This window comes from Pseudarthrobacter oxydans (genome assembly GCF_030812335.1).
In the GTDB taxonomy this organism is placed as follows: domain Bacteria; phylum Actinomycetota; class Actinomycetes; order Actinomycetales; family Micrococcaceae; genus Arthrobacter; species Arthrobacter oxydans_B.
In genome coordinates, this window is record NZ_JAUSSN010000011.1 from 115,344 (window position 1) to 171,268 (window position 55,925).

Annotated in this window: 53 protein-coding genes and 1 tRNA gene (2 of these 54 cut by a window edge); 20 read left to right on the forward strand and 34 right to left on the reverse strand. The window is 68.6% G+C overall.

Annotation, left to right across the window (positions count from 1 at the left end):
• The 9 genes from pafA to J2W14_RS17585 all read right to left on the reverse strand — a co-directional run.
• Positions 1-369, reverse strand: partial view of a Pup--protein ligase gene (gene pafA, locus J2W14_RS17545; protein ID WP_307464876.1) — the 5' portion only. The gene continues 996 nt to the left of window position 1, outside the view; the window shows 369 of its 1,365 coding nt (coding positions 1-369); the start codon lies at positions 367-369; the stop codon falls past the left edge of the window.
• Between the two features lies 1 nt (position 370).
• Positions 371-1,078 (reverse strand): proteasome subunit alpha, encoded by a 708-nt coding sequence (prcA, locus tag J2W14_RS17550; RefSeq protein WP_307464878.1) that lies wholly within the window; start codon positions 1,076-1,078, stop codon positions 371-373.
• A gap of 1 nt (position 1,079) precedes the next feature.
• Positions 1,080-1,928, reverse strand: coding sequence for a proteasome subunit beta (gene prcB / locus J2W14_RS17555; protein WP_307464881.1), 849 nt, complete (start codon positions 1,926-1,928; stop codon positions 1,080-1,082).
• Between the two features lie 92 nt (positions 1,929-2,020).
• A complete protein-coding gene (locus J2W14_RS17560) occupies positions 2,021-2,224 on the reverse strand; it encodes a ubiquitin-like protein Pup (RefSeq protein ID WP_024365265.1) in 204 nt (67 codons plus the stop codon).
• Positions 2,225-2,314: 90 nt separating this feature from the next.
• Entirely contained in the window at positions 2,315-3,925 is a 1,611-nt protein-coding gene (gene dop, locus J2W14_RS17565; RefSeq protein ID WP_307465003.1) for a depupylase/deamidase Dop, read from the reverse strand.
• A 59-nt stretch (positions 3,926-3,984) separates the two neighbouring features.
• Positions 3,985-5,757: a proteasome ATPase gene (arc, locus tag J2W14_RS17570; RefSeq protein WP_307464884.1), complete on the reverse strand. Its 1,773-nt coding sequence runs from the start codon at positions 5,755-5,757 to the stop codon at positions 3,985-3,987.
• Between the two features lie 82 nt (positions 5,758-5,839).
• Positions 5,840-6,970 (reverse strand): tRNA (adenine-N1)-methyltransferase, encoded by a 1,131-nt coding sequence (locus tag J2W14_RS17575; protein WP_307464886.1) that lies wholly within the window; start codon positions 6,968-6,970, stop codon positions 5,840-5,842.
• Between the two features lie 113 nt (positions 6,971-7,083).
• Positions 7,084-8,292 carry a site-2 protease family protein gene (locus J2W14_RS17580; protein ID WP_307464888.1) on the reverse strand — a complete coding sequence of 403 codons (1,209 nt, stop codon included), beginning with the start codon at positions 8,290-8,292 and terminating at the stop codon, positions 7,084-7,086.
• Positions 8,285-9,070, reverse strand: coding sequence for an HAD family hydrolase (locus J2W14_RS17585; RefSeq protein WP_307464889.1), 786 nt, complete (start codon positions 9,068-9,070; stop codon positions 8,285-8,287). The genes J2W14_RS17580 and J2W14_RS17585 overlap by 8 nt, the downstream gene beginning before the upstream one ends.
• A 130-nt stretch (positions 9,071-9,200) precedes the next feature.
• On the opposite strand from J2W14_RS17585, the gene J2W14_RS17590 reads away from it, so the two are divergent.
• Positions 9,201-10,106: a PAC2 family protein gene (locus J2W14_RS17590; RefSeq protein ID WP_307464890.1), complete on the forward strand. Its 906-nt coding sequence runs from the start codon at positions 9,201-9,203 to the stop codon at positions 10,104-10,106.
• Here the strand turns inward: J2W14_RS17590 and mshC are convergent.
• Positions 10,103-11,383: a cysteine--1-D-myo-inosityl 2-amino-2-deoxy-alpha-D-glucopyranoside ligase gene (gene mshC, locus J2W14_RS17595; protein ID WP_307464892.1), complete on the reverse strand. Its 1,281-nt coding sequence runs from the start codon at positions 11,381-11,383 to the stop codon at positions 10,103-10,105. The two genes, J2W14_RS17590 and mshC, sit on opposite strands and share 4 nt — an antisense overlap.
• 15 nt (positions 11,384-11,398) lie before the next feature.
• A complete protein-coding gene (locus J2W14_RS17600) occupies positions 11,399-12,232 on the reverse strand; it encodes an undecaprenyl-diphosphate phosphatase (protein WP_307464894.1) in 834 nt (277 codons plus the stop codon).
• Between the two features lie 52 nt (positions 12,233-12,284).
• Here J2W14_RS17600 and J2W14_RS17605 point away from each other — a divergent pair, with 52 nt between their 5' ends.
• Complete coding sequence (locus J2W14_RS17605) at positions 12,285-13,220, forward strand: aldo/keto reductase (RefSeq protein WP_307464897.1); 936 nt, start codon at positions 12,285-12,287, stop codon at positions 13,218-13,220.
• 40 nt (positions 13,221-13,260) lie between these two features.
• Here the strand turns inward: J2W14_RS17605 and J2W14_RS17610 are convergent, their stop codons facing one another.
• On the reverse strand, positions 13,261-13,524 hold the full coding sequence (locus J2W14_RS17610; RefSeq protein ID WP_307464899.1) for a hypothetical protein: 264 nt from the start codon (positions 13,522-13,524) through the stop codon (positions 13,261-13,263).
• Between the two features lie 39 nt (positions 13,525-13,563).
• On the opposite strand from J2W14_RS17610, the gene J2W14_RS17615 reads away from it, so the two are divergent.
• The gene (locus J2W14_RS17615; RefSeq protein WP_307464900.1) at positions 13,564-13,797 is read left to right on the forward strand and encodes a DUF5703 family protein; all 234 of its coding nucleotides are present in this window, start codon (positions 13,564-13,566) and stop codon (positions 13,795-13,797) included.
• Between the two features lie 23 nt (positions 13,798-13,820).
• Here the strand turns inward: J2W14_RS17615 and J2W14_RS17620 are convergent, their stop codons facing one another.
• Both J2W14_RS17620 and J2W14_RS17625 read right to left on the reverse strand, forming a co-directional pair.
• Positions 13,821-14,984, reverse strand: a complete 1,164-nt coding sequence (locus J2W14_RS17620) for an acyl-CoA dehydrogenase family protein (protein WP_307464901.1) — start codon at positions 14,982-14,984, stop codon at positions 13,821-13,823.
• Between the two features lie 34 nt (positions 14,985-15,018).
• Positions 15,019-16,323: a M20/M25/M40 family metallo-hydrolase gene (locus tag J2W14_RS17625; protein WP_307464903.1), complete on the reverse strand. Its 1,305-nt coding sequence runs from the start codon at positions 16,321-16,323 to the stop codon at positions 15,019-15,021.
• Between the two features lie 162 nt (positions 16,324-16,485).
• On the opposite strand from J2W14_RS17625, the gene J2W14_RS17630 reads away from it, so the two are divergent.
• Both J2W14_RS17630 and J2W14_RS17635 read left to right on the forward strand, forming a co-directional pair.
• A tRNA-Leu gene (locus J2W14_RS17630) sits at positions 16,486-16,568 on the forward strand.
• A 189-nt stretch (positions 16,569-16,757) separates the two neighbouring features.
• A complete protein-coding gene (locus J2W14_RS17635; RefSeq protein ID WP_307464905.1) occupies positions 16,758-17,210 on the forward strand; it encodes a hypothetical protein in 453 nt (150 codons plus the stop codon).
• A gap of 708 nt (positions 17,211-17,918) precedes the next feature.
• Here the strand turns inward: J2W14_RS17635 and J2W14_RS17640 are convergent.
• Positions 17,919-18,083 carry a hypothetical protein gene (locus J2W14_RS17640; RefSeq protein WP_307464907.1) on the reverse strand — a complete coding sequence of 55 codons (165 nt, stop codon included), beginning with the start codon at positions 18,081-18,083 and terminating at the stop codon, positions 17,919-17,921.
• A gap of 239 nt (positions 18,084-18,322) precedes the next feature.
• A complete protein-coding gene (locus J2W14_RS17645; RefSeq protein WP_307464908.1) occupies positions 18,323-19,039 on the reverse strand; it encodes a Pr6Pr family membrane protein in 717 nt (238 codons plus the stop codon).
• A gap of 116 nt (positions 19,040-19,155) precedes the next feature.
• On the opposite strand from J2W14_RS17645, the gene J2W14_RS17650 reads away from it, so the two are divergent.
• Entirely contained in the window at positions 19,156-19,704 is a 549-nt protein-coding gene (locus J2W14_RS17650) for a hypothetical protein (RefSeq protein ID WP_307464910.1), read from the forward strand.
• Between the two features lie 97 nt (positions 19,705-19,801).
• Here the strand turns inward: J2W14_RS17650 and malQ are convergent, their stop codons facing one another.
• Both malQ and J2W14_RS17660 read right to left on the reverse strand, forming a co-directional pair.
• Complete coding sequence (gene malQ, locus J2W14_RS17655; RefSeq protein ID WP_307464912.1) at positions 19,802-21,958, reverse strand: 4-alpha-glucanotransferase; 2,157 nt, start codon at positions 21,956-21,958, stop codon at positions 19,802-19,804.
• A 9-nt stretch (positions 21,959-21,967) separates the two neighbouring features.
• On the reverse strand, positions 21,968-22,504 hold the full coding sequence (locus J2W14_RS17660) for a hemerythrin domain-containing protein (RefSeq protein ID WP_307464913.1): 537 nt from the start codon (positions 22,502-22,504) through the stop codon (positions 21,968-21,970).
• 242 nt (positions 22,505-22,746) lie between these two features.
• On the opposite strand from J2W14_RS17660, the gene J2W14_RS17665 reads away from it, so the two are divergent.
• Genes J2W14_RS17665 through J2W14_RS17675 form a run of 3 tightly spaced genes read left to right on the forward strand, consistent with a single transcriptional unit; the run spans position 22,747 to position 24,983 of the window.
• Positions 22,747-23,133 carry a TraR/DksA family transcriptional regulator gene (locus J2W14_RS17665; protein ID WP_307464914.1) on the forward strand — a complete coding sequence of 129 codons (387 nt, stop codon included), beginning with the start codon at positions 22,747-22,749 and terminating at the stop codon, positions 23,131-23,133.
• Positions 23,130-23,909 (forward strand): M50 family metallopeptidase, encoded by a 780-nt coding sequence (locus tag J2W14_RS17670; protein WP_307464915.1) that lies wholly within the window; start codon positions 23,130-23,132, stop codon positions 23,907-23,909. The genes J2W14_RS17665 and J2W14_RS17670 overlap by 4 nt, the downstream gene beginning before the upstream one ends.
• A gap of 9 nt (positions 23,910-23,918) precedes the next feature.
• Entirely contained in the window at positions 23,919-24,983 is a 1,065-nt protein-coding gene (locus J2W14_RS17675) for a glutathione S-transferase family protein (RefSeq protein WP_307464917.1), read from the forward strand.
• A 118-nt stretch (positions 24,984-25,101) separates the two neighbouring features.
• Here the strand turns inward: J2W14_RS17675 and J2W14_RS17680 are convergent, their stop codons facing one another.
• Positions 25,102-26,007 carry a hypothetical protein gene (locus J2W14_RS17680; RefSeq protein ID WP_307464918.1) on the reverse strand — a complete coding sequence of 302 codons (906 nt, stop codon included), beginning with the start codon at positions 26,005-26,007 and terminating at the stop codon, positions 25,102-25,104.
• A 277-nt stretch (positions 26,008-26,284) separates the two neighbouring features.
• On the opposite strand from J2W14_RS17680, the gene J2W14_RS17685 reads away from it, so the two are divergent.
• Complete coding sequence (locus J2W14_RS17685) at positions 26,285-27,352, forward strand: FUSC family protein (RefSeq protein ID WP_370871344.1); 1,068 nt, start codon at positions 26,285-26,287, stop codon at positions 27,350-27,352.
• Here the strand turns inward: J2W14_RS17685 and J2W14_RS17690 are convergent.
• The 3 genes from J2W14_RS17690 to J2W14_RS17700 are packed head-to-tail and all read right to left on the reverse strand — an operon-like array spanning position 27,349 to position 31,058.
• Positions 27,349-28,260 (reverse strand): MaoC family dehydratase, encoded by a 912-nt coding sequence (locus J2W14_RS17690; protein WP_307464923.1) that lies wholly within the window; start codon positions 28,258-28,260, stop codon positions 27,349-27,351. The two genes, J2W14_RS17685 and J2W14_RS17690, sit on opposite strands and share 4 nt — an antisense overlap.
• Positions 28,257-29,612 (reverse strand): 3-oxoacyl-ACP reductase, encoded by a 1,356-nt coding sequence (locus J2W14_RS17695; RefSeq protein ID WP_307464925.1) that lies wholly within the window; start codon positions 29,610-29,612, stop codon positions 28,257-28,259. The genes J2W14_RS17690 and J2W14_RS17695 overlap by 4 nt, the downstream gene beginning before the upstream one ends.
• A gap of 9 nt (positions 29,613-29,621) precedes the next feature.
• Entirely contained in the window at positions 29,622-31,058 is a 1,437-nt protein-coding gene (locus J2W14_RS17700) for an acetyl-CoA C-acetyltransferase (protein ID WP_307464927.1), read from the reverse strand.
• Positions 31,059-31,188: 130 nt separating this feature from the next.
• Between J2W14_RS17700 and J2W14_RS17705 the strand changes: the two genes are divergently transcribed.
• Together J2W14_RS17705 and J2W14_RS17710 are read left to right on the forward strand one after the other, a co-directional pair.
• A complete protein-coding gene (locus tag J2W14_RS17705) occupies positions 31,189-31,857 on the forward strand; it encodes a TetR/AcrR family transcriptional regulator (protein WP_307465005.1) in 669 nt (222 codons plus the stop codon).
• A 59-nt stretch (positions 31,858-31,916) separates the two neighbouring features.
• Positions 31,917-34,061: an acyl-CoA dehydrogenase family protein gene (locus J2W14_RS17710; protein ID WP_370871342.1), complete on the forward strand. Its 2,145-nt coding sequence runs from the start codon at positions 31,917-31,919 to the stop codon at positions 34,059-34,061.
• 112 nt (positions 34,062-34,173) lie between these two features.
• Here J2W14_RS17710 and glgA read toward each other — a convergent pair whose 3' ends face one another.
• Complete coding sequence (gene glgA / locus J2W14_RS17715) at positions 34,174-35,379, reverse strand: glycogen synthase (RefSeq protein WP_307464929.1); 1,206 nt, start codon at positions 35,377-35,379, stop codon at positions 34,174-34,176.
• Positions 35,380-35,474: 95 nt separating this feature from the next.
• Here glgA and glgC point away from each other — a divergent pair, with 95 nt between their 5' ends.
• The 3 genes from glgC (at position 35,475) to J2W14_RS17730 (ending at position 38,984) form a co-directional block, all read left to right on the forward strand.
• The gene (glgC, locus tag J2W14_RS17720) at positions 35,475-36,890 is read left to right on the forward strand and encodes a glucose-1-phosphate adenylyltransferase (RefSeq protein ID WP_307465010.1); all 1,416 of its coding nucleotides are present in this window, start codon (positions 35,475-35,477) and stop codon (positions 36,888-36,890) included.
• A 72-nt stretch (positions 36,891-36,962) separates the two neighbouring features.
• Entirely contained in the window at positions 36,963-38,426 is a 1,464-nt protein-coding gene (locus tag J2W14_RS17725) for an SDR family NAD(P)-dependent oxidoreductase (protein WP_307464931.1), read from the forward strand.
• An 87-nt stretch (positions 38,427-38,513) separates the two neighbouring features.
• Positions 38,514-38,984: a pyridoxamine 5'-phosphate oxidase family protein gene (locus J2W14_RS17730; protein WP_307464932.1), complete on the forward strand. Its 471-nt coding sequence runs from the start codon at positions 38,514-38,516 to the stop codon at positions 38,982-38,984.
• A 44-nt stretch (positions 38,985-39,028) separates the two neighbouring features.
• Here J2W14_RS17730 and J2W14_RS17735 read toward each other — a convergent pair whose 3' ends face one another.
• Positions 39,029-39,481 (reverse strand): universal stress protein, encoded by a 453-nt coding sequence (locus J2W14_RS17735; RefSeq protein WP_307464934.1) that lies wholly within the window; start codon positions 39,479-39,481, stop codon positions 39,029-39,031.
• Positions 39,482-39,863: 382 nt separating this feature from the next.
• Between J2W14_RS17735 and J2W14_RS17740 the strand changes: the two genes are divergently transcribed.
• Positions 39,864-40,592, forward strand: a complete 729-nt coding sequence (locus tag J2W14_RS17740; protein ID WP_307464936.1) for a response regulator — start codon at positions 39,864-39,866, stop codon at positions 40,590-40,592.
• Between the two features lie 71 nt (positions 40,593-40,663).
• Here the strand turns inward: J2W14_RS17740 and J2W14_RS17745 are convergent, their stop codons facing one another.
• The gene (locus J2W14_RS17745) at positions 40,664-42,355 is read right to left on the reverse strand and encodes a GAF domain-containing sensor histidine kinase (protein WP_307464938.1); all 1,692 of its coding nucleotides are present in this window, start codon (positions 42,353-42,355) and stop codon (positions 40,664-40,666) included.
• A 179-nt stretch (positions 42,356-42,534) separates the two neighbouring features.
• Between J2W14_RS17745 and J2W14_RS17750 the strand changes: the two genes are divergently transcribed.
• A complete protein-coding gene (locus J2W14_RS17750) occupies positions 42,535-43,023 on the forward strand; it encodes a pyridoxamine 5'-phosphate oxidase family protein (RefSeq protein ID WP_307464940.1) in 489 nt (162 codons plus the stop codon).
• Between the two features lie 82 nt (positions 43,024-43,105).
• On the opposite strand, the gene J2W14_RS17755 is transcribed toward J2W14_RS17750, so the two are convergent.
• The 3 genes from J2W14_RS17755 to J2W14_RS17765 form a co-directional block, all read right to left on the reverse strand.
• Positions 43,106-43,957 (reverse strand): transglutaminase family protein, encoded by an 852-nt coding sequence (locus tag J2W14_RS17755; RefSeq protein ID WP_307464942.1) that lies wholly within the window; start codon positions 43,955-43,957, stop codon positions 43,106-43,108.
• Positions 43,954-44,880 (reverse strand): alpha-E domain-containing protein, encoded by a 927-nt coding sequence (locus tag J2W14_RS17760; protein ID WP_226762129.1) that lies wholly within the window; start codon positions 44,878-44,880, stop codon positions 43,954-43,956. Before J2W14_RS17760 ends, J2W14_RS17755 begins: the two co-directional genes overlap by 4 nt.
• Before the next feature lie 72 nt (positions 44,881-44,952).
• Positions 44,953-46,509 carry a circularly permuted type 2 ATP-grasp protein gene (locus J2W14_RS17765; RefSeq protein WP_307464945.1) on the reverse strand — a complete coding sequence of 519 codons (1,557 nt, stop codon included), beginning with the start codon at positions 46,507-46,509 and terminating at the stop codon, positions 44,953-44,955.
• Positions 46,510-46,615: 106 nt separating this feature from the next.
• Here J2W14_RS17765 and J2W14_RS17770 point away from each other — a divergent pair, with 106 nt between their 5' ends.
• A complete protein-coding gene (locus J2W14_RS17770; RefSeq protein WP_307464947.1) occupies positions 46,616-47,647 on the forward strand; it encodes a YeiH family protein in 1,032 nt (343 codons plus the stop codon).
• Positions 47,648-47,651: 4 nt separating this feature from the next.
• On the forward strand, positions 47,652-50,279 hold the full coding sequence (gene pepN, locus J2W14_RS17775; RefSeq protein ID WP_307464949.1) for an aminopeptidase N: 2,628 nt from the start codon (positions 47,652-47,654) through the stop codon (positions 50,277-50,279).
• A 58-nt stretch (positions 50,280-50,337) separates the two neighbouring features.
• On the opposite strand, the gene J2W14_RS17780 is transcribed toward pepN, so the two are convergent.
• The 5 genes from J2W14_RS17780 to J2W14_RS17800 form a co-directional block, all read right to left on the reverse strand.
• Positions 50,338-51,450: a lipoate--protein ligase family protein gene (locus J2W14_RS17780; protein ID WP_307464951.1), complete on the reverse strand. Its 1,113-nt coding sequence runs from the start codon at positions 51,448-51,450 to the stop codon at positions 50,338-50,340.
• A gap of 92 nt (positions 51,451-51,542) precedes the next feature.
• Positions 51,543-51,800 carry a type B 50S ribosomal protein L31 gene (locus J2W14_RS17785; RefSeq protein ID WP_282379259.1) on the reverse strand — a complete coding sequence of 86 codons (258 nt, stop codon included), beginning with the start codon at positions 51,798-51,800 and terminating at the stop codon, positions 51,543-51,545.
• A 175-nt stretch (positions 51,801-51,975) separates the two neighbouring features.
• Positions 51,976-52,785: a TrmH family RNA methyltransferase gene (locus J2W14_RS17790; RefSeq protein ID WP_307464954.1), complete on the reverse strand. Its 810-nt coding sequence runs from the start codon at positions 52,783-52,785 to the stop codon at positions 51,976-51,978.
• Positions 52,786-52,829: 44 nt separating this feature from the next.
• Positions 52,830-53,615, reverse strand: coding sequence for a sulfite exporter TauE/SafE family protein (locus J2W14_RS17795; protein ID WP_307464956.1), 786 nt, complete (start codon positions 53,613-53,615; stop codon positions 52,830-52,832).
• 18 nt (positions 53,616-53,633) lie between these two features.
• Complete coding sequence (locus J2W14_RS17800; protein ID WP_307464958.1) at positions 53,634-54,419, reverse strand: ABC transporter ATP-binding protein; 786 nt, start codon at positions 54,417-54,419, stop codon at positions 53,634-53,636.
• 155 nt (positions 54,420-54,574) lie between these two features.
• On the opposite strand from J2W14_RS17800, the gene serB reads away from it, so the two are divergent.
• On the forward strand, positions 54,575-55,483 hold the full coding sequence (serB, locus tag J2W14_RS17805) for a phosphoserine phosphatase SerB (RefSeq protein WP_307464960.1): 909 nt from the start codon (positions 54,575-54,577) through the stop codon (positions 55,481-55,483).
• A 150-nt stretch (positions 55,484-55,633) separates the two neighbouring features.
• Here the strand turns inward: serB and J2W14_RS17810 are convergent, their stop codons facing one another.
• Positions 55,634-55,925 carry the final stretch of an SDR family oxidoreductase gene (locus J2W14_RS17810; protein WP_307464962.1) on the reverse strand. It continues 461 nt past the right edge of the window, so only the last 292 of its 753 coding nucleotides appear in the window; its start codon lies beyond the right edge, outside the window; it ends in the stop codon at positions 55,634-55,636.

Genomic DNA, 55,925 nt, shown 5'->3' on the forward strand with positions numbered 1-55,925 from the left:
GTGGCTGCCGTAGGAGTTCCCGGCGGAGTCGGTGTTGTTCTTGAACAGGTACACGGTGCCGTTGAAGCCTTCCGCCGCCAGGCGTTCCTGCGCCTCGTCCACGAGGTCGTCCAGGATGAGTTCTCCGGCTTTGTCGTGCGCGATCAGCTGGGCGAGGTCGTCGCATTCCGCGGTCGCGTACTCCGGGTGGGACCCGACGTCGAGGTAGAGCCTGGAGCCGTTGGTCAGGAAGACGTTGGAGGACCTCCCCCAGCTGACCACCTTGCGGAACAGGTAGCGGGCCACCTCTTCGGGGGCCAGCGGGCGTGACTCCGGGCTTGAGTAGGAAATCCCGAACTCGGTCTCAATGCCGAAAATGCGCTTGTCCATCTCAGTTCTCCTCAGCGAGCAATGCCGTGATATCTGCGTCCTCAAGCCGGCGGAACGCCCGGCGGGTGCCGCGGCTGCTTTCCGAGCCGCGGTCCAGCACCGCCACCTCCACGGCCGAGGGGGGCAGCGTGGTGGTTTCCTTGTCCGCAACGAGGCCGGCCAGGGCAAGCCTGATGGCGCCGGCGAAGTCCAGTGCGCCCTGCCAGCCTGCCGCGACGGCCTCGGAGACCTTGTCCGCCTGGCCGCCCATCACGATGAAGCCCTTCTCGTCGGCGATCGACCCGTCGAAGGTCAGCCGGTACAGGTGGTCCTCGTCCGGGGAGGACCCGACCTCGGCCACGGCCAATTCGACTTCGAAGGGTTTTTGTTCCGCGGTGAACACCGCCCCGAGGCTCTGCGCGTAGACGCTGGCCAGGCCCCTGGCGGTGACGTCCTCCCGGTCATAGGAGTAGCCGCGGACATCCGCGTACCGGACTCCGGCCTGCCGGAGGCTCTCGAATTCGTTGTATTTGCCCACGGCCGCGAACGCGATCTTGTCGTAGATTTCGCCGATCTTGTGCAGTGACGGCGAGGGGTTTTCGGCCACGAGGGCAATCCCGTCGCGGCAGCTGACGACTACCACGGAGCGCCCGCGGGCGATGCCTTTCCGCGCGAAATCCGCGCGGTCCTTCATCAGTTGTTCGGGCGATACGTAAAACTGCTGGGTCATCTCAGGCCTCCCGCTGGGCCACGGCCCGGGACTCGATGATGGCGCCGGCCATTGCCGCGAGTTCGCGTTCCGGAACCCGGAAGGCACCTGTTCGGTTGACCACGTAGACCACCGGCCAGAGCTGCCGGACGGGGTCGGGGCCGCCAGTGGCGGAGTCGTCGTCGGCGGCGTCGTAGAGCGCTTCGACGGCGACGGAGACGGCGTCGCGCTCGGGGAGGTTGGGCCGCCAGAGTTTCTTGAGCGCGCCGCGGGCGAACATCGAGCCGGAACCGACGGTGTGGTGTTCCTGCTCCTCGTACCGGCCGCCGGTGACGTCGTAGGAGAAGAGCCGGCCCATACCCGCGGGACGGTCGAAGCCGGCAAACAGCGGAACGACGGCGAGGCCCTGCATCGCCATGGGCAGGTTGCTGCGGACCATCGCCCCGAGCCGGTTGGCTTTGCCGTCGAGGCTCAGGAGTGTCCCTTCGATCTTCTCGTAGTGTTCGAGTTCGACCTGGAAGAGCCGGGTGATGTCGAGGGCGATCCCCGCGGTGCCGGCAATGCCGAGCACGGAATACTGGTCCGCGGGGAACACCTTCTCGATGTGCCGGCTGGCGATGACGTTGCCCATCGTGGCGCGGCGGTCACCCGCCATCAACACCCCTCCGGCGTAGGTCAGCGCGACGATGGTGGTCCCGTGCGGCGCCTGCAGGGGCGTGGCGGCGTTCCCTGCCGGGAACTGCTGGGCGGACGGCTGCTGGCCGAAAGGCAGTTGGCCGAAAGGCAGTAAGTCGGGGCGCTGGCGCTGCAGATGTTCGGTGAAGGAGGACGTGGCGTTGGCTGCTACTTGGTTGGCGGTGGTTTCCTGCACTGGTGCACTCCCTCAACGTAGTGAATCAACGACTTCCGGCCCTCAGCCCTGTGCCGGCGCAACCCCTGGGCCGCCGCGGTCCGGGCGGTGCGCTACTGGCCGCCCTTTTGGACAAACGCCCGGACGAACTCCTCGGCGTTGGACTCCAGCACACCGTCGATTTCATCGAGCAGATCGTCGACGCCCTGGGTGGCGGCTGACGCCTGGCCCTCCGCGGGGGCCGGCGGGGCGGCGGGAACGTCTTCGTCGACTTCGGTGTCCCGCGACTGCGGCTGCTGCTGCTCCTGGCCTGCCATTGTTCTCTCCTTCTGTCCGTCCCCGCTTTGCAAGGGACTTCATGTAAGCCATATTGCCACGCCCGGAGCCCCTGCGGGGACTCTTTGGCACTAGGAACCGGGAGGGAGTCCGAGCAGCTCGGACAGGAACGGTCCGGCCTCCCGGTGCCGGGCGAAGAGGCCCCCGGTGAGGGCCTCGGTTCCGCGCAGCGGTTCCCGGGTGGGGACCCGCTGCAGCCTGCCGCGGCCCGGCACATCGAAGATCACGGAGTCCCAGCTGGCGCCGACCACGTCGGCCCCGAAGCGGCTGACGCAGCGTCCCCGGAAGTAGGCCCGGGTGTCCGACGGCGGTTCGGTGACTGCCCGCTGGATCATGCCGTCGTCGACGATCCGCCGCATCCGGTCCCGTGCCAGCAGGCGGTAGTAAAGCCCCTTTTCGGGCCGGATGTCCGCCCACTGGAGGTCCACGAGGCCCAGTCGCGCGTGGCCCCATTCGAGTCCGTCGCGGTCCCGGTAGCCCTCCAGCAGCGAGAGTTTCGCGAGCCATTCCACGGAGGACGCGGCCGCGGCCCGGTCGTTGGCCAGTTCGGTCAGTGTCGCCGACCAGCGTTCGAGCACGTCGTGGGTGTGGCCGTCCCCGTCCACGGCATCGGCGACGCCGGTATCCTGGGCATGCTTCGCGGCCGCTTCAAAGTAGATCCACTGCAGGTCCAGGGCGGTGATCCGGCGCCCGTCGAGCAGCCGAAGGGTGGCAGTGAGCGAGGTGTCATGGCTGACGGCCTGCAGCGCGGCGACCGGCTCGTGGACTTCGAGCTTCGGGGCCAGGCCGGCCTCGATCAGGCTCAGGACCAGGGCCGTCGTGCCGAATTTCAGGTAATTGGCGGTCTGGCTGAGGTTGGCGTCGCCGATGATGACGTGCAGCCGCCGGTACTTGTCCGCGGTCGCGTGCGGTTCGTCACGGGTGTTGATGATGGGGCGGCGGATCGTGGTTTCGAGGCCGACCTCGGTCTCGAAAAAGTCCGCCCGCTGGCTGATCTGGTAGCCGGGGCGGGAGCCGTCCTGTTTCATGCCGACCCGGCCGGCGCCGCAGAAAATCTGGCGGGTGACGAAGAACGGGGTCAGGCCGCGGACGATGTCGCCGAACGGCACCGCGCGCGGCATCAGGTAGTTCTCGTGGGAGCCGTAGGAGACCGACTTGTTGTCGGTGTTGTTCTTGTAAAGATTGACCGGGGGCAGCTCGGGATCCGCGGCCAGCCGCCGCACCGCTGCGAGGGCCACGAGGTCCCCGGCCGCATCCCAGGCGACGACGTCGCGCGGGCTGGTCACCTCCGGGCTGGAGTACTCGGGGTGGGCATGGTCGACGTACAGCCGGGCACCGTTGCCGAGCACCATGTTCATCAGCAGGGTGCCGGACTCGTCCTCGCCGTCGGCTTCCAGCTCCTGCCGGCCATAGGCCAGGGCGACCGCCTCGGCGTCGAGGACGGGCGGCTGGTCGGTCAGCTGGTCCGGTTCGGCCTGGCTGCGCTCCAGCGTCCAGCCGCGGGCGTCATGCAGCGGTTCCTCGTCGGTGTAGTCCCAGCGGGTCTCGGCCCCGCCGGCGGCGCGCTGCCGGGTCACCTGGGCGTAGGCCTGGATCACGCGGGCGGACATCATCGTGGCGTTGGCGCCGGGCGCGGACGGGGCGTGGATGCCGTATTCGGTCTCCGAGCCCATCACCCGCATGGCGCCGCCGACCGGCAGTCCGCCGGACACGCCGGCCGGCCTGCCGGGTACAGCCGACGTCACAGGTACTGGCCCGTGCTCGGCATCGTCTCGATGGACTTGCCGGGTTCCTGCCCGGCCTTGCCCTGGACGATGGTGCGGATGTACGTGATGCGCTCGCCCTTCTTGCCCGAGATCCGTGCCCAGTCGTCCGGGTTGGTGGTGTTGGGCATGTCCTCGTGCTCGCGGAACTCGTCGACGACGGCGCGCAGCAGGTGGTCGATCCGGATGCCCTTCTGGCCCACGGTGAGCAGGTCCTTGATGGCGTATTTCTTGGCCCGGTCGACGACGTTCTGCACCACGGCGCCGGAGTTGAAGTCCTTGAAGTAGAGCATTTCGGTGTCGCCGTTGGCGTAGGTGACCTCGAGGTATTCGTTGGACTTGTCGGTGGAGTACATCGCCTCGACGGTGCGCTGGACCATCGCATCCACGGTGGCCTGCACGTCGCCGTGGTGCTCGGCGAGGTCGGACTCGTGGAAGGGAAGGTCGGCGGTGATGTATTTGTTGAAGATGTCCGCCGCGGCCTCCGCGTCGGGGCGGTGGATCTTGACCTTGACGTCCAGGCGGCCGGGCCGCAGGATCGCCGGGTCGATCATGTCCTCACGGTTGGAGGCGCCGATCACGATCACGTTGTCGAGCCGCTCCACGCCGTCGATCTCGCTGAGCAGCTGCGGGACGATGGTCGTTTCGACGTCGGAGGAGATGCCGGTGCCGCGGGTGCGGAACAGCGAGTCCATTTCGTCGAAGAACACCACGACCGGGCTGCCCTCGGAGGCCTTCTCCCGGGCGCGGGCGAAGATCAGCCGGATGTGCCGTTCGGTCTCGCCGACATACTTGTCCAGCAGCTCCGGTCCCTTGATGTTCAGGAAGTAGCTCTTCATGTCCGTTTTGCCGGTGCGTTCGGCGGCCCGGGCGGCGAGGGAGTTGGCGACCGCCTTGGCGATGAGCGTCTTGCCGCAACCCGGCGGGCCGTAGAGCAGGATGCCTTTCGGGGCCTTGAGCCCGTGTTCGCGGTACAGGTCCGGATGCAGGAACGGCAGTTCGACGGCGTCGCGGATCTGCTCGATCTGCGGCCCCAGCCCGCCGATGTCCTGGTAAGTGATGTCCGGCACTTCCTCGAGGACGAGGTTCTCCACCTCGGACCGCGGGATCTTTTCGAGGGCGTAGCCCGTGCGGGAATCGATCGAGAGGGCGTCGCCGACCCGGAGCTTCTGCGAGAGCAGGGCGCCGGAGAGCCGGATGACGCGTTCCTCGTCGGCCCGGCCGACGACCAGGGCACGGTCCGTGCCCAGCATCTCCTTCAGCGTGACCAGGTCCCCGGCCCGTTCGTAGCCGAGCCCGGCGACCACCATCAGCGCCTCGTTGAGGAGGACCTCCTGGCCGACCGCCAGCTGGTTCATGTTGACCAGCGGGCTGATCCCGACCCGCATCTTCCGGCCGGCGTTGAAAATGTCGACCGATTCCTCGGTGGCGGCCTGACCGCCGTTGCCGGCGGAGGGATGGCGTCGAGGGTTCAGCTGCAGCACGGTGCCGAAGCTGTACGGCGGCTGGCCTTCCTGGTCGAGGGCGTTCTTGAGCCGGAGGATTTCCGCTTTCGCGGTTTCCAGCATGCCCACGAGCTTGGAGTTGTTCTGCGTCGCGGCGGCGAGCTGTCGGTCAATGTGCCGGAGTTTGTCCCGGAGGATATTGACCTGCCGCTCGGCCACGGACAGTTCGCTGGCGTGCGCCTGCCCCGCGGATGCTGCCGCGTCCTCTGCAGGCGTCTGGCCCGGATCGGTGTTCGGAGTCTCCATCGTGCATCAGCCCCTTCCTACGCTTCTATTAAGACATTAGCCCCAAGACGCCGGACCCCGCTGAAGACTTCCGAAATGCGGACTACTTCGTAATATCAGGATCGTCCTTGACGTTGGTTCCGGCAATGGCGTCGCGGGCCGCCCGGCGCAGCTTCTTGTCCGACACGGCGCGCTCCCCCACGGCGCCGGGCGTCCAGGCGTTGACGTCCTCCGCGTTGAAGTCTGTCTTGGACGGGCGACGCTTCACGGAGATTCCCGTGACGCCGTCGGCCAGCCGGCGGGTCACGAGCAGGAAGCCGGTGTGTGCGACCATCCGGTGGTCCGGACGGACCGCCAGGCCTTCGAGGTGCCAGCCGCGGACCATGGATTCCCAGGCGTCGGGCTCGGTGAAGCGGCCGTCGGCGCGGATGGCCTCCGCGGTCCGGGACAGCTGTGTCACGGTGGCGACGTAGTTGATCCACACGCCGCCGGGGGCCAGCACGGTGGCAACCGCGTCGAGGCACTCCCAGGGCGCCAGCATGTCCAGGACCACGCGGTCCACGGAGCCGGGCTCCTCGGTGCGGACCACTTCCTCCTGGAAATCCCCGATGGAAATCTGCCAGGCCGGGTGCGGGCCGCCGAAGATCGTCTCGACGTTGCCGCGGGCGATGTCGGCGAATTCTTCCCGGCGCTCGAAGGAGTGCAGGTAGCCGTTGTCGCCGACCGCGCGGAGCAGCGAGATGGACAGGGCGCCGGAACCGACGCCGGCTTCCACGACGCGTGCGCCGGGGAAGATGTCTGCCATGGTGACGATCTGGCCGGCGTCCTTGGGGTAGACGACGGCTGCGCCGCGGGGCATCGAGAGGACGAAGTCCGAGAGCAGGGGGCGCAGCGTCTGGTACTGCTGGCCGACGTTGTTGACCACCACGGAGCCGTCCGGCTTGCCGATGATCTCGTCGTGGTTCAGGAAGCCGCGGTGCGTGTGGAAGGCCCCGCCGACTTCGAGGCTGATGGTGTTCATGCGGCCGCGCTCGTCGGTGAGCTGCACCCGCTCGCCCTCCCGGAACGGTCCGCGGCGGCGGGCCGCGCCCACGGGTGCGTCGAGGGCACGTGCCGGGGCCACCGCCGGGGCATCTGTGCTCGTGGCCGGACTATTGTCAACACCTTCGGCGGGTACGCCGTCGGCGGTTGCGGCGTCGTCGGGGCTGGTGCTGGCGGCGGTGTCGCTGCTCATGAAAGTGTTCCTCGCTCCTGTAAAGCTGTGTGGCCGCGGAAATCGCCGGCGGTCCGGCTGCTCGCGCCCAGGGCGGTGCGCCCAGGCCGGAAATACACGACCGGCAGGTAACTCTACCGGCTTTGCCCGAACATCCGCTTGCCGGACCCGGGATTCTTGCCCGTCAGGGCGCCCAGGACCGCGGACTGGCGCAGCAGGCCCGTCACCGTTCCGTCGCGGTCGACTACGGCGTATTCCAGGCCGTCGAGTTGGGCCAGGTACTGGATCAGTTCCTGCCCTTTGGACCACTCCGGGACGTAGGCACCCTCCCCGAGGGCGTAGGACACGGCCGTGAGGGGCGTGGTGGCGGCGGCGGACGCGGAGACCGTGGCGACGGCCCCGGCGTCCACCACGGCGGCCGGCCGCCCGTCCTGACGGTAGAGCACGACGGCGGGACCCGCCCCCGTGGTGGGATCCGGGGCCAGCGCCAGCACTTCGGCCACGGACGCTCCTTCCGGGAGGCCCACCGCCGGTTCGGCCAGCGCGCCGGCTTCCACGAGCGGCAGGCGGCTCCGCAGCCGGGCCTGTTCGATGGAGGCGGTGGCGCCCATCCAGAGGAAGCTGCCGACGAGGACGGTGATGAGCATCAGGGAGATGTCCGGCCGGTCGCCGCTGAGCAAGGGCAGGACCACAAACCAGGCCACAAGGCCGATCACGATGATCCGCCCGCCCCAGCCGGCCGCCACGGTGCCCTTTTCCTGGCTGCCGGTCAGTTTCCAGACGGCGGATTCGACGAGCCGGCCGCCGTCCAGCGGCAGCCCCGGCAGGACGTTGAAGATGCCGATCAGCAGGTTGGCCCAGACGAAGATGTTGGTCAGGATCCCGGGGACGCCGGTCAGATCGCCCCCGGTCCGCAGGAGCCAGCCTGCGCCCGCAAGGACGAAGTTCGCAGCGGGACCGGCCATGGCGACGAGGACAGAACGCCCGGGAGAGGCAGTGAAGCTCTGGAACTCGGTGTGGCCACCCCAGAGGTTGAGGACAATTTTCTCCGTGGGCCAGTGGAACAGCTTGGCGGTCAGCGCATGCGCGAGTTCGTGGACCAACACGGAGATCAGGAGCAGCAGCGCGTAGGCGAAGGCGACGAAGAAGGCGGTGACGCCGAGGCGGGGATAGTCGCTCTGCAGGACCGGCCCGAACGCAATCACCGTGAACGCGGCAATGATGAACCACGAGTACGCGAGGATCACCGGGATGCCGGCGATGCGCCCCAGCGGGATTCCCTCCTTGCGGCCCTGCTTCTGCGGGTCCTGTCCGCTGCGGCCGCGGGTGTCGGTGTCAGTCATGGACCGGGACCTTTGCCGCGACGTGTTCCGGCCGGCCGCCGGGGACGCCGTTGAGGCCGCCGGCCAGGCCGAAGGTAGCGTCCGGGAATTCGTGGCGCAGCGCGACGAGCTCTTCGAGGTCGGCCACGGTTCGCCCGGCCAGGGTGTCCCACATGGCGTGGCGCGGATCATGCGGCAGCGGCACGATGTGCGGGATGGCGACGGTCAGCACGCCGGAGGCGACGGCGGCCGCGACGCCCGGCACGGAGTCCTCCAGCGCGATGCAGTGATGCAGGCCGAGTTCCGGGTCCTGTTCCTGCAGCAGCCCGACCGCCGTGAGGTAGGCCTCGGGGTGTGGTTTGCCCTGCGTGACGGTGTCCCCGGTGATGAGGAATTCGAAGTAGGGCCGGGGCAGACTGGCCACGATCTCCCGGGCCAGGGGGGCCTCGGACATGGTCACCAGGGCGCAGCGGATCCCCGCGGTGTGGAGCTCCTCCAGCAGTTCGCGGGCACCGGGCCGCCACGGCACGGAGGCGCGGACCTGGCTGATGACGTGGGCCGTCAGGATGTCGATGATCTCCCGGCGCTCCAGCGCCACCCCGGCGTCCTGCAGGATGCCCGCGGAGAAGACCAGCGACTGGCCCACGAGCTGCATGGCCTTCTCATGGGACCACTGCCCGCCGTGCGCGGCAACCAGGGCGTGTTCGGCCTCGATCCAGTACGGCTCGGTGTCGACGATGGTGCCATCCATGTCCCAGAGCGCGGCTTTGAGCAGGGGCTGGGGAGCTGAGGATTGCATGTTTTCCAGTCTACGGGGCGGCCCTGTGAGGGGCCTGATACTACGCCTACGGCGAATATCAGCCGGGGACTGCCGTTTTCCGGCGCTTCATTCCCTGCGGGGGCCGGGTCCTTGGACGTAGGGTGAAGGGATGAATAGCTTCGAGGTAGACCCCGCGGAAACGGGCGACGTGCCCGAGCCGGAACGGCTGCTGCAGCCCGTAGCCGAGGGCCGGCGCATCACGGTGATGCTCGCCGCCTTTGAGGGCTGGAACGACGCCGGGGAGGCTGCGAGCGATGCCTTGCGCTACCTCAACAAGCTCTGGGGCGGCAAGAAGGTCGGTTCGGTCGACGCCGACGAGTACTACGACTTCCAGTTCACCCGGCCCACGATCCGCCGCACGTCCTCCGGTGAGCGGAAAATCAAGTGGCCCTCCACCCGCATCTTCAAGGCCAGCGTTCCCGACTCAAACGTGGACGTCATCTTCGTCCAGGGCACCGAGCCGTCGTACAAGTGGCGGGCCTACACGGCCGAACTGCTGGTCCACGCCGAGGCACTCCATGTTGACTACGTCATCCTCGTCGGCGCCCTCCTCGCCGACGTGCCGCACAGCCGGCCCATCCCGGTGAGCACGTCGACGGATGACCCTGCGCTGCGTGAGCGGATGGACCTTGAGGCCTCACAGTACGAGGGTCCCGTAGGGATCGTGGGGGTCCTCGCCGAGGTGGCGCTGCTGGCCGGGCTGCCCACGGTCTCACTCTGGGCCGCAGTGCCGCACTACGTGGCCCAGGCGCCCTCCCCCAAGGCACAGCTCGCGCTGCTGCACCGGATCGAGGAGCTCCTGCAGGTTCCGCTCGACACCCAGGATCTCGTCGAGGAGTCCGATGCCTGGGAACGCGGCGTTGACGAGCTGGCGACCGAGGACCCCGAGATCGCGGCGTATGTGCGCCAGCTGGAGGAAGCGAAAGACACCGCCGACCTGCCGGAGGCCAGCGGCGAGTCGATTGCCCGGGAGTTCGAGCGCTACCTCAAACGCCGCGGCAAGGACAAGCCCTAGAGTTCGACGCCCAGCAGGGCGTTGATGGCATCGGCCGCCAGGGCGGCGTCCGGGGCGGATCCGGCCTGCCCTCCCTGGAGGGCCGCCGCGGCCCACTCATCCATGGCGGCGACAGCCCCGGGGGCGTTCAGATCGTTCGAGAGCTCGGCACGCAGCCGGGACACCAGCCCGGCGGCCGAGCCCTCGGGCGCCGCGTCCAGGGCAGCCCGCCAGGTGCGGAGCCGTTCCTTGGCCTGGGCGAAGCCGGCCTCGGTCCAGGACCAGTCGCTGCGGTAGTGGTGGGCCAGGATGGCCAGCCGGATCGCGGCCGGGTCCTCGCCGGCGGCGCGGAGTTTGGAGACCAGTACGAGGTTTCCCTTGGACTTGCTCATTTTCTCGCCGTCGAGCCCCACCATGCCGGCGTGCGCGAAGTGTTGGGCCAGCGGCACACCGGTTAGGGAGTAGGCATGCCCGGCGCCCATTTCGTGGTGCGGGAAGATCAGGTCCGAGCCGCCGCCCTGCACGGTGAACGGGGCGGGCAGGTACTTCTGGGCGATGACGGTGCATTCGATGTGCCAGCCGGGCCGGCCCTCCCCGAGCCCGTCGCCGGGCCAGTACGGTTCGCCTTCGCGGGCTACCCGCCAGAGCAGCGGGTCCAGAGCCTGGCGTTTGCCGGCCCGGCCGGGGTCGCCGCCGCGTTCGGCGAAGAGCCCAAGCATCTCCGCGTCGGACAGTCCGGAAACGGCGCCCAGGGTCCAGGCGTCCGTGGCCTCGGCGGAGTGCTTGCCGGCCGCTTCGACGTCGTAATAGACGTCGCCGTCCGGCTCGCCGGCGGTGCCGGCCACCCGGTAGGCCAGGCCCCGCTCGACCAGGCGTTCGATCGCGGGAACGATCAGCGGGATGGCTTCCACCGCGCCCACGTAGTGGTCCGGGGCCAGCACGTTCAGGGCTTCCATGTCGGTCTGGAAGAGCCTGATCTGGCTGGCGGCGAGGTCGCGCCAGTCCACTCCGGTGGCGGTCGCGCGTTCCAGCAGGGGGTCGTCGACGTCGGTGACGTTCTGGACGTAGGAGACCTGCTGGCGGCCGTCGCGCCAGGCGCGGTTGAGCAGGTCGAACGCGACGTAGCTGGCCGCGTGGCCCATGTGCGTGGCGTCATACGGGGTGATTCCGCAGACATACATCGACTGTTCGCCTGCTGCCCCGAGGGTGACGACGCTGCCCTTGGCGGTGTCGAAGAGGCGCAGGGCAGGCATGCTGCCCGGGAGCTGGGGAACGGGGCGGGAGATCCAAGACTTCACAGCCCAAGCCTAGTGCTAGGCGCTGATGACGCCGAAACCGAGCAGCAGGTACAGGGCCAGGCCCAGGAGAATCCGGTACCAGACGAAGAGCCGGTAGCCATGGGTGGAGACGTACTTCAGGAACCAGCCAATGATGATGTAGCCCACCACAAAGGCGACGGCGGTGGCCAGCGCCGTTTCCAGGAGGCTGTAGGGGCCGGTGATGCCGTCCGCGGAGACCACCTTGTAGAGCTGGTAGAGGCCGCTGCCGAACACGGCCGGGATGGCCAGCAGGAAGGAGTAGCGGGCCGCCGCTTCGCGGGTGTAGCCCATCAGCAGCCCGGCGGTGATCGTGCCGCCGGAGCGGGAGACCCCGGGAATCAGGGCCATGGCCTGGGCCAGGCCGTAGAGGATGCCGTGTTTGTAGGTCAGCTGGGTCAGCTCGCGTTCCTGGCGTCCGAAGGCGTCGGCGACGGCGAGGATCATCCCGAAGACAATCAGCATGGTGGCGACAATCCAGAGGCTGCGGAGCACGGACTCGATCTGGTCCTGGAACAGCAGGCCGAGGATGATGATCGGCAGGCTGCCCAGGATCACCAGCCAGCCCATCCTGGCGTCCGGGTGCTGCCGCGGGACTTTGCCGGTCAGCGATCCGGCCCAGGCAGTGACGATCCGCACAATGTCCCGCCAGAAGTAGACGATGACGGCGGTTTCCGTGCCCAGCTGGGTGATTGCCGTAAAGGCGGCCCCGGGGTCGGCAGCGTTGGGAAGGAAGGAGCCAACGATCCGCAGATGGGCGCTTGAGGAAATCGGGAGGAATTCTGTCAGTCCCTGCACAAGGCCCAGAAAGGCCGCTTCAAACCAGTTCACGTAGATAGACCCTACGTCATGAAGGCGTCCGAACCCCCGTAAGCTAGCTGACATGCAGCAGCGTTATGTCGGCAACAGTGGGTTGCGCGTGTCCTCTCTTTCCCTCGGCACCATGTCCTGGGCCCGGGAAACCGATGAGCAGGATGCCTCGGCCCTGCTCCGCACCTTTATGGACGGCGGCGGCACCCTGATCGACACGGCCGCGTCCTACAGCGACGGCCAGGCCGAGGCGATGCTGGGCGGAATGCTGGGCGACGTTGTTGCCCGCTCCGAAGTGGTCATCTCCACGAAAGCCGGTCTGTCGACGTCGGACGGCCGCCGCGGCGTGGACACGTCCCGGAACGGGATGCTCTCCGGCCTGGACGCGAGCCTCGCCCGGCTGGGCACCGACTACGTGGACCTGTGGTTCGCCCAGGCCTGGGACCCCAACGTCCCGCTGGAGGAGACGCTGTCCGCGCTCGAATTCGCCGTCCGCTCGGGCCGGGCCCGCTATGCGGGGGTCTCCAACTTCAACGGCTGGCAGACGGCCAAGGCCGCAGCCGTCGCGGGGTTCCCGCTGGTCGCGAACCAGTCGGAGTACTCCCTGCTGCACCGCGCCCCCGAAGCTGAACTCATTCCCGCCATCGAGGACGCCGGCCTGGGCCTGATGGCCTGGGGGCCGGTGGGGCGCGGGGTGCTGAGCGGCAAGTACCGCGGGCACATTCCGGCGGATTCACGGGCAGCCCATGCGCGGCTGGCCGGCTATGTCGAGCCGTACCTCGAGGGGACCTCTTCCAGTGTGGTGGAGGCCGTGGCGATGGCGGCGAAGGGGCTGGGCCGGACAGCCCTGGACGTCTCTTTGAGCTGGCTGCTCTCCCAGCACGGTGTGGCGACAGCGATTGTGGGCCCGCGCACGCCGGTTCAGCTCAAGGAGATCCTGGATTCAACGCTGGCACCGCTTCCGCCGCAGATCGCCCAGGCCCTGGAGGACGTGTCCAGACCCGCCTGAGCGGCGTCCCGGCCGGACTGAGTCACTGCCGGATCCAAGGTCACTGCAGGATTTCGAGGTCTTCCTCGTCGTCGACGTCTTCTTCCTCGTCGTCATCGCCGTCGTCATCCAGGACCCCAAGTCCTGTCACTTCGCCGTACGCTTCATAGAGGGAGTCGTCGTAGACTTCAAAGGCATCGGCAACGGCAAAAAACGCCGCCTCGACCGCGGGGTCCCCGGGTCCCCGGCGTGCTGACGCAGCGGCGAGGTGTTCCTCCAGGGCAGCCGTCAGGGCTTCAAGCGCGACACGCGGATCGATGCTCATGACTTCACGTTAGCCGGAAAAGGAAGAAAATGGAGAGCAATGAAGGAACATTTTCTCAGCAGTTCAGTCCGGCGGGAACGGGACTATGTGAGGCAGTACGAGTACCTCGTACTGACCGTCAGTCCTGAGGATTCCCTGCCGGAAGCGCGCCGCCTCCTGGTGGAACACTCCGAGTACGGCAAGTGGGAACTGGAGCGCAGCGTACTGTATTTAGGCGGCGGCCGCCGCTTCTGGCTCCGCCGCCGGGTCACCCAGGTCCAGCGGACCGTCTAGGGTCCTGGAGACCAGCGGACTGTCTAGGGCGTCTCGAGCGGTCCCAGCCACGCGTTGGCCACTGTGTTGTGCGCCGATTCGTCGTCGGAGGGGTGGAACATTCCTGCGAGCACGTCACGGTACAGCCGTTCCAGCTCGGAACCGCGGAAGTAGCTCGATCCCCCGGATACCCTGATGGCCAGGTCCACGACCGTGCGGGCCGTCTCCGTGGCGCTGACTTTAAGCCCGACCAGTTTCGGGAACCACTGGCTGCCGTGATCGGCCAGCGCGTCGACGTCCGTGGCAACGCTCGAGAGTTGCGGGTACAGCGCGTCCATCGCCATGGCCGCGGCTGCCACCTTCCAGCGGATGTCGGGGTCCTGGGCGTAGCTGCGCCCGCCGTTCTTGAAGGACGTCCGCCGCTTGACCGCGTCTACGCCCAGGGTCAGGGCCCGTTCGCCGATGCCCGTGTAGACCGCGGCCAGCAGCGTCTCGAAGCACGCGAAGATGGCGAAGATCAGCGGGTCCGCGTTCGGGCCGACCGGCAGCGTGCGGAAGATCCGCTCCGCCGGCACCACCGCGCCGTCCAGGACCGTGGTGTTCGACTGGCTGGCGCGCATGCCCAGGGTGTCCCAGTCCGCCAGGATCTCGTACCCGGAGCTCTCCCGGGTGAGGAAGCCATGGACCAGCTGCCCTTCGCCGTCCGCGGCAGAGGCGTCCTTGCCGAAGATCCCCAGCCGGGTCCATGCCGGCGAGAGGCTCGTGAAGATCTTGCGGCCGGTGAAGGCATAGCCGCCGCCGGCCTGCGGGACGGCCGTGGTGCGGGAGTCGAAGAGCACCGCGTCGTTCCCGGCCTCCGAGTTCCCGAACGCGAAGATCTCACCCTGCCCGGCCTCCCGGAGGACAAAATCGAGTGACGAGTCGCCCCGGGCGGCCAGGACGTGCGCGACGCCGGTCCAAACCAGATGCATGTTGATCGCCAGTGCGGTGGCAGGGGCCGCCGTCGCCAGCCGCCGCTGCAGCTGCGCCGCCGCCTGGAGCCCGAGTCCCAGGCCGCCGTCGGACGCCGGAACGAAGATTTTCAGGTAGCCGGCCGCCGCCAGCTCCGTCAGGTCCTCGTGGAAGAAGGCGTTGTCCCGGTCATAGCCGGCGGCACGCCCGCGGATCCGCTCCAGCAGGGCATCGGGCAGGACATCTTCGGGGCTCATGGGGCGGGGTCTCTCAGGCTTCAAGTAACAGGCTTCAGTAATTGGTGAGCAGGGTATCGAGCACCCGGGCGCCGAATTTCAGGGAGTCGGTGGGGACGCGCTCGTCCACGCCGTGGAACATCCCGGTAAAATCCAGTTCGTCCGGGAGCTGGAGCGGCGCGAAGCCGTACCCGGTGATGCCCAGGCGGCTCAGCGACTTGTTGTCCGTGCCGCCGGACAGTGTGTAGGGCAGCACCTTGGCTCCCGGGTCCTCGGCGTGCAGCGCGTCGATCATGGAGTCCACGAGGTTCCCGGCGAACGGCACCTCCAGCGAGACGTCGTTGTGGACGTAACTCACGTCCACGCCCTTGCCGGCGAGGTCGCGGACGATTTCGAGGACATGCTCCTCCTGGCCGGGCAGGGTCCGGCAGTCGATGAGAGCCTCCGCGGATTCGGGGATCACATTGTGCTTGTAGCCGCCCTTGAGCAGGGTGGGGTTCGTGGTGTTCTGCAGGGTGGCGCCGACGAAGCGGGCCACGGTGCCGAGCTCCTTGAGGATCTTGTCCGGATCGTCGGGGTCGAATTCCACGCCCGTGAGTTCCGTCACGCCGTCAAGGAACTGCCGCGTGGTGGGCGTCAGCTCCACCGGCCAGCGGTATTCCCCGATCCGGGACACCGCGCTGGCCAGCCGCGTGACGGCATTGTCCGTGTTGATCTGGGAGCCGTGGCCGGCGCGGCCGTGGGCGACGAGGCGCAGCCAGGACAGTCCCTTTTCGGCGGTCTGGAGCAGGTAGGTGCGCTGGCCGCCGATCGTGGCGGAGAAGCCGCCGACCTCGGAGATGGCCTCGGTGGCGCCGTCGAAGAGTTCGGGCCGTTTCTCGATCGCGTAGCGGGCGCCGTAGGTGCCGCCGGCTTCCTCATCGGCGAAGAACGCGAAGATCAGGTCCCGCTTGGGTTTGCGTCCGGTGCGGGCGAAATTCCGCAGAACGGAGAGGATCATGGCGTCCATGTCCTTCATGTCCACGGCGCCGCGGCCCCAGATCATGCCGTCCTTGAGTTCCGCGCCGAAGGGATCCACCGACCACTGCTCGCGGAGTGCGGGGACAACGTCCAGGTGCCCGTGGACCACGAGGGCGCTGGCGGAGGGGTCTTCCCCGGCCAGCCTGGTCACCACGCTGGCGCGTCCCGGGGCGGCCTCGAAGATCTCCGCATCCAGCCCCACTTCGGTCATCAGTCCCGCGGTGTATTCGGCGGCTGCCCGCTCCCCCGGGCCGGAACCGTCGCCGTAGTTGGACGTGTCGATCCGGATCAGTTCCTGGCAGATCCTGACGACTTCGTCCTCGGGCCTGATGTCAGTCATGTTCACTCCTCGTGGCGGCGGCTCTGTTGCTGGCTTCAGCCTACCCACATGCTCGTTCAGGCCCCGATTATTTGTTTCAGGAAAGTTCATGCTAGAGTCTTTCTCGCTGCTTCGGAGAAAACCGAAACGCTGAAAGGCGAAAAGGTACACCGAATACCACCTGCGCGGGTGGCGGAATGGCAGACGCGCTAGCTTGAGGTGCTAGTCCTCGAAAGGGGGTGGGGGTTCAAGTCCCCCTCCGCGCACAAAAGGAAAACCCCCCAGAATCCAAGGATTCTGGGGGTTTTTTTCTTTCCCCACCCACGCGGGCTTCCGTTTCACCCACACGGTTCCGGCTCCTCGGTCACGGCGGGAACATGAGGGTACGATGCAGTCAGCACCCCCGACGGGAGACTAGAAGGCGACGGTGCCGGCCGATGTTTTGGGGGAACACAGTGAGACGACGAACGGGGACCATTCTCGCCGCCGTAGTCCTGATCGTGGGGATATCGTTTTTCCTCATCCGGGCCGCCGACGACCGGACCACCGACGAAATGATGTCCCGTTCCGCCCGTCTCGCGATCCCGTCCACCTGGAAGCAGCTGGACAACATTGTGCGCAGGGAGCAGTTCCTGTGTATCAGCACCAACCCGTGTCCGAGCCTCGCCCGGCGGTGGGCCACCGGAACGGAGCTGACCCCGGCAGACCTCCAGGCCATTGCGGCGCCGGCGTCCCTCTCCCTGAAATTGGAAGGGACCTGCCAGCGGCGGCCCAATTCGGGAGGCAACATCCCGGTATGCACCGGCACCGCAGCGGACGGCGATTACGACTACAGACTTGCAGTCGCCAGCCCCGGCCCCGGAAAACCCGTTGAAGTCATCCTTGAGGTCAAACCCGCCAGCGGGTAACGGAAAAACTGGCACCGCGCCGGAGAGTCCCGGATATCGGTGCCGGTCGCCGTTTCTTGACTTTCCTGGTGGGGCCCCCAGGAGGGGACACCTTCACCGCACGGCGGGCGGGCAAGACGATAGGCGTACGCCGGAGTCCGGTTGACGGGTAGCGGCTACCTAATTTGACGGTGGATGGCGACCCGCCGCGACGTCCCGCGGTGCCGCACCTTGAGTCTCCTCGGGGTTCCGGCCCCATGCCTCCGCCCGACAGCATCAGCACGCTGGCGCGGAGGTCTCAGCCCTGCCCGGCGTTCGGAGTGAGCGAGATGGGCGAGCATCCCCCAGGTAAAAGCCATCCAGAGAACCGCCGCAGCGAGGACGATACAAATCAGGGTCAGAGGATGCATGTGAGCCCTCCATGGGTACTTCCGGTGTGGGACGGGACGCAGCCGGCCCGGCTGCTTTAGTCCCTCCCCTGCTTGAATGATCTCAGGTTCGTCCCTCCTCCGGAAGTAGCTCCCACCATGGGCCCTGATGCCTGAGGCTAAGGGGTGGGGCATGGCGGAAGCACCTGTGGTGAAGCTACTGGAGTCTTCCGGACCAGCGTGATTGGTCGCTGGTCGCTGAGCTCGGGGAGCAGTTCAGCGCGGCGTCAGAACTCGACGTCGCGCACGAGGGTGATGAGTTGCTCCTTCGTCTCCCCGGCAGTGGGCCCCGTCGGGGAGATCAGGACCTCAGCACGCAGACCGCGTTGTTTGTCGTCGCCGGCGGACCCACGGGAGGGGCGGCGGGGACGCTGAGCGCGGTGCCGTTGCCCCAGCCGCCGTCCACCGCTGCCTGCGAGAGCGCACGGGCCATCGCATCGCCGTCCGGGATGCCGGCCCCGGCCATGGTAGGCCTTGCTGCCCGGCGGCCTGGCCGGGCTGATCTGGCCCACCGGCACAAGCCCGGGTTCGGCTTTCGCCGCAATCTCCGGTGTGATGAGATCGCAGGCCGGGTTGCCCGTGCCGGAGGAGGGGGCCCGGGACGACGCCGGCCCGCTCCGGCCCGCGGGCTGGGAGCACGCGGAGAGGAACACGCCGAGCAGGGACACGGACACGACGCCGAGTCGAGCCGGGCGGGACCGGCGGCTAGGCATGGGACCCCTCTCCGGGTCCGCGGGCGAGGCCCACCCGGGCATTGCCGGCGAGGTGCACAAGCACCCCGACCACGAGGAACGCGGCGAGCACCTGGGCGCTCGTGGCGATTACGGCAGGCCAGCCGCCGTCGAGCCCCGGGTTGAGGAAGTCGTAGGGATACCAGCCGTCGAGGGCGCCGCGCACCCACGAGAAGACCAGGAAAGCGACCGGGTAGCAAAGCCAGACGAGGGGCCTCCGCCACTGGCCGCGGACCGTGCGGGTGACCAGGAGCCAGTCGAGCCCCGCGACCAGCGGTGCGATGCGGTGGGTGATCATCCACGGCCAGTACATGTCCAGTGTCCACCACGCTTCACCGGGCGGAGCCACGAGCACCACGTAGATGATGCCCGTCATCACCAGGTAGAAGGCGAGGGCTCCGAACAGGTGATCCCACCACAGGGGCAGCCGTGCACGCTGCCGCGCGGCGGACACCAGAAACACGAGCCCGAGGACGAGGTTTGACTGGAAGGTGAACTGGGAGATGAGTTGGGGGATGTCGACGGAGTTGCCCGGCTGCGTCGCGTCGTAGATCTCCTGGGCGAGGGCGGCGAGTATGGCAAGTCCGGCCCCGCCGCGCACCAGCCGGGTCCACAGACGGTCCGGATGCAGGGCCCGGTTGGCGCCCGCGTTGCGTTCGACGGGGGGAATCAGCGTCAGCACATCACTCATGGCAGCAGTGTGTCCGGTGCGCGGCGCCGGGCCCCAGAGCCGTAAGGACCGGGTTGCCTCAATCCGCCCCGTCAGCCGCGATGGGCGCCAGGAAGCACGGGGCCTATGCTGGTGCCGTGACACCCTCCCCACTTCCCGTCGACGTCGTCGTCCAGACCGGTCCCGCCGAGTGGTGGGAGGTCCTGGCCGCCCTGGGTCCGCTGGCCGTGCTGCTCGCGGCGGTCATCGGGGCAGCCGTCAGCCTGCGCACCCTGAAGCAGCGCGCCGCCGCTGACACGGCCGCGCTGGCCCAGCAACGGGAAGCCGACAACCGGAGCGAATGGTGGAACCGCAGCCAGTGGGCCCTGGACAGCTCCCTCTCCGAGGACCCGCGCCGGGCCGAACTGGGCCTGGGGGTCATGGCCGTCCTCGCCGAGAGTGGACTGGCCAGCCCTGAGGAACTAAAGATCATCACGGTGGCCTGGGAAGATCCGCTGGACCGCGCCCCGGCCCGGCCGGCCGTCATCGCGCGGCCGGAAGCCGCCGTCCCCGGACACCGTGCCGCCTCCCGCGACCCCGGCGTTCAGATTGCAGCCGCCAGGCTCCGCCTCGTCACCGACCGGCGCCTGGGCCTGGCCACCCCGGACTGGGTCAAGGATCTTGCCGCCGGGACCCGGCAGCGCTAGTCCTTCACAGGGTTGCCTCCGCGCCGCGGGTCCGGCGAAGACCGTCGCGACCCGGCTGCCCGGGATCGCCGCGCACCGCACTGCGCCCCCGCCGCTTCTAGGCATCCGGAGGCAGCGCGGACCGGATGGTACCGACGAGCGAACGGAAGCCGGGATCGGCCTGCAGCGCATCCAGCAGGACGGGTCCGCGCGGACCGGCCAGCGGTATGCGCCAGTTGGGGTACTGCGTGCTGGTCCCGGGCTGGTTCTGCGTCCGGGTCTCCCCCACCGCGTCAACGAGGGCGACGCCCAGCAGGGACGAGGGCGTCAGCGTGGTGAAAGCGTAGAGCGCCTCGACGGTGGCCTGCACGTCCTGGTGCCCCGGCTCCGGCAGGAGACCGCGGTCCCGCAGGAGGCCGAGCACCGCCTGCTGCTCGGCGGCGGCCTCGGCGCGCTCCTCGTCCACCGGTCGCTGAAGCAGGCCCAGGGATTCGCGGAGGGTGACGTGTTCGCCGGCCAGGTAGCCGGCCGTCGGGGGCAGGTCGTGGGTGTTGACGCTGGTCAGGCACTGCTGGCGGTACCGTTCCGGCGGGATCGGGCCGTCGGCGTCGTGCTCGAACCAGAGGATCGACGTGCCGAAGATGCCGCGTTCGGCCAGATAGTCCCGGACCCACGGCTCAAACACGCCCAGGTCCTCGCCGATCACGATCGCTCCGGCCCGCTGCGCCTCCAGGGCAAGGATGCCGATCAGCGCCTCGTGGTCGTAATAGACGTAGGTGCCGTGCTCCGGCCCGGCCCCTTCCGGGATCCACCACAGCCGGAACAGGCCCAGAATATGGTCCACCCGGATTCCGCCGGCATGGCGCAGCACGGTCCGGAGCATGTCCCGGTAGGCCGCGTAACCGGATTCGGCGAGCCGGCCGGGGTGCCAGGGCGGCTGGGTCCAGTCCTGCCCCTGCTGGTTGAACATGTCCGGTGGGGCGCCGACCGTGACGTCCCGGGCCAGCACCCCGGCAAGCGACCAGTCGTCCGCGCCGCCGGGTTTCACCCCGACCGCAAGATCGTGGATGACGCCGATTTCCATGCCCGAGAGCCGGGCGGAGCGCTGGGCGGCTTCGAGCTGCTGGTCGCAGAGCCACTGCAGCCAGCGGTGGAACTCGATCCGGCCGGCCAGCAGGGCCCGCTGTTCCTTGCAGTAGGCGGTGCCCGGCGAGGTGGCTTCCGCCGCCCACTGCGGGGCGTCCGGGGGCAGCTTCTCGGCCAGGGCGCACCACAGGGCGAAGTCGTCGAGTCCCTGCCCCTCCCCGGCGCAGAAGTCAGCGAACGCGACGCTGCGGGCGGGGTCGCGGGGGACGCCGAACAGCAGCTCCAGCGCGGTGAGTTTGGCCCCGTAGCTGGAGTTCCGGTCCAGCAGAGCCTTGGAGTGGTTCGCCGCGTGCTGTTGATTCGCCAGCCGCTCCACCTCGGCCCGGCCGGCCGGGCCGAGATAGCCGTATTCGGGGATCTCCTCCACCCGGAGGTAGAGCGGGTTGAAGTAACGCCGTGTCGTGGGCAGGTAGGGCGAGTCCTCGACCGGCGGCCGGGGCTCGGCGGCGTGCAGCGGGTTGACCAGCAGGAAACCGGCTCCCTCCTGCCCGGTCATGGCGGCGAGATCGGCGAGGTCGGAGAAGTCGCCGATGCCCCAGGACCGGGAGGAGCGCACGGAATAAAGCTGCGCGGTCAGGCCCCAGTTCCGCCGGCCGGCGAGCGCCTCGGTCGTGCGGAGCCTCCGCGGTGTGACGATGAGCGGGCACTGGGCCATCGTGCCCTCATTGTCCGCCAGCAGCGTGTGCCAGCCGAGGGGCAGATGGCCCGGGACCGCGAACACCGCCCGGCCGGTGAGAACGCCGTCGACGTCGGCCGGCGCGTCCCAGTTCTCCCGCTGCGTTGCCTCATACCGCTGGCCGTCCTCGGTGACGATCCAGACGCTGACGGCACTCCCCTGCGGGACGTGGACGTTGACGGGGAGTTCCTGCCCTTCGCGGGCGACGGCGACCGGTGGCAGCAGGCGCCGCCACGGCGCCAGGCGGGCCTCAGCGAGGGACCGTTCCATCTCGTCCGGTTCCCCGGCCGGGACGCCCAGCGCGGCCAGGACGCCGCGCAGGGTGCCGTCCGCGACGGAGCGTTCGACGCCGTCCCAGCCCCAGTAGGAGGTCCCGACGCCGTGGGCGGACGCCAGTTCCCGCAGGAGTGTGGCTGCGCCGGGCCCGTTGTTGTGGTTCATTCCTTCAGCCATGGGGCAACTCTAGACGCTGCCCCCGTGCCCCGTACCGTGTCGATGGGCGTGGGTTTCGCCGACCAGTTCATGCAGCCCCTCGACGGCGCGGGCCAGTGACAGTTCCGGGGATGCCACGATGAACGGCATCAGGAGCCGGTTCTCCTTCTCCACGTGCAGGGCGAAAATGCTCCGGATGGAGCCGGCCGCCACGGCGGCGTCCACCCCGGTGGATCCCCGCAGTTCCTCGACCAGTCCGACGATCACCTGATGCTCGGCGAGCATCCCCTCCACGAGCAGCTTTCCCTGCGGCAGGTTCCGGGGCGCACTGTACAGCGGACCCTCCTCGGCGAGCGCATGCGGGACGAGATCGGTCTCGCACCACTCCACCAGCACCTCATGGGCGTCGTGCTCCGCCACGGTGTCACCCGTCCGGACAGCGCGGACCAGGGTCGCCGTCAGCGCGCGGAGGCGCTTGAGCATGCCCGCATGGTGGTGCTCCACCGCGGCCAGGGCCTCGGCGTCCTCGTCGGCGTTCTTGTTGGTGCTGGCCGCTGGCTGATCCATGACGTCTCCTACGTCCGCTGATACGGGTACTGGTAAGTACGGTTTGTGCCGGCTAGACGGTGCCGTTGCCGGCACACCAATTTTCGGGGCACGTTGAGGGGCAAGCGCTCCCTTCCCCACTGTACGGCGGAGACCCACCCGGGCAAGGGGCCTTTCGGCCCGGCCTGCTGGGGCCGGCCTGCCCGGGTATTTCGTCGCCGGCTTTAGACTCGGCCGCAGCGTCCGCGCTAGCCTTGCAGCCTATGGTCGACGTCGAACGGTTCCGGGCCCTCCTCCAGGAGGAGCGCCGCCGGAAACTTGTGCTCCTCCCCGCGCTTCGCCGGGACATCTCCTCGGTGAACGCCGCCCGGCAGGATTCCAACGTCGACGACGAACACGATCCCGAGGGAGCGACGATCGCGTTTGAGCTCTCCCAGGCCTCCGCCCTGCTGGAGCAGAGCCGTCAGAGCCTCGCGCAGATCGAGGCGGCCCTGGAACGCATCGACGCCGGCACGTACGGCATCTGCGCCGTGTGCGGGGAACACATCGCGGAGGGCCGGCTGGAGGCCCGGCCCTGGACCCCGTACTGCATCCGCCACAGTGCCGGACCCGCGGGCGCCGCTGGAACACCGGGCCGGACAAGAGCATGACCAACGCTGACGAGACGTGGTGGAACCGGATTGTCGCCGGATTCACCCACTCCCCCGTCCCGCACGTCACCGGCACTGAGCTGGCCCTCGTCATCCTCCTGGCCGTCGCCCTCTCCCTGCCGCGGGTGACCTGGCGGTACTTCGGACTGCTGGCCACCGTCACCCACGAACTCGGCCACGCCTTCGCGGCCCTCATGACCGGGCAGCGCCTGGGTGGCATCCACCTGCGCCTGGACCACTCGGGCACGACGACCACCTTCAGCCGCAGACCCCTGGCCGCCGTCTGGTCCACGTTCTGGGGCTACCCGGTGCCGGCCGTCGTCGGCGCTGCGATGGTCTGGAGCGGCTTCAACGGCTGGGGTCCGGCGGCGATGTCCCTCGGGACCCTCATCCTGCTGGCCTCGTTCCTGTTCATCCGCAACGGCATCGGGCTGCTGATCACCGCCGCCGCGGTCCTGGCCGCCGCCCTGCTGGTGCTGTTCGTCCCGCCCGAATTCAACGGCCATGTCATGATCGTGCTGGGCCTGGCACTTCTCGTCGCCGCCGTCCGGGACCTCGGCAAGCTCGCCAACGTGCACCTGAAACGGCGGGACCGGCTGGCGACGTCGGACGCGTACCTGCTCTCCCGGGCCACCCGCATCCCAGCCGTCGTCTGGATCGTGCTGTTTGCCGCCGTCGTCGGTGCCGCCTGGTGGGTGGCGTGGCAGCCGATGTCGCAGGTCTTCGCAACACTGCCGTCCCTGACCGTGCCCGCAGTAGGCGGCACCCCGGCATAGGCTGGGACCATGAGCACAACACACACGGACAACCCGGGATTCAGCACCAAGGGCGCCTACGTCACCGGAGGTGCGGAGTTCAACCGCGACACCAACTACATCGAGGACCGGATCACCCGCGACGGCGCCCCCGGCCGGAACGGTGAGCCCGGCTGGCCGGTGGAGCCCGGACGCTACCGGCTGGTCGCGGCCCGCGCCTGCCCGTGGGCCAACCGGACCGTGATCGTGCGGCGGCTGCTCGGCCTCGAGGACGCCATATCCCTCGGCCAGCCCGGCCCCACCCATGATGCACGCTCCTGGACCTTTGACCTGGACCCGGGCGGCAAGGATCCGGTGCTCGGCGTGGAACGGATCCAGGAGTCCTACTTCCGCCGGTTCCCGGACTATCCCCGCGGCATCACCGTGCCGGCCATCGTCGACGTCGCCAGCGGCCAGGTGGTGACCAACAACTTCCCGCAGATCACCCTCGACTTCGCGACCGAGTGGACCGCGTACCACCGCCCCGGCGCCCCGGACCTCTACCCGGAGGCACTGCGCGGGGAGATCGACGCGGTCAACAAGCGGGTCTTTACCGAGGTGAACAACGGCGTGTACCGCTGCGGCTTCGCCGGCACCCAGGAAGCCTACGATGCCGCCTACGACCGGCTCTGGACCGCCCTGGACTGGCTGGAGGAGCGCCTCACCGGACAGCGGTACCTCGTGGGAGACACGATCACCGAGGCCGACGTCCGGCTCTTCACGACGCTGGCGCGGTTCGACGCCGTCTACCACGGGCATTTCAAGTGCAACCGGCAGAAACTCACCGAGATGCCGGCCCTGTGGGCCTACGCCCGCGACCTGTTCCAGACCCCGGGGTTCGGCGACACCACCGACTTCGTGCAGATCAAGCAGCACTATTACATCGTCCACGAGGACATCAACCCCACCGGGATAGTTCCGGCGGGGCCGGAGCTCGGCAACTGGCTGACCGCCCACGGCCGCGAGACCCTCGGCGGACGCCCCTTCGGCGGCGGAACAGCGCCGGGCCCGGTCCGGGCCGGGGAGGAAGTTGCCCCGGGCCACGGGGCGGAATAGGGCATGTCTCCCGATTCCCTGAGCCAGATGGTGACGGCGCCGAGGACCGCCCGGCCGCGTTAGGTGTGAGGCATTCTGTCTAGGACCAACTCTTCCCGCCCACCAGGCCCGTCCCTATTTAGGGCAGTCCGTCCACCCGGCCGAGACCGCACCGGGCGACGACGTACCCCCAGAACAACAGAGCGTGGGGACGGGTTCCGTGCCAGCTCAAGGGGACCGGTGCGCCGCCCTGCTCGACGACGGTAGCTGTCCAGCGGCGTCGCACCAGCCCGGGCCGGCGCAGCCGGAGCTTGCTGAGGGAGGAATAGGGGATCCACCTCCCTGCATGGCGCTTTGCCAGGCCGGCTGCACGAGCCGACGCAACGGTGGCGCGCTGAAAGTGTGGGTTCTCGCTGTCGTCCAGGGGGCCGTGAGGGATGGTGCCGGCGGGCAGGATGAGGATGCCATTACGGTTGACCCATATTTGAACGCTCCGGCCGTCACTGGCCGCGTCCCCGGAGACCAGGCGGCACAGGTCGTCGTCTTCGGGAGGTTCCACCGTCTGTGCCGACTGGGTTGTCTGCGCGGTGGGCGCCGGGGCGGGCGGGGCGGCGCTGTCTCCGGCCGGGGTGCCCGGCTGACCGGCCAGATGCGGGTCGTGGGCCATCCTGTTGGCAGCAGCGACGGCTTGCAGAACGGCTGCCCGCAGTCCGTCGTCACACAACCGGGGAGCGTCAACGGCGAAGACTTCGCGATCGAGCTGGACAACCGAACGGACACCGACCTGCTCTCCCAACAGGTCCGCCAGGTCGTCGTGATCGGGGCGAACGAGCAGACTGACCTCGTCGTCCAGTTCCACCAGCCAGCCGTGTTCCGCGATCTCGGGTTCGTTCTCGGCCTCGATATGGATCCAAACTGCCAACTCGGCCGGCCGAACAGGTCTGTCTTCCACCTCCGCGATGCAAGGCACGAGGAGTCCGAGACGCTCGACAACATCAGTGGTGTGCAGAGTGCAGTCATGCTTCTTCAGCCGGTGTTGCACCATTCCCGTCCGTCCTCACCCGAGCATCGACTGTTCCCCAGCATCCGCGAGTCTACGGCACCTGGCGTCCGGGACAAGGGCCATCCTCCGCGACAACCCGGCCCTTCATGACAACGGCGCACTGGCATTCGGCGACGGCGCCGAATCCCAGCCGCGGTTCAGCAGGCCGGGGTTCGTCCAGTTGTCGCAGCAACATCCCCGCCCTAGGGTGAGCCGGGTGACAACTACAGACGAGGCCACGCACACCGGCGGCCCCTCCCTGCCCCGGCGGCTCTGGCGGATGGTGGCCGGCAACGTCCGCGCGGCGGTGCTGTGGCCGCGGCTGCAGCTGGCCCTGAAGGCAGGGCTGGCCGCGGGGATCGCCTTCGCGATCGCCCCGTTTATGCCCGGCTCCGCGGCCGACTACCCCTACTACGCCCCGCTGGGCGCCCTGGTGGCGATGTACGAGAACGTCGCCGGGTCCATGAAGCAGGGTGTGCAAACGCTCGCGGGGCTCGCCATCGGGGTCGGGCTGGCCTTTGTGCTGTTCATTCTCGGCAGCCCGACGCCGCTGACGGTCGGTGTCGTGATGGCTTTCGGCGTCGTCCTCGCGGGACTGCCGAAGATCGGCGCGGGCCGGGACTGGATCCCGACCGCGGCGCTCCTGGTCCTGCTGGTCGGCGGCCACAATCCGGACCAGTTCTCCTTCGGCTACCTGCTGCAGATGGGGGCCGGGGTCACGGTGGGCATCCTCGTGAACCTGCTCGTGTTCCCGCCGCTGCACTTCCGCGCCGCCGAGCTCAGCATCGCCGAACTTCGACTTGCGCTGGCCCAGCAGCTCTGGGACATGGCCAAGGCGCTGAAGGAGAGCTGGCCGCCGGAACACGAGGACTGGTCCAAGCGGTCCGGTGCCCTCGAGACGTCCGCGCGCGCCGTCCGGCTGGCCGTGGAGAAGGCGGACGCCAGCCGGCGGGCCAACCCCCGGCGCCGGCTGCATCCGCGGGACATCGAGCTGGACTACCGCAACCTCCGGGATCTGGAACGGGTGACCTTCCACGTCCAGGACGTGACGCAGGTGCTCTCGGATGTCATCTGGGCCAAGGACACCCCCTTTGTGGTGCCGGACGAATTCGCCGCGCCGCTCGCGGACTCCTTGGCCGCCGTCGGCGACGTCCTGGAAGCGGTCGAGAAGGAGAGCCCGGACCGGCAGGCGGAGCTGAGCGAGGAAGCCGACGCCGCCGTCCGGGCCCTGACGGCACGCGTCGGCGCCGAAGAAACGGCAACCGATTCCCCCAGCGCCGTGGAATCAATCCTGATGAGCCTGCACCGGATGCTGCGCGTGGTGAAGGCCTCCGCCGACCGGGCTTAGAGTGCGGCCACCGACCCGCTGAAATGCTTGCGTCCGGACCGCGAGTTCCAGGCGACATAGTCCGAGCGTCGCCACGCCCCGTCACTGTCCTGTCCGGTGCTGATGTCCAGCGCCACGCGGGCCGGCAGGAACACCGGAGCCTCGAAGGCCACATCCCAGCTGAAGGCATCGCCCTTGGCGGCCCCCACGTCCGCCAAGGCCCGCGATGCCAGATACATCCCGTGCGCAATCGACCGGCGCAGGCCCAGGGCCTTGGCCGAGAGCACGCTCAGGTGGATCGGGTTGAAGTCGCCGGACACAGCGGCGTAGGCCCGCCCCGTGTCGACGCCCAGCTGCCACAGCGCGGTCGGATCCGGCGCCGAGAAATCCGCCGCGGCCGAAGCGGCCGTGGGCTTGTCGATTCCGGGCAGGAACACGCCTTTCGCCAGGTAACTGGAGACGCCGCGCCAGCTCACGGCGTCCTCTCCCGCCCGGCGCACCTCCGCGACGAGGTCCAGCTGGGTGCCGGCCCGGTGTCCCCGCAGGTTCTCCGCCCAGGCCTGCACGTCCAGCGCCTCGGTGAACCGGAGGGGCGCGGACTGCACCACCTTGTTTTCGAGGTGGATCATGCCCAGCAGCGGCAGCGGAAAGTCATCCCGGTTCATCACGCTCATGGCCAGCGGGAACGTCAGCGCATGAATGAAGCCGGCCGGCAGCACATCGCTCGCGGTCTCGCCGATCAGGTGCTGGTACGCCGTCAGGTTTTCCACCGACGCCTTGACGCCGCGGACCTCGTGCCGTGCCGCCGGGAGCCCGTCGCCCGCCTGGGTGCCGAGCACCCGGCGGCGGGCTGCGGTGGCCGCCGCGTTGACGTAGAGCTTGGACAGCGACGGCATCTCCCCCAGGATGACGGGCTGTGAAAGGGTCATGCCCCCACCAGGTTCTGCCCGCAGACGCGCAGTACCTCGCCGGAGATGCCCCCGGCGGCGTCGCTGGCCAGGAACGCGATGGCCTCGGCGACGTCGCCCGGCTGGCCGCCCTGCTGCAGGGAGTTCAGCCGCCGGGCGATCTCGCGGGTGGCGAAGGGGATCTTCGCCGTCATCTCCGTCTCGATGAAGCCCGGCGCGACGGCGTTGATGGAGCCGCCGTACGAGCCGATCAGCGGAGCCGTGGCCCGGACCATGCCCATCACCCCGCCCTTGGACGCGGCATAGTTGGTCTGGCCGCGGTTGCCGGCGATGCCGCTGGTGGAGGCGACGGACACGATCCGCGGGGAGCTCCGGAAATGCTCAGAGGCCAGCAGGGCCTCGTTGATCCGCAGCTGCGCGGCGATGTTGACCGCGATCACCGAGTTCCAGCGGCCCTGGTCCATGTTGGCGAGCAGCTTGTCCCGGGTGATGCCGGCGTTGTGGATCACGATGTCCAGGCCCCCGTGACGCTCCACGGCGTGGTCGATGATCCTCTGCCCGGCGTCCTCGCGGCTGATGTCCAGCTGCAGGGCCGTGCCGTGCACCTCGTTGGCCACGGCGGCGAGGTGGTCACCGGCGGCCGGGATGTCGACGACGACGAGCGTGGCGCCGTCGCGGTAGAGGGTCCGCGCAATCGCGGCGCCGATTCCGCGCGCCGCCCCGGTCACGACGGCGACCTTCCCCGCGAGCGGCTTCTCGGCGTCGGCCGGCAGCTGCCCTTCGGCGGAGCCGACGGTGAGGAACTGCCCGTCGACGAACGCGGACCGGCCGGAGAGGAAGAAGCGGAGCGCGCCGAGGGTGCTGGGGCTGGTGGTGCCCGCGCCGCCGGAAAGCAGGATGCCGTTGGCCGTGGCGCCGGCACGGAGCTCCTTGGCCAGCGAGCGGAGGAGCCCGTCCACTCCCTGGCGTGCTGCCGCGGCGGCCGGGTCCGCAGTGGCCGGATTTTCAGCATCCGCCGCCGCGCGGGAAACGGTGATGACGCGGGCATTGGCGGCCAGGTCCCGGAGGGACGTCGCCGCGGTAAGTACCGGCTTTTCCAGGTCCTCCGGCCGGCCCAGCTCATCCAGCACGAGGATGATCGCGCCGAGCTTCTCCTTGGGCACCGCATGGCGGCGCACGTCGAGGTCCCAGGACAGGAGCGTCGAGGCCAGCGCGTCGGCGCCGCTGCCGCCTCCCTGGACCAGGACGGGCCCGCTCACGAGCGGCTGTCCCGGCTGGTGGCGGCGCAGCACCACCGGCTGGGGCAGCCCGAGTTTCCTGGCGATGTCCCTGCCCGGGCCCTGGCTCACGAACTGCGTGTATTTGTCGGTCATCGGATCCCCCTAGAGTGCTTCAAGAATAGCGACGACGCCCTGGCCACCGGCGGCGCAGATGGAGATGAGCCCGCGGGCCGGGCGGCCGTCAACGTGGCCCCTGGCGTGCAGCATCTTCGCGAGCGAGGCGACGATCCGGCCGCCGGTGGCCGCGAAGGGGTGGCCGGCCGCGAGGGAGGACCCGTTGACGTTGAGCCTGGACCGATCGATGCTGCCGAAGGCCCCGTCCAGACCCAGCCGCGTGCGGCCGAACTCCTCGTCCTCCCACGCGGCCAGCGTGCTGAGAACGGTCCCGGCGAAGGCCTCATGGATCTCGAAGAAGTCAATGTCATCGAGGGTAAGCCCGTTGCGGGCCAGCAGCCGCGGCACGGCGAAAGCCGGGGCCATCAGCAGGCCGTCTTTGCCGTGAACGAAGTCGACCGCGGCCGCCTCCCCGTCGACGACGGTGGCGAGCTTGGGCAGATCATGGGCATCCGCCCAGTCCTCGGCCGCGAGCAGCACGGTGGAGGCGCCGTCGGTGAGCGGGGTGGAGTTGCCGGCCGTCATGGTGGCCGCTGAACCAAGGTTCTTGCCGAAGACGGGCTTGAGGGTGGCGAGCTTCTCGAGGCTGGTGTCAGCCCGCAGGTTGGAGTCCCGGGTGAGGCCGCGGTAGGGGGTCAGCAGGTCATCGAAGAAGCCGGCGTCATACGCCGCGGCCAGGTTGCGGTGGCTGTTGAAGGCCAGTTCATCCTGCGCCTCCCGGGTGATCTTCCACTGCGCCGTGGTGAGCGCCTGGTGTTCCCCCATGGACAGGCCGGTGCGCGGTTCGCCGGTGTTGGGGGCGTCCGGGGCGAGGTCCTTGGGCCGGAGCCGGCTCAGGACCTGCAGCCGCTGCGGCAGCGTCTTGGCCCGGTTCAGGTCTAGGAGCACTTCGCGCAGGCCCTCGCTCACGGCGATGGGGGCGTCCGAGGCGGAGTCGACACCGCCGGCGATCGCGGAGTCGATCTGGCCGAGCTTGATCTTGTTGGCGAGGCCGAGGACCGTTTCGAGCCCGGTGGCGCAGGCCTGCTGCAGGTCGTAGGCGGGGGTCTCGGCGGACAGTGCGGAGCCCAGCACGGCTTCACGGGTCAGGTTGAAGTCACGGGAGTGCTTGAGCACCGCCCCGGCGGCAACCTCGCCGATCCGTTCGTCCTGCAGTCCGAACCGGGCGATGAGCCCGTCCAGGGCCGCGGTCAGCATGTCCTGGTTGGACGATTTCGTGTAGGCGCCCCCGGTCCGGGCGAAGGGAATGCGGTTGCCGCCGACGATGACCGCCCTGCGCAGCCGCGGCGCTGTCCGCCCGGTCGGTTCTGCGGCGCCGGCGGCGGGGCTTCCCGCGGAAGGGGAAGCGGCTGCCGTGACGGCCCCGGGCGTCGCCGGGGTGGTTGATTCCTTTGGTCCGGGTGCGGACTGTCCGTTGACGGACATGGGCTGTCTCCTTTGATCAAAGCGGTTACCGATACCCAGCGTACCTGATACGCTGGGTATCGTGAACATCCCCCAGACCGACCTTCCCGGCGGCGGCGCGGCCGGCTCCGGCCCTGCCGTTGCCGGCGGCGTGGACGGCCGCGCCTCCCGGTGGCAGTCGCACCGTGAAGAGCGCCGCCGGGAGCTGATCAAATCAGCCCGCAAGGCCGTGCACCGGCTGGGCAGTGATGCGTCCATGGAAGACATCGCCGCGGCGGCCGGCACCTCCAAATCCGTGTTCTACCGCTACTTCGGGGACAAGGCCGGGCTCCAGCAGGCCGTCGGCGAAGTCGTGCTGAGCCAGATGCAGCGCCGCATCCAGGAGGCCGCCCAGAGCGCCCAGACACCCCGCGAAGGGCTGCTGGCGATGGTCTCGGCGTACCTGCAGATGGCGGAAACCAGCCCCAATGTTTACACCTTCGTCACGCGGTACAGCCCCGGCGACGCCACGAGCGGCACCATCGCCACCGCGGGCGCCCTCGGCCATTTTTTCGCGGCGATCAGCGACATGATCGCCCGGCCGATGCGCAGCCACCTTGGCGACTCGGCCGGGCGCGAGGCCGTGATCGGCTACTGGCCGAACGCCGCCATCGGCCTTGTCCGGAACGCCGGCGAACAGTGGCTGGCCAGCCCGGAGTCCCCCGACAAACCTGACCAGGCGGCCATGGCACGCCAGATCACCGACTGGCTGTGCCTCGGCATCGCTCCGGAACTGCGCCCCGCACCGCCGGCCCCAGCACCCCCGTCCGCACCCACGTAAGCACAGACTTCAGCACCCACTTCAGTACCGACCTTGTCAGAACCAACGAAGGAATCGACATGACCGAACTAGCCGACCGCCCCGCGGGCTCCCCTACGACCGTCCCTGCCCGGATGCCGGCATCCCCCCGCCCGGTGGCCGCGCCCGGCGCGACTGCTGCCGCGGCACCCGCCGTCGACGTCGCCGCCTTGGGCGAGCTGCTGCTGGGAAAGTGGGCCGACACCCGCCGCGCCGCACGGGCACTCGCAGGCCGGTCGGAACTGCACAAGACGGAAGGGCTGACCCACACCGAGCACCGCCGCCGCGCCTTCGGCCAGCTCCAGATCCTGGTCGACAACGGGGCCGTGCACCGCGCGTTCCCCGCGTCCGTCGGGGGCGCCGACGAACACGGCGGCAACGTGGCCGGATTCCAGGAACTCGTCATCGCCGACCCCTCGCTGCAGATCAAGGCCGGAGTCCAGTGGGGACTGTTCGGCTCCGCCGTGAACCACCTCGGCACCGAACAGCACCACCAGAAGTGGCTGCCCGGCATCATGAACCTGGACATTCCCGGCTGTTTTGCCATGACGGAGACCGGGCACGGCTCGGACGTCGCCAGCATCGCCACCACCGCCACCTACGACCCGGCCACCGAGGAATTCGTGGTGCACACGCCGTTCCGGGCCGCATGGAAGGACTACATCGGCAACGCCGCCGTGGACGGCGTCGCCGCCGTCGTCTTCGCCCAGCTGGTGACGCAGGGCGTCAACCACGGCGTCCACGCCTTCTACATGGACCTCCGCGACCCCGACACGAAGGAATTCCTGCCGGGCATCGGCGGCGAGGACGACGGCGTCAAGGGCGGACTGAACGGCATCGACAACGGCCGGCTGCACTTCACGCAGGTCAGGATCCCGCGCACCAACCTGCTCAACCGCTACGGCAACGTCGACGCCGACGGCAGCTACAGCTCCCCCATCGCCAGCCCGGGCCGCCGCTTCTTCACCATGCTCGGCACCCTGGTCCAGGGCCGCGTCTCGCTCGACGGCGCCGCCGTCACCGCGTCGAAGCTCGCCCTGAAGACGGCCATCCAGTACGCCACCGAACGCCGCCAGTTCAACGCCTCCTCACAGACCGACGAGGAAGTGCTGCTGGACTACCAGCGGCACCAGCGCCGGCTGTTCACCCGCCTCGCCACCACCTACGCCGCCGGGTTCGCCAGTGAACAGCTGCTGCAGAAGTTCGACGACGTCTTCTCCGGCCGGGCCGACACGGACGCGGACCGCCAGGACCTGGAAACCCTCGCGGCGGCGCTCAAGCCGCTCAGCACCTGGCACGCGCTCGACACGCTGCAGGAATGCCGCGAAGCCTGCGGCGGCGCCGGCTTCCTGATTGAGAACCGCTTCGCCTCGCTGCGCGCAGACCTGGACGTGTACGCCACCTTCGAGGGTGACAACACGGTCCTGCTGCAGCTGGTCGCCAAGCGGCTGCTGGCCGATTACGCCAAGGAATTCCGCACGGTGAACTTCGGCGTGCTGGCCCGGTACGTCGTCGGCCAGGCCACCGGCGCCGCCATCCACCGGACCGGACTGCGCGGCGTCGCCCAGTTCATGGCCGACACCGGTTCGGTGCAGAAGGCCGCCATCGCAATCAAGGACGAGGCCAGCCAGCGCGCGCTGCTGACCGACCGGGTGCAGACCATGGTCGCCGAGGTCGGCTCGGCCCTCAAGGGCGCCAACAAGCTGCCGCAGCAGCAGGGCGCGGCACTGTTCAACAGCCACCAGAACGAACTCATCGAGGCAGCCCAGGCGCACGCCGAGCTGCTGCAGTGGGAGGCCTTCACCGAAGCGCTGGGCACCGTCACGGACCCGGGCACCCGGAAGGTGCTGACCTGGCTGCGCGACCTCTTCGGGCTGTCCCTGATCGAGGACAACCTGTCCTGGTACCTGATGAACGGCCGGCTGTCCATGCAGCGCGCCCGGACCGTGGGCGACTACATCAACCGCCTGCTCGTGAAGATCCGCCCGCACGCCCTGGACCTGGTCGACGCCTTCGGGTTCGGCCCGGAACACCTCCGCGCCGAAATCGCCACGGGCGCCGAGAAGCTCCGCCAGGACGAGGCCCGGGAGTACTTCCGCACCCAGCGTGCCAGCGGCGATGCCCCGGTGGACGAGAAGATCCTGCTGGCCCGCAAGGGCCACGGGACCAGGGCCTCCGGCGCCTGACCCGGCGGTAATTCGACGACACAGACGACGACGGCGCCGCCCCTGAGCCGGGCGGCGCCGTCGTCGTCTGTTCCGTCGTCTGTTCCGTCGTCTGTTCCTCGGCTGCCGGGGGTCAGGAACCCTTGGGGAGCACCGAGCGGTAGACCTCGAGGGTGGTCTCGGTGATGGATTCCCAGGAGAAGTGCTCCTCGGCACGGCGCCGGCCGGCCTGTCCCATGGCCCGGGCGCGGGCGGGATCAGACACAACCTCGATGAGCGCCTCGGCGAAGTCGGTGACGAATTTCTCCGGGTCTAGGGGGATGCCCGTGCCGTCCGTGACCTGCTCGATCGGAACCAGCAGTCCGGTCTCGCCGTGCTGGACCACTTCGGGGATCCCGCCGGTGGCGCTGGCCACGACGGCGGCGCCGCAGGCCATCGCCTCGAGGTTCACGATGCCCAGCGGCTCGTAGATGGACGGGCACGCGAACGCGGTCGCGTGGCTAAGCACCTGGACGACCTCGTTGCGGGGCAGCATCCGCTCGATCAGGATCACGCCGCTGCGCTGGCTCTGCAGCTCCTCGATCAGGCGTGCCGTCTCGGCCGCCAGTTCCGGAGTGTCCGCGGCACCCAGGCACAGGACCAGCTGGACCTCGGCCGGGAGCTTGGCGGCGGCCCGCAGCAGGTACGGCACGCCCTTCTGCCTCGTGTTCCGGCCCACGAAGACAACGCTGGGCCGCTCCGGATCAATGCCGAGTCCGCGGATGATGTCATCACTCTCATCCCGGTTCCACTGGCTGACATCGATGCCGTTGTGAACCACCTTGACCTTGGCCGGATCAACGTCCGGGTAGCTGCGCAGGATGTCCTGCCGCATGCCCTCCGACACGGCGATGATCGCGGCCGCCGCCTCGTAGGCGGTCTTTTCCACCCAGGACGACACCGCATACCCGCCGCCCAGCTGCTCGGCCTTCCACGGGCGCAGCGGCTCCAGGCTATGGGCGCTGAGGACATGCGGGATGCCATGGAGCAGCGACGCAATGTGCCCGGCCATGTTGGCGTACCAGGTGTGGGAATGGACCAGGTCCGCGCCGGCGATGTCCGGAACGATCCGCAGATCCACCCCCAGGGTCTGCAGTGCGGCGTTCGCCCCGCCGAGATCCTCGGGCACGGCGTAGGACGTCACCGTCGCGCCGTGATACCCGGGTTCACGGGGCGCGCCGAAGGCGCGCACCTGCAGATCCACGTGCTGGGCGAGCACCCTGCTGAGCTCGGCCACGTGGACCCCGGCGCCGCCATAGATTTCGGGCGGGAATTCTTTGGTCACAATGTCTATACGCACAAACCCCAAGGTAGTCGTTACGGTGGAACTGATCTAGTGTGAAGACGTTCGGGCGTGCCGGACTGTTTGGGGAAGTACAAAGGCGTTCAGGAGCGATCACCATGCCGAATAAGAAAGTTCTGGCCATTGTCCTCGCAGGTGGCGAGGGAAACCGGCTCATGCCATTGACGGCGGACCGGGCTAAACCCGGTGTCCCGTTCGCCGGAAGTTACCGGCTTATTGACTTTGCATTATCGAACCTGGTCAATTCCCGCTATCTGCAGATCGTCGTCCTGACGCAGTACAAGTCGCACAGCCTGGACCGCCATATTTCCGAAACCTGGCGGATGTCCACGCAGCTGGGCAATTACATCGCCTCGGTCCCCGCGCAGCAGCGCGTGGGCAAGAGCTGGTTCCTCGGCAGCGCCAACGCCATCTACCAGTCCCTGAACCTCATCCATGACGCCAACCCTGACATCGTCGTCGTCGTCGGCGCAGACCACGTCTACCGCATGGACTTCGCCCAGATGGTGGACCAGCACGTCGCCAGCGGCGCCAAGGCCACCGTCGCGGCCGTCCGCCAGCCGCTGCACATGGCCGACCAGTTCGGTGTGATCGAAGTGGACCAGGACAACCCGGAGAGGATCGCCGCCTTCGTCGAGAAGCCGTCCTCCACCCCGGGGCTTGCCGCCGACCCCACCCAGTTCCTCGCGTCCATGGGCAACTACGTCTTCGACGCCGACGCCCTCGTCGAGGCCTTGCATGTCGACGCCGAACGCCTGGACACCAAGCACGACATGGGCGGGGACATCATTCCCTACTTCGTCGACCAGGGCGAGGCCGGGGTCTACGACTTCACCCTGAACCAGATCCCCGGCTCCACCGAACGCGACCGCACCTATTGGCGCGACGTCGGCACCATCGACTCGTTCTACGACGCGCACATGGACCTCATCTCGCCCGTGCCGGTTTTCAACCTCTACAACTCGGAATGGCCGATCTACACACGGCAGAGCATCTCCCCGCCGGCCAAGTTCGTCCGCGGCCAGAAGAACACGGTCGGCACGGCCCTGGATTCGATCGTTGCCAGCGGCACCGTGATCTCCGGCGGCATCGTGGAAGGTTCCGTGCTGTCCAATGACGTCTACGTCGGAACCTCCAGCCGGGTGCTCGACTCCGTGCTGATGGACAAGGTCAACATCGGTGAAGGCGCCGTCGTCAAGCGGGCCATCATCGACAAAAACGTCCAGGTCCCGGCGGGCGCCGCCATCGGTCTCGACCCCGAACTGGACCGGGCCCGCGGCTTCAAGGTCACCGACTCGGGTATCACCGTGCTGTCCAAGGGCCAGCTCGTCCCGGAGCCCGGCGAGGACGAACGCGCCCTGTCGGCCGCCAACCTGATCCTGGTGCCCGACGCGGTCAAGGCCGCCACGGAGCACTGGCCCGCCCTGCGGGAATCCGTGGACAAGGTGGCGGAAGTCCAGGCGGCCGCCGTCGGCGTCACGGCTCCGCGGTCAAGCAACGCTCCCTGAGCCTGAACTGCTGCAGCGGGAGTCCGGACCCGGCGTCGGGCCGGGCTCCCCGCAGGCTGTAAAATTGGGGCAATGAGCTCCCCCGATCTGCCGTCCGATCTGACCCCCGAGGAAATCCAGGCCTGCCTGAAGGTCCTGAACAGCATCCACGTCTACGACGAGGAGCACCCGGACTACGTTTCGGTGCGCCGTGCCACCGGCAAAATGTTCAAGGCCGTCAAGCGCCACCGCCGGGTCAGCAAGCGGGACCTGATCGCCGAAGCCGACCGCGCCGTGATCGCCCAGACGGCGACGGCGGCCCCGGACCGGATCGACGACGAAACCCGCGGCAACAAGCTCGCCCCTTCCACGACGGGGAGCATCGCCGGGCACTTGATCAAGTCCAGGCCCTGCTACATCTGCAAGCAGCACTTCACCCAGGTGGACGCCTTCTACCACCAGTTGTGCCCGGAATGCGCCGCTTTCAGCCACAGCAAACGCGACGCCCGGACGGACCTGAGCGGACGCCGCGCCCTCCTGACCGGCGGCCGGGCCAAGATCGGCATGTACATCGCGCTGCGGCTGCTCCGCGACGGCGCCCACACCACCATCACCACCCGCTTCCCCAAGGACGCCGCGCGGCGCTTCGCCGCGATGGACGACAGCGGCGAGTGGCTGCACCGGCTGCGGATCGTCGGCATTGACCTGCGCGATCCCTCGCAGGTGATGGCGCTGACCGATTCCCTCGACGCCGCCGGCCCGCTCGACATCATTATCAATAACGCCGCCCAGACCGTGCGCCGCTCCGGGAACGCGTACAAGCCCTTGGTCGACGCCGAGGACGAGCCCCTCCCGGCGGCCCTTCAGGCGGCCAACGGCGGTCCGGAACTGGTGACCTTCGGCCACGCCCACGACAAGCACCCGCTGGCCCTGGCGAGCACCGTGCTGGAGCATCCGGTGCTCGCCGGGGACGCGATCACCTCGCTGGCGCTGTCCACCGGTTCCGCCTCGCTGGAACGCATCGCCGCGGGCACCGCCATCGACGCCGGCGGGCTGGTTCCCGACCAGGCCACCATCAACAGCTGGACCCAGGTAGTCGACGAGGTGGATCCGCTGGAAATGCTCGAAGTCCAGCTGTGCAACGTCACCGCGCCGTTCCTGCTGGTCAGCCGGCTCCGCGGGGCGATGAAGCGCTCCACCGCGCGGCGGAAGTACATCGTGAACGTCAGCGCCATGGAAGGCCAGTTCTCCCGCGCCTACAAGGGTCCCGGCCACCCGCACACGAACATGGCCAAAGCGGCGCTGAACATGATGACCCGGACCAGCGCCCAGGAAATGCTGGAAGAGGACGGCATCCTGATGACCGCCGTGGACACCGGCTGGATCACGGATGAACGCCCGCACTATACGAAGGTCCGGCTGATGGAGGAGGGCTTCCACGCCCCGCTGGACCTCGTCGACGGGGCCGCGCGGGTGTACGACCCGATCGTCATGGGCGAGTCCGGCGAGGACCAGTTCGGGGTCTTCCTGAAGGACTACAAGCCGAGCCCCTGGTAGGCGCCGGCCATATCAGAGCCGGCTGGCCCGGGCTACAGGCCTAATGGCCCTAATGGGTGCCCGGCACAGTACGTAACGTGGGTCCACATGAACACAGAGACGACGCCTGCGCCCGATTTCGGAATATCCATCGACCAGTGCTGGGTACTGCTGGACACCGAGGTCGTGGGGCGGATCGCCCTGATCGTTGACGAGCATCCGGAGATCTTTCCGGTGAACTTCGCGCTCGAGCGCCGCTCGATCGTGTTCCGCACCGCCGGGGGCACCAAACTGTGGGCGGCGATGACGGCCAAACCCATCGCCTTCGAAATCGACGGCTACGACTCCCACGAGCAGGAGGCCTGGAGCGTCGTGGCCCGCGGTGAGGCCGCACTGATCGAAAACCAGCAGGAGAAGGACGCTGTCGACGCCCTGCTGCTGGAACCGTGGCAGCCGGGCGACAAGGATTATTACGTCCGGCTCTCCCCGAAGGCCCTGACCGGGCGCCGGTTCAAGGTCAACCGGCCGGATCTGTGGACCACCCGGCTCTCCGATCCCCGCCGGGCCTCGTTCGAATAAGGCGCCGTTCGAACAGGGCGCCGTTCGTTGGGGGCCGGCCGGACCTACTTGGCGGCCTTCACTTCCGGGGAATGGACGACCAGGACGGGGCAATGGGCGTGGGCCACCAGGGCAGAGCTCACGGATCCGATCAGCATTCCGCCGAAGCCTCCGTGCCCGCGGCGTCCCACCACCACCAGGTCCGCGTCCTTGCTGGCTTCGATCAGGGTGTGCCGCGGGTGTCCCTGGACGAGGCGGCTCTCGACGTTGGCCGGGGTGTCCGCCCCGAACGCCTTCTCCACCGTTTCCTGCAGGATTTCCCCGGCACGGATATCGAAGTCATCGATTCCCATCGCGACGTAACCGTCGTACACCGGGGGGACGTCCCAGCTGGCCAGAGCCACCAGCGTCGCAGACAGTGGCACGGCGAGGCTTTGGGCCTGCCGAAGGGCCTCCACCGACGCATCGGAACCATCAACCCCCACCACGATGGTCCGGATGTCCCTGGCTTCGGTCATGGCAGATCCTTTCGTCACACGGCTGTCGCGTCCAGCCTATAGTGCCGTGCGGGCCGAAGGAGCAGCTAGGGCCGAAAGTCATCCGGGACAGCCCGACGGCCCGTCCCGGCGGGACCAATGACCCTTGCCGGGGCCCGCTACCCGGAGAAGAATTGCAGTCTCCGGGACACAACACGTCCCCGGAGTGGACAATGTAACAAGGGGACAAGGTAACAACGGGACCAGGTAACAACGGGACCAGGCACCAATGTCGGCAGCGACGGCGGCACCTGGGTCAGCGACAATGGATTTAGCAGGCACAACCTGCGGGCGCCATTTGCGAAAATCAGGCTGGGGAGCACCTCACCATTCATGGCAGCGCAAGCCGCCGGACAGGAGAATCATGATTGCCTGGGCAGACGCAGGTCTCACTGCACCCGACGGGGCGCCGTCCGTCATTCGGGTTTTCATCCTGGATGACCACGAGCTCGTCAGGCGCGGACTGCAGGAGCTCCTCGAGGGTGAGGGCTTTTTGGTGGTCGGGAGTTCGGGTTCCGCCGTCGAGGCGACCCGCCGTATTCCCGCGCTCCATCCGGACGTCAGCGTTCTGGATGCCCGGCTGCCGGACGGGACCGGGATTGAGGTCTGCCGGGACGTGCGCTCGGTTGACCCGTCGCTGAACTGCATCATCCTGACCAGCTTCGATGACGAGCAGGCGCTGCGCGGCGCCGTGCTGGCGGGCGCGAGCGGCTATGTGCTCAAGGAAATCGGCGGCACCGACCTCATCGGGGCACTGCGCCGGGCGGCCGCCGGCGAGTCGCTCTTCGCGGAAGGCGTCGCGGCGGGCATCGTGGACAGCCTCGTCGAGGCCGAAGAGGTGGACCCCAGGACGTCCTCGCTCACGCCGCAGGAGCGCCGGGTCCTGGAACTGGTGGGCGGCGGGCTCACAAACCGCCAGATCGCTGCGGAAATGTTCCTCGCGGAGAAGACGGTCAAGAACTACGTCTCGTCCCTGCTGGCCAAGCTGGGCTTCGAACGCCGGACCCAGGCCGCGGTTTTCATCGCCGGGCCCTCATCACCGGTACCGTCCGGAAGCCATGCCGAAACCAGCCGCCCGCACAGTGTCCGCTAGCCGCAGCGTCCGCTGGCTGTCGTCGTGAAGTCCGCGCCCGGCTGTCGTCGTGAAGTCCGCGCCGCCTCAGGTTAGAGCGGCACCGACCACTCAAGGCTCGTGCCGGCGTCCGGGGCGCTGGTGATGGTGCATTCGCCGTCGAGCATCCGGGCGCGGTCCTCGAGGTTGGCGAGTCCCCGGCGTTTTTCGGGTTCGGCGAAGCCGGCGCCGTTGTCCGTGATGACCACCGTCACACGACCCTTGACGACACCCACCGACACCGAAATGGTGTCCGCGCCGGAATGCCTGATGGCGTTGCTGAGCCCCTCCGAGACCACAGCCACGACGTTGTCGGCCTTGTCCGGCGTGACGGCGTCCACCGGGCCGGTGATGATCAGACGCGGCGTGAACGGCATGGACTTCGCCGAGCTGCGCGTGACCCGCCGGATCCGTCCGCTGAGCAGTTCCGTTTCGCCGCTGCTGCTCTTGAGCGAGTAGATGGTGTCCCGCAGGCTCCGGATCGCCTCGTCGAGCTCGTTCGTGATGTTGCGGATCCGCTCGGTGGCAAGTTCGTCCTTGGTGAAACGGGTGAGGCTCTGAACGCTGAGGCCGGCCGCGAACAGCCGCTGGATCACCAGGTCGTGCAGGTCGCGGGCGATCCGGTCCCGGTCGGTGAAGACCAGCAGCTCCTCGCGGAGCCGGTGAACCCGGGCGAGTTCCAGGGCGAGTGCGACGTGGGAACCGAAGACGGCCCCCATCTCGATGTCTGTGCGGGCGTAGCGCAGCGCGTTCGGGTCCCGGATCAGCAGCAGGAGCCCGTGGTGAGCGCCCTGGGTGCTCAGGGCCACCGCCAGCAGCGGGCCGGTGATCCCGCCGTCGATCTCGCCGAAGAGGGCGGAGGCGTTGTCAAGGACCACGGGCTCGCCGCCGTCCAGGACACTTTCCAGCAACGGCGAATCGAGCCTCAGCGTACGGCCGGAAAACTGCGGGCTGCGCTTGCCGGCGGCGCCTGCGACGATATGGCCGCTGCCGTCGGTGGCGGGCGCTACGAGCAGGGCCAGTTGCGACCCCGATTCCTGCAGGGCTCGGCTGGCAATGGGATCCAGCCCGCCGGAGGTGTAGTCGCGGTCGCTGCTAAGCATCAGCCCGGAGACGTCCATGCAGGCTTCCAGCCAGCGGGCCCGGCGCCGGGCGTCGTCGTAGAGCCGGGCATTCTCAATGGCAACGCCCGCGGCGGCCGCCAGGGCGACGGCCAGGCCCTCGTCCTCGGCCGTGAAGTCGCTGCCGTCTTCTTTTTCCGTGAGATACAGGTTCCCGAAGACCACGTCCCGGACCCGCACGGGGACGCCGAGGAAGGACTTCATGGGGGGATGGTTCGCCGGGAAACCGTAGGATTCCGGGTGGTTGTGCAGGTCAGGGAGCCGTAGGGGCCGGGGATCGGAAATCAGGAGGCCCAGGACGCCGTGGCCGGTGGGCAGCGGCCCGATCCGGTGGGCCATCTCCTGGTCGATGCCGACCGTGATGAAGTGGCTGAGCGCCTGGTCGTCGCCGATGACGCCCAGGGCGCCATAGCGGGCATGAAGCAGGCGGCAGGCGGACTGCACCACGCGTTCCAGCACAGCATCCAGGCTGAGATCTTCGGCGACGGCGACAACTGCCTCCAGCAGGCCGGCCATCCGTTCCTGGGACTGGAGCAGTTCCTCGGCCCTGGAAACGAAGCCCCTGAGGACACCATCGATCATGGGTTGTGGCTCAGTGGCGGTCTGGTCTGGTCGTTCCCCCATTGAATGCATGGTCAAGGCCCCAATTCGATACAACGAACACAACGATCGTCCGCGCTGACGATAGTGATGCCAGAATACCCTGAAGCGGGGGCAAAGGCCCTAGACGTCGGACGATATTGCTTCGGATTGTGACCTTATCCCCTACCCCGTCGCCGCGTGGCAGGCGTAGGCTCGCCGGCATGAGTACTGATCCGAAGCCGGGAAAAAACCAGCAGGCACACGAAGTTGAAACCCTCGATCATCACGAATGTTGGCGTTTGTTACGCGGCGTCAGCGTGGGCAGGCTCGCTGTCTGGGTGGACGACCATCCCGACATTTTCCCGATCAATTACAAGGTGGACCACGGTACCCTGGTGTTCCGCACGGCGGACGGCACCAAGCTCCAGGCGGCCACGAGCGACACCCCGGTGGCGGTGGAGGCCGACGGCGTTGACGCCGACAGCGGCATCGCGTGGAGTGTGGTGATCAAGGGACAGGCCGCGCCGGTACAGAACCAGCAGGAGGTCATGGACACCGTGGGGCTGCTGCTGTTCCCGTGGCAGGCCGGCAAGAAAGAGCACTTCGTCAGGATCACCCCGGACACCGTGACGGGACGCCGGTTCAAGGTGGTCCCGCCGCTGACCTGGTGGACACCGCTGGACGACGCCACCCGCTCCGGACTCGAATAACCCCCGATTAACCGTCGATGCGCTATCACACCATGCTGTTCTGGGGCCCCAGAACAGCATGGTGTGATAGCGCATCGGGGAATCAGGCCAGGCGGGTGATCTCCACGCTCACGCTGAGGGCGGAGCCGCCGCCGCCGGACAGGATTCCCTTGAGCGGGGGCACGTCGCGGTAGTCACGGCCCCTCGCCACGGTCACGTGGAAGTCTCCGGCGGGCTTGTGGTTGGTCGGGTCCCAGCTGCGCCATTCGCCGTCCCACCATTCCAACCAGGCATGGGACTGCCCGGCGACCGTCTCGCCGAGTTCCGCCGTCGACCGCGGGTGCAGGTAGCCGGACACGTAGCGTGCCGGGATGCCCCGGCTGCGCAGCGCACCGATGGCCAGGTGCGCCAGGTCCTGGCAGACGCCCTGGCGCTGGTTCCAGGCCTCCTCGGCGTTCGTGGTGACGCCGGTGGAGCCCTTCATGTAGGTCATTTCGCCGCGCATCCAGTCGAAGACCGCCAGGGCGGCCTCGTGCGGGTTGCGGCCCTCGACGACGCCGGGGATGATCCCGAGGACTTCGGCGCCCGGCCCGGTGAGCTGCGACTGCGGGATCCAGTCGCTGAACTTGTTGTGCGTCTCCGGGGCGTCCAGGACGTCCCAGCCGACGATGTCGGCTGCCGCCGGGATCCTTTCGGAGCGGTGCACCTCGACGGTGGTGGTGGACAGGACCTCGAGGTGCTCGTGCGGCATCTGCATGTCAAAGGCCGTGACGCGGGTGCCCCAGTAGTCGCGGTAGCTGCTCAGTGCGGCCTGGGACGGCGAGACCTTCAGGGAGGATTCCAGCACCACCTGCTGGGGATCCGTCAGCGGGGTCATGCGGGCCTCGTTGTAGGAGAGCGTGACGCGTTTGTTGTACTTGTACGCCGTCTTGTGGATGATGCTCAGCCGGGTCATGAAACTTCTCCCACCCAGGCCAGTTCGTCTGCCTGATTGAAGTACTTACGGGAAATGGCGTCCGAGGCCTGCGAGACGGCCTTCTGCACGCGCTCCATGTGCTCCGGCAGTTCCGACATAAGGTCATCGGTGCGGTGGAACTCCAGGAAGGTGCGCGCCTGGCCCACGATCCGGCGGGCGTCATTGATGAAGCCGACGCGCTGGGCCGAGGGGTCCAGCATGGCGAGGCACTCGTCGGCGTCGCGCAGCGCATACACGATGGAGCGCGGGAACAACCGGTCCAGGAGCAGGAACTCGGCGGCGTGCTGGTCGCCGAAGGCCGCGCGGCGGGTCCGCAGGAACGACTCGTAGGCGCCGGCGCAGCGGAGCATGTTCACCCACGACATGCCCGCGGAGAGGACGTCCCGGGTGGAGAGCATCCGCGCGGTCATGTCGGCGCGTTCCAGCGAGCGGCCCAGGACGAGGAACTGCCAGCTCTCGTCGTGGCTGACCGTGGTGTCCGCGAGGCCGCTGACCATGGCCGTGCGTTCCAGCACCCAGTTGCAGAAGCGGTAGGTGCCGACGACGTCCTTGCGGTGCTGGTTGAGCCCGTAGTACGTGGTGTTCAGGCTCTCCCAGAGCCCGGACGACACGGTTTCCCGGGCGCGCCGGGCGTTCTCCCGCGCTGCGCCGAGGGAACCGGCAATGGACGTGGCGCTCTGCTTGTCGTACGCCAGCGCATTCAGCAGTTCGGGGAGGCCGAAATCCTCGCTCTGCGCCCGGGCGCCCATGACGGCGAGGAGTTCCTGCGCCACGCTGCGCTGTTCCTCCATCGGCAGGTGGTTGAGCCGCTCAAGGTGGACGTCGAGGATCCGGGCAGTGCCGTCAGCCCGTTCCACGTAGCGGCCGATCCAAAACAATGACTCGGCGATACGGCTAAGCATTCGCGGTTACCTCCAGCGCATCGGAAATCAGAAAAGAATAGGTCGGCGGAACAATGATCGACACGGTGCGGGTCACTGCTGCTGCTCCTTCTGGCTGTCGCGCCAGTTGCTCTCGACGGGCCAGACCGAGACCCGTTCGCGGACCGTGATGGCCGGGCGCGGCAGGGCCTCCACCGGAACCTCCGGGGAATCCGCAAGCACCCAGGTGTCCTTGGAACCGCCGCCCTGGCTGGAGTTGACGATCAGGGAGCCTTCCTTGAGCGCCACGCGGGTCAGGCCGCCGGGCAGGACCCAGACGTCGTCGCCGTCGTTGACTGCGAAGGGGCGCAGGTCCACGTGCCGCGGGCCGAACCTGTCGCCGCTGAGCGTGGGAACTGTGGACAGCTGCAGCACCGGCTGCGCGATCCAGCCGCGGGGGTCCGCGATGACGCGCTTGCGCAGGGCCTCAAGCTCGTCCTTGGTCGCGTCCGGGCCGATCACCAGGCCCTTGCCGCCGGAACCGTCCACGGGCTTGACCACCAGTTCGTCCAGGCGGTCCAGGACCTCTTCCCGGGCCGCTTTTTCCTCGAGCCGGAAGGTGTCCACGTTGGCGATCACGGGTTCTTCATTGAGGTAGTAGCGGATCAGGTCCGGGACGTAGCTGTAGACGAGCTTGTCGTCGGCGACGCCGTTGCCCACGGCGTTCGCAATGGTGACGCCGCCGGCGCGGGCCGCGTTGACCAGGCCCGGGCAGCCGAGCATGGAATCGGCGCGGAACTGCAGCGGATCCAGGAACTCGTCGTCGATGCGTTTGTAGATCACGTCCACGCGCTGTTCACCGGCGGTGGTGCGCATGTAGACGCGGTTGCCGCGGCAGATGAGGTCGCGCCCTTCGACGAGTTCCACACCCATCAGGCCGGCGAGCAGGGTGTGCTCGAAGTAGGCGCTGTTGAAGACGCCGGGGGTCAGGACCACCACGGTGGGGTCGTCGACGCCGGTCGGTGCGGTCTTGCGCAGGGCGGACAGCAGCCGGCGCGGATACTCTTCGACCGGCCGGATGAGCTGCTGGCCGAAGGCCTCGGGCAGGCCCTTGGCCATCGCGCGGCGGTTCTCCAGCACGTAGCTGACGCCGGAGGGGACCCGGACGTTGTCCTCCAGGACCCGGAACGTCCCGGCGGCGTCGCGGACCACGTCGATGCCGGAGATGTGGACGCGGACACCGCCGGCGGGCTCGAAGCCGTGCACCTGGCGGTGGAAGTGGGCGCTCGTCGTGACGAGCTGGCGCGGGATGACACCGTCGGCCACCACGGTCATCTTGTCGTAGACGTCGTTGAGGAACGCCTCCAGGGCCCGGACGCGCTGCGCCACGCCCTTCTCCAGCACGGTCCACTCATCGGCCGGGATGACCCGGGGCACGATGTCCAGCGGGAAAGGCCGCTCCTCCCCCGCGAAGTCGAAGGTGACACCGCGGTCCAGGAAGGTCCGGGCCATGGAATCGGCGCGGGCGGTGACATCGGCCAGCGAGAGTTCACGCAGGGCTTCGGCGACCTGCCCGTAGGACTGCCGGGGCTGTTGCTCGGGGGTAAACATCTCGTCGTAGGCACCGGAGCGTTCGGCGGCCACTGAGTAATCCTGGAATAGGTCAGACATGTCACTAGACAATCACCTTTTTGTTGCGAAATCATTTCGGCGCGCACCCGGCGGCGCCCGCCGTGGCGGTGACGGCTTTTCCCGGCAGTTGCGTCAAGGTAGACACGTGCCACCGTTTACGCTCACACCGCTGCTCCGGGCTGACCCGTTGCCGCGCCTGCTTCCCGGGCTGCTGTCCGCGGCCGCCGCCGTCGTGCTTGCCCTCGCCGTCCACAGCATGGTTCCGGTGCTCCCGGCCATGACGTTGGCCGTGGCGTTCGGGCTCCTCGCCGCGAATGTCCCGGGGCTGTCCGGCTGGACCGCGGGCCGGGGCCGGCCGGGCCTGGACTTCGCCGGCAAGCACCTGATGCGCGCCGGGATCGTGGTCCTGGGCCTGAAGGTCAGCCTCGTCGATGTGCTGGGACTTGGCTGGGCCGCGCTGCTGCTGATCACGGGGGTGGTGCTGGCCGCCTTCGCCGGAACCTACGGCATCAGCCGGCTGTTCCGGCTGCCGCCGCCGGTAGCGCTGCTGATCGCCACCGGTTTTTCCATCTGCGGGGCCTCCGCGATCGGGGCGATGGCCGCGGCGCGCCGGATCCGGCAGCACGACACCGTGCTCCCGGTGGCCCTCGTGACCCTGTGCGGCACCCTCGCCATCGGGGTGCTGCCGCTGCTGATCCGGCCGCTGGGCCTCAGCCCCGCGGTCTTCGGCGCCTGGGCCGGGGCATCCGTGCACGACGTGGGCCAGGTGGTGGCCACCGCGCAGACCGCCGGGGCGTCGGCGCTGGCCGTCGCCGTCGTCGTCAAGCTCACCCGGGTGATCCTGCTGGCGCCCATGGTCGCCGCCGCCGGGCTGCACCACCGCAGCAGCGCCGACGCCGGCGACGGGCTGAAGCGGCCGCCCATCGTCCCGTTGTTCGTGCTCGGTTTCGTCGCCCTGGCAGCGCTGCGCACCACGGGCTGGCTCTCCCCCGGCGTCCTCGACGCCGCCGCGGTCCTGCAGGACGTGCTGCTGGGGATGGCCCTCTTCGGACTCGGCTCGGCGGTGCGGGTGGGCGAGTTGCTGCACACCGGTGCGCGGGCCCTGCTGGCCGCGCTGGCGTCCTGGCTGCTGATCGCCGCGCTGGGGCTGGGCGCCGCATTCCTCATGATTAGATAGCGGGGTGCCGAACCAGAACCTGCGCCGCGATGAAGCCGCAACCCGCTCTGCCCTGATCACCACCCACAGCTACGACGTCTCCCTGGAGGTCCGGCAGGCCGCCGATCCGGACGTCGCCGGCTACCCGAGCCGCAGCGTGATCACCTTCTCCGCGGGCGAACCCGGTGCCTCGACGTTCCTGGACTTCATCAGCAGCGAGGTGCACAGCGTCTTGCTCAACGGCAAGGAACTCGCGGTCGCCGACGTCGTGGACGGCTCCCGGATCCGGCTCGACAACCTGCAGGCGGACAACCAGGTCACCGTCACGGGCACCGCGCTGTACAGCACCTCCGGCGAGGGCATGCACCGCTTCTTCGACCCGGCCGACGGCCAGTGCTACCTCTACACCCAGTACGAGCCCGCCGACGCCCGCCGGGTTTTCGCCAACTTCGAACAGCCCGACCTCAAGGCCGAATTCACCTTCCACGTCACGGCACCCTCGGCGTGGCAGGTGGCCTCGAACGGCATCGAAACGCAGCGCACGCCCCTGACCAGCGACCCGGACACGAGCCGCTGGGACTTCGCCCCGACGAAGGCGATGTCCACGTACATCACCACGGTGCTGGCCGGCCCGTACTTCAAGGCCGAGGACTCCTGGAGCAGGGAACTCGACGACGGCACCCGGCTGGACGTGCCGCTGGCCCTCTACTGCCGCGCCTCGATGGCGCCGTCCTTCGACCCCGAGGTCCTCTTTACCCTCACCAGGAACGGCCTGGACTTCTTCAACGAGCTCTTCGAGTTCCCGTACCCGTGGGGGAAGTACGACCAGGCCTTCGTGCCCGAATACAACCTCGGCGCCATGGAAAACCCCGGGCTGGTGACCTTCACGGAAAGCTACGTCTTCACCTCCCGGGCCGCCGATTCGCAGTACCAGGCCCGCGCCAACACCCTGCTGCACGAGATGGCGCATATGTGGTTCGGCGACCTCGTCACGATGCAGTGGTGGGACGATCTGTGGCTCAAGGAGTCCTTCGCGGACTACATGGGAACCCTCGGCGTGGACCGCACCACGGACTGGGCCACGGCCTGGGTGAACTTCGCCAACAACCGAAAGGCCTGGGCCTACGTCCAGGACCAGCTGCCGACCACCCACCCGATCGTCGCCGACATCCCGGATCTGGAGGCTGCCAAGCAGAACTTTGACGGCATCACCTACGCCAAGGGCGCCTCGGTCCTCAAGCAGCTGGTCGCCTACGTGGGATTCGAGGCCTTCGTGGCCGGCTCGCGCCAGTACTTCAAGGACCACGCCTACGGCAACACCACCCTGGCGGAGCTGCTGGCCGCGCTCAGCGCCGCCTCCGGCCGGGACCTCGCGGACTGGGCCCGCCAGTGGCTGCAGACCTCCGGCATCTCCACCCTCACCAGCGAGATCGAGGAGCACGGCGGCGTCCTCGGCACAATCACGATCATCCAGGACGCCGCGGACCCGACGACGGGCCGGCAGGAGCCGCGGCCGCACCGGCTGCGGATCGGCCTGTATGGGACGGACGACGCCGGCGCCCTGGTCCGTACCGACAGTGTCGAGACCGACGTCACCGGGGCCCGGACCGAGGTGACGGCCCTGTCCGGGAAGCCGCGGCCGGCCCTGCTGCTGGTCAACGACGCAGATCTCAGCTACGCCAAGGTCCGGCTGGACCCGCACTCCGAAGCCACCGTCCGGGCGTCCCTGGGCGCGCTCGGTGATCCGATGGCCCGGGCCCTGTGCTGGACCGCCCTCTGGGACTCGGCCCGGGACGCCGTCACCCCGTCGTCCCTGTACGTGGACGCCGTCAAGCGCTTCGGGCCCGCGGAAACCGGCATCGGCGTGCTGCTCACTGTCCTGGGCAACGCGGCCACGGCGATCGAACGCTACGTCCCCGCGGCCGACCGGTCCGCCGTCCGCCACGGCTTCCTGTCCCTCGCCGCAGACGAGCTCCAGCGCGCCGCCCCGGGTTCCGACCACCAGCTGGCGTGGGCGCGCACGGTCGCCGCCGCCAGCCGCTATGACGGCAGCCGGCTGGACCTGGTCCGCGGCGTCCTGACCGGCAGCACGGTCCTTGAGGGCCTGGCCGTGGATGCGGAGCTGCGCTGGAACTTCTGGCACGCCCTGGCAGCCAACGGGGAGGCCACCGGGGCGCAGCTCGACGGGGAGCTGGCCCGCGACAACACCGCCGCCGGAAAATCCGGACACGCCACCGCCCTCGCGGCCCGCCCCGAGCCTGCCGTCAAGGAGGCGGCCTGGACAGAAGCGGTGCACGGCACCGCGCTCTCCAACCAGCTGCTCAGCGCGACCATCGCCGGGTTCAACACCGGCCCGGCAGCGCTGCTGCGCGGCTTCATTGACCGGTACTTCGAGTGCCTGGAGGACGTCTGGGCCGGGCGCAGCATCGAAATCGCCAGCCGGATTGTCCGCGGGCTCTACCCGGCCGGGCAGGACCTGGACGGCGGCACTCCGGACACGCACCCGGTCATCGTCCGGACGGATAACTGGCTGGCCGACCACCCGGACGCCCCGCGGGCGCTGCGCCGCATCATCATCGAACAGCGCAGCCACCTGCACCGGGCCCTCACGGCGCAGACCCTGGCCGCGAACCCCCCATCGGCTGCTCCGTAACCGCCCTTTTGGGGGTCCTAAACGGCCGTTACGGAGCAATCGACGGGGCGGTGGGGGCTTAGGGGACGCGGTGCAGCCACTCCGGCGTGCCGAACTTGGCGTCGACCCGGTGCTGCGCGGCGGCGAGCTCGGTCTCGGTGAGCTCCGAGGGGGTCGCGGCGTAGCGTTCGGCGAAGACCTCCATCATGGCCGCGACGATCTCGGTGCGGGCCAGTCCGGTCTGGCGCCGGAGCGGGTCCACCCGCTTCTTCGCGCTCCGAGTGCCCTTGTCGGAGAGCTTTTCCTTGCCGATCCGCAGGACCTCGACCATCTTGTCCGCGTCGATGTCGTAGCTCATGGTGACGTGGTGCAGCATGCCGCCGTTGGCGAGCCGCTTCTGCGCGGCGCCGCCGATCTTCCCGTGTTCGGTAGCGATGTCATTGAGCGGGACGTAGAAGGCGCTGATCCCCATCTTCTCAAGGGCCGCCATCACCCACGCGTCCAGGAAGCCGTACGAGTCGGCGAAGCTGATGCCGTCCACCAGCGTCTGCGGCAGGTACAGCGAGTAGGTGATGCAGTTGCCCGCCTCCATGAACATCGCTCCCCCGCCGCTGATCCGGCGGACCACGCTGATGCCGTGGCGTTCGACGCCGGCGGGGTCCAGTTCGTTGCGGACGGACTGGAAGCTGCCGATCACTACGGACGGTTCCTCCCAGTCCCAGAACCGCAGCGTCGGGTTGCGGCGCCCGGCGCCGACCTCTTCGGCCAGGACCTCGTCCAGTGCGACGTTGACGTGGGTGGGCAGCACGGACGGGGCGATGATGTTCCAGTGGTGGTCCGCCCAGCCGGTGGCCTTCGCGAGGGCGCGGCGGACGGTGACGGCCACGGCGTCGGCGGAAAAGCCGAACAGCACGGCCCCGGCCGGCAGGGCCGCAGCCACCGCGGCGGAGATGTCCCCGGCCCCGGCATCCGCCGGGAGGCCGGTGAGCGCCCGGTTGATCTCCAGCAGCGCCTCGTCCGGTTCCAGGAAGAAGTCCCCGCTGAGCGAGACGTTGGTGAGGACGCCGTCGGCGACGTCGAAATCGGCCACCACGAGTTTGCCGCCGGGAACCTTGTACTCCCCGTGGCGGCGGGCCCCGCCGTCAGTGCTGCTGGAACCACTGGAACCGGGAACCGGGTGTTGAGTTGTCATGGCGTTAATCCTGCCACGCGCATCGGCGACGGACGCAAAAAGCCCGCACCGTCACCGGTGCGGGCTTTCCAAAAGACCTTGGGGAGAAGTAGTTACTTCTTGCCGCCGAAGCCCTTGAAGCGAGCGTTGAAGCGCTCGACGCGGCCTGCAGAGTCCATGATGCGCTGCTTGCCCGTGTAGAACGGGTGGGACTCGGAGGAGATTTCGACGTCGATAACCGGGTAGGTGTTTCCGTCTTCCCACTCGATGGTCTTCTTGGAAGACACGGTGGACTTGGTCAGGAACTTGACGCCGGAAGCCAGGTCGTTGAAAACAACAGCTTCGTACTTCGGGTGAGTATTAGTCTTCATAATTGGACCTTCGTTCGCACAACTGGATTTTGCCAGTTGCCAGGTATGAATGGGATGGCCAGCGGAATGCACCGGACGGCCAGCTATCAATGATAGCGGAAAGTTGGCGCCTTCGCCGCCTGACCAGGGCCACTGACCAGCAGCGCTGGTCCCTGCAGCTGTTCAATGGGGCGGTTCAGTCCCTCGGACGCAGCTCCCAGAAGGCGACGGCGGACGCCGCCGCGACGTTGAGGGAGTCAACGCCCGCGCGCATCGGGATCTTCACGGCGAGGTCGACGGCGGCGAGGGTGTCCGCGCTCATCCCGGCACCCTCGGTTCCCAGCACCAGCGCGAGTTTCTCCGGCCGGCGCGCCGCCAGCGCGTCAAGGTCCACGGCGTCGCCCGTGAGCTCCAGGGCGGCCACGGTGAAGCCCTGGCCGCGGAGCGCCTGCAGGTCCCCCGGCCAGTCCGCCAGCCGGGCCCAGGGCACCTGGAACACCGTCCCCATGCTGACCCGGACGCTGCGGCGGTACAGCGGGTCCCCGCAGCGCGGCGAGACGAGGACGGCGTCGATGCCCAGGGCCGCGGCGGAGCGGAAGATCGCGCCGACGTTGGTGTGGTCCACGATGTCCTCCAGCACGGCAATCCGGCGGGCGCCGGCCAGCAGCTCCGGCAGCGGCACGGGCTCCGGGCGCTGCATGGCCGCCATCGCGCCGCGGTGCAGGTGGAAGCCGGTGATCTCCTCGAGGAGCGCGGCGGAACCGATGTACACGGGAACGTCCGGGTACTGCGCAAAGATGTCCGAGAGGTCCGCGAGCCATTTCTCGGCGAGGAAGAAGGACCGTGGCGTGTGGCCGGCCGCGAGGGCCCGGCGGAGCACCCGGGAGGACTCGGCGATGTACATGCCCTCGGCGGGTTCCCGGAGCTTGCGCAGGTGCACGTCCGTCAGCTGCGTGTAGTCCGCGACCCGGGGGTCAGCGGCGGATTCAAGGCGGTGGAAGGTCACAGGCGGGTCATTTCAGCGGGAGCGTGTGCGGTCACAGGATCGGGTTACTTGAACAGGTTGGCGATCATGAACCCCAGCGCGACGAGGCCCAGGACGAAGATGACACCGCGCAGCACCACCGGGGACAGCCGGCGGCCCACCTTGGAGCCGATCACGCCGCCGATCAGTGAGCTCACGGCGATCAGGCCCACGACGGTCCAGTCGATCCGGCCGGAGGCGAACAGCAGGTAGGAGACCGCCGCCACCATGTTGACGGCAAGGACCAGGAAGTTCTTCATGGCGTTGGCGTTCTGGATGGTCCCGGTCATGAAGATGCCCAGGATCCCGACCAGCAGGATGCCCTGCGCCGCGACGAAGTAGCCGCCGTAGACGCCCGCGAGGTACACGAGGGCCACCAGGACGACGCCGTGGCGGCGGTCCCGGATGGCGTGTTCGGGGTTTTGCTCGCGGTCCCGGACCCACTGCTGCAGCCGGGGCTGGAAGGCGACCATCAGCAGCGCCAGCACGATCAGGACGGGGGCGGCGTAGTGGAAGACCTTCTCGGGCAGGTGCAGCAGCAGGTAGGCGCCGGAGATGCCGCCCAGCACCGAGGCGGGCAGCAGCTTAAGCAGTTGCCTGCCGCGACCCGACAGTTCCTTGCGGTAGCCCCAGGCGCCGGCGGCGCTCCCGGCCACCAGGCCCATCGCGTTGCTGATGGATGCCGTGACCGGTGCGTAGCCGAGGGCGATCAGCACCGGGAAGGTCACCAGGGTGCCGGAACCAACCACACTGTTGATGGTGCCGGCCCAGAGCCCGGCGAAGAAAATGAGGACACTATTGAGGAACTCCACGCGCGGTCAGCGGCCCGGTCAGCGGCGCGCGGTGGCCGTGTACCGGCCGGCGGCAACGCTGACGTCCAGCGGCAGCCCGAACGTGCGGCTCAGATTCTCGGCCGTGAGGACGCCTTCGATCGGGCCCTGGGCGACCACGCCGCCGTCGCGCAGCAGCATGGCGTGGGTGAAGCCCGGCGGGACCTCTTCGAGGTGGTGCGTGACCAGGACGATGGCCGGGGCCGCCTCGTCGCGGGCGAGTTCACTGAGCCGGTGCACGAGGTCCTCGCGGCCGGCCAGGTCGAGTCCGGCGGCGGGTTCGTCCAGGAGCAGGAGCTCGGGATCGGTCATCAGGGCCCGGGCGATCTGAACGCGTTTGCGCTCCCCCTCGGACAGCGACGCGAACGGCCGGTTCAGCAGCGGCCCCATGCCCCACTCGTTCAGCAGGGCGAAGGCGCGGCGCTCGTCGTCCTTCTCGTAGCCCTCGCGCCACCGTCCGGTCACACCGTAGGCGGCGGTGACAACGACGTTGAGGACCTTCTCGTGCTCCGGGATCTGGGTGGCCAGTGCGGCCGAGGACAGTCCGATCCGGGGCCGGAGTTCGAAGACGTCGACGGCGCCCAGGATCTCCTCGAGGATGCCGGCCATGCCGCTCGTGGGATGGATCCGCGCGGCCGCGAGCTGAAGCAGAGTGGTCTTGCCGGCGCCGTTGGGGCCCAGAATCACCCAACGCTCGCCTTCCTTGACCTGCCAGTCGACCTTGTCCAGCAGGGTCTTTGCCCCACGTACAACGCTGACGGCGGCCATTTCAAGAACATCACTCATAGGAGTAGACACTAGGACAAAACAGCGGACGACTGATAACCGGAACGCCGGGACGGCGCCGGGCCCGGGCGGCGTGCCGGCCGCCCGGCTGCCGCGGCGTCACCGGAGCGCAACGAATTCGGGCCCGCATCGGCGTGATCGCTAGGATTGCAGCTATGAACCTGTTCGTGACCGCCGTGAGCTATGCCCCGAAACTGACCCATCCCGAGGTGCAGCGGCTCCGTTCGCTGCTTGCAGCGGCGGGGGTGGCGCTGGACGCGGAAACCCGCACCGGAGACGACCGCTTCGAGGCCTACACGGCCGACGGCAGCATGGAGCTGGCCCCCGGCCCGGACCACGGGGTGACGGCGCTGGCGGAACTGCGCCGGGCCGTGGCGGATCACGGCCCCGCCGGAGTGGACACGGCGATCGTCCCCGCCGCCCTCCGGAGCGCGCAGCGGAAGTTCCTCATCATGGACGTGGATTCCACCCTGATTCAGCAGGAAGTGATTGAACTCCTCGCCGCCTACGCCGGCAAACGCGAGGAAGTCACCGCCGTCACGGAGGCCGCCATGCGCGGCGAAATCGACTTCGCCCAGAGCCTGCACGCGAGGGTGGCGGTGCTCGCCGGACTCCCGGCCGCCGTCGTCGAGGCTGTCCGTGCCGAGGTGAAACTGAGCCTCGGTGCGGCGGAGCTCGTGGCCGCCTTCCACGCCGCAGGCCATGTGGTGGCGGTGATCTCCGGCGGCTTCAACCAGATCCTGCAGCCGATCGCGGAGGGCCTCGGACTGGACTACTGGGTTGCCAACGAACTTGAAATCGTCGACGGCGCGCTGACCGGAAAGGTCAGCGGTGCGGTGATTGACCGGGCCGCGAAGGAAAAGTACCTGCGGGAATGGGCCGCCCGGGAAGGCATCCCGATGGAGCACACGATTGCCGTGGGCGACGGCGCCAACGACCTGGACATGCTGGGCGCTGCGGGGATCGGCGTGGCGTTCAACGCCCAACCGGCCGTCCGTGCGGCCGCGGATGCCGCAGTGAACATGCCCTATCTCGACGCCGTGCGGCACATCGCCGGCGTCTGAGGCATTTCCCGGCAACCGGGAACAGCAGCGAAGGCCGGGGCGGTTGCCCCGGCCTTCGCCTGTCTACTGCGCTATGGCTGCGGTTCTCATTTCCGCGTGCCCATTTTCCGCGTGCCCTTTTCCGCCTGCCGCGGGTGGCGCGGATGCCTGTTAGTTGCTGCTCTTGTCGAAGTAGTCGGATCCGCCGACGTACTCGGTGTGGCCGGATTCGACGTCGGCGGTGACCATCTTGGCGACCTCGGCGGCGAACTCCGTGACCGAATACAGCTTCCCGGCCTCGGCGCGGCGGGCCTCGATGGCGCCCGGGTTTGAGCGGTCCAGCAAGGTGGCCGTGACGGTGCCCTCGATCATGTCGCCGGAGACGACGACGAGGGAGATGCCCTTCTCGGCCAGGTTCGGGATGAGTTCGCGCAGGGCGTCCTCGCCGGCACGCTTGCTGCGG

Coding starts and splice junctions, on each gene's coding strand:
- J2W14_RS17665 (WP_307464914.1), top strand. CDS start 22,747: ATGGTCGACGTCGAACGGTTCCGGGCCCTCCTCCAGGAGGAGCGCCGC.
- arc (WP_307464884.1), bottom strand. CDS start 5,757: ATGGAGACTCCGAACACCGATCCGGGCCAGACGCCTGCAGAGGACGCG.
- J2W14_RS17690 (WP_307464923.1), bottom strand. CDS start 28,260: ATGACCCTTTCACAGCCCGTCATCCTGGGGGAGATGCCGTCGCTGTCC.
- J2W14_RS17730 (WP_307464932.1), top strand. CDS start 38,514: ATGAACACAGAGACGACGCCTGCGCCCGATTTCGGAATATCCATCGAC.
- J2W14_RS17610 (WP_307464899.1), bottom strand. CDS start 13,524: ATGAGCATCGATCCGCGTGTCGCGCTTGAAGCCCTGACGGCTGCCCTG.
- J2W14_RS17695 (WP_307464925.1), bottom strand. CDS start 29,612: ATGACCGACAAATACACGCAGTTCGTGAGCCAGGGCCCGGGCAGGGAC.
- J2W14_RS17750 (WP_307464940.1), top strand. CDS start 42,535: ATGAGTACTGATCCGAAGCCGGGAAAAAACCAGCAGGCACACGAAGTT.
- J2W14_RS17585 (WP_307464889.1), bottom strand. CDS start 9,070: ATGCAATCCTCAGCTCCCCAGCCCCTGCTCAAAGCCGCGCTCTGGGAC.
- J2W14_RS17755 (WP_307464942.1), bottom strand. CDS start 43,957: ATGACCCGGCTGAGCATCATCCACAAGACGGCGTACAAGTACAACAAA.
- J2W14_RS17560 (WP_024365265.1), bottom strand. CDS start 2,224: ATGGCAGGCCAGGAGCAGCAGCAGCCGCAGTCGCGGGACACCGAAGTC.
- malQ (WP_307464912.1), bottom strand. CDS start 21,958: ATGGCTGAAGGAATGAACCACAACAACGGGCCCGGCGCAGCCACACTC.
- J2W14_RS17670 (WP_307464915.1), top strand. CDS start 23,130: ATGACCAACGCTGACGAGACGTGGTGGAACCGGATTGTCGCCGGATTC.
- J2W14_RS17660 (WP_307464913.1), bottom strand. CDS start 22,504: ATGGATCAGCCAGCGGCCAGCACCAACAAGAACGCCGACGAGGACGCC.
- J2W14_RS17615 (WP_307464900.1), top strand. CDS start 13,564: ATGAAGGAACATTTTCTCAGCAGTTCAGTCCGGCGGGAACGGGACTAT.
- J2W14_RS17740 (WP_307464936.1), top strand. CDS start 39,864: ATGATTGCCTGGGCAGACGCAGGTCTCACTGCACCCGACGGGGCGCCG.
- J2W14_RS17640 (WP_307464907.1), bottom strand. CDS start 18,083: ATGGCCGGGGCCGGCATCCCGGACGGCGATGCGATGGCCCGTGCGCTC.
- J2W14_RS17780 (WP_307464951.1), bottom strand. CDS start 51,450: ATGACAACTCAACACCCGGTTCCCGGTTCCAGTGGTTCCAGCAGCACT.
- J2W14_RS17575 (WP_307464886.1), bottom strand. CDS start 6,970: ATGAGCAGCGACACCGCCGCCAGCACCAGCCCCGACGACGCCGCAACC.
- J2W14_RS17590 (WP_307464890.1), top strand. CDS start 9,201: ATGAATAGCTTCGAGGTAGACCCCGCGGAAACGGGCGACGTGCCCGAG.
- J2W14_RS17760 (WP_226762129.1), bottom strand. CDS start 44,880: ATGCTTAGCCGTATCGCCGAGTCATTGTTTTGGATCGGCCGCTACGTG.
- J2W14_RS17725 (WP_307464931.1), top strand. CDS start 36,963: ATGAGCTCCCCCGATCTGCCGTCCGATCTGACCCCCGAGGAAATCCAG.
- J2W14_RS17700 (WP_307464927.1), bottom strand. CDS start 31,058: ATGTCCGTCAACGGACAGTCCGCACCCGGACCAAAGGAATCAACCACC.
- J2W14_RS17785 (WP_282379259.1), bottom strand. CDS start 51,800: ATGAAGACTAATACTCACCCGAAGTACGAAGCTGTTGTTTTCAACGAC.
- J2W14_RS17625 (WP_307464903.1), bottom strand. CDS start 16,323: ATGACTGACATCAGGCCCGAGGACGAAGTCGTCAGGATCTGCCAGGAA.
- J2W14_RS17765 (WP_307464945.1), bottom strand. CDS start 46,509: ATGTCTGACCTATTCCAGGATTACTCAGTGGCCGCCGAACGCTCCGGT.
- J2W14_RS17580 (WP_307464888.1), bottom strand. CDS start 8,292: ATGACTGACACCGACACCCGCGGCCGCAGCGGACAGGACCCGCAGAAG.
- J2W14_RS17675 (WP_307464917.1), top strand. CDS start 23,919: ATGAGCACAACACACACGGACAACCCGGGATTCAGCACCAAGGGCGCC.
- J2W14_RS17800 (WP_307464958.1), bottom strand. CDS start 54,419: ATGAGTGATGTTCTTGAAATGGCCGCCGTCAGCGTTGTACGTGGGGCA.
- J2W14_RS17710 (WP_370871342.1), top strand. CDS start 31,917: ATGACCGAACTAGCCGACCGCCCCGCGGGCTCCCCTACGACCGTCCCT.
- J2W14_RS17685 (WP_370871344.1), top strand. CDS start 26,285: ATGGTGGCCGGCAACGTCCGCGCGGCGGTGCTGTGGCCGCGGCTGCAG.
- prcA (WP_307464878.1), bottom strand. CDS start 1,078: ATGACCCAGCAGTTTTACGTATCGCCCGAACAACTGATGAAGGACCGC.
- J2W14_RS17745 (WP_307464938.1), bottom strand. CDS start 42,355: ATGGGGGAACGACCAGACCAGACCGCCACTGAGCCACAACCCATGATC.
- J2W14_RS17680 (WP_307464918.1), bottom strand. CDS start 26,007: ATGGTGCAACACCGGCTGAAGAAGCATGACTGCACTCTGCACACCACT.
- J2W14_RS17605 (WP_307464897.1), top strand. CDS start 12,285: ATGCAGCAGCGTTATGTCGGCAACAGTGGGTTGCGCGTGTCCTCTCTT.
- J2W14_RS17735 (WP_307464934.1), bottom strand. CDS start 39,481: ATGACCGAAGCCAGGGACATCCGGACCATCGTGGTGGGGGTTGATGGT.
- J2W14_RS17620 (WP_307464901.1), bottom strand. CDS start 14,984: ATGAGCCCCGAAGATGTCCTGCCCGATGCCCTGCTGGAGCGGATCCGC.
- J2W14_RS17645 (WP_307464908.1), bottom strand. CDS start 19,039: ATGAGTGATGTGCTGACGCTGATTCCCCCCGTCGAACGCAACGCGGGC.
- serB (WP_307464960.1), top strand. CDS start 54,575: ATGAACCTGTTCGTGACCGCCGTGAGCTATGCCCCGAAACTGACCCAT.
- dop (WP_307465003.1), bottom strand. CDS start 3,925: ATGCGGGTGATGGGCTCGGAGACCGAATACGGCATCCACGCCCCGTCC.